The organism is Caulobacter sp. Root1455, assembly GCF_001426905.1.
Lineage (GTDB): Bacteria > Pseudomonadota > Alphaproteobacteria > Caulobacterales > Caulobacteraceae > Caulobacter.
This window is the reverse complement of record NZ_LMFQ01000023.1, coordinates 1-54,404: the sequence shown is the minus strand read 5'-3', so window position 1 is coordinate 54,404 and position 54,404 is coordinate 1. Positions and strand designations below refer to the sequence as shown.

56 protein-coding genes and 1 pseudogene (1 of these 57 running past the window's edge) are annotated in these 54,404 nt (G+C 68.5%); 34 read left to right on the top strand and 23 right to left on the bottom strand.

The annotated features are described in order from the left end of the window. From lptC to ptsN, 7 genes are all read left to right on the top strand, one after another. A protein-coding gene (lptC, locus tag ASD21_RS16040) for an LPS export ABC transporter periplasmic protein LptC (protein ID WP_056443359.1) crosses the window boundary here: on the top strand, positions 1–132 show its end. 537 nt of this gene lie to the left of the window's left edge; 132 of the gene's 669 nt are visible here — the last part of the coding sequence; its start codon lies off the left edge, out of view; its stop codon occupies positions 130–132. 17 nt (positions 133–149) lie between these two features. Further along, on the top strand, positions 150–749 hold the full coding sequence (locus ASD21_RS16035; protein WP_056444145.1) for an LptA/OstA family protein: 600 nt from the start codon (positions 150–152) through the stop codon (positions 747–749). Between the two features lie 18 nt (positions 750–767). Further along, entirely contained in the window at positions 768–1,526 is a 759-nt protein-coding gene (gene lptB, locus ASD21_RS16030) for an LPS export ABC transporter ATP-binding protein (RefSeq protein ID WP_056444143.1), read from the top strand. A 280-nt stretch (positions 1,527–1,806) separates the two neighbouring features. Then, positions 1,807–3,324, top strand: a complete 1,518-nt coding sequence (gene rpoN, locus ASD21_RS16025; RefSeq protein WP_056443356.1) for an RNA polymerase factor sigma-54 — start codon at positions 1,807–1,809, stop codon at positions 3,322–3,324. 57 nt (positions 3,325–3,381) lie between these two features. Next, positions 3,382–3,993 (top strand): exopolysaccharide biosynthesis protein, encoded by a 612-nt coding sequence (locus tag ASD21_RS16020; RefSeq protein ID WP_056443352.1) that lies wholly within the window; start codon positions 3,382–3,384, stop codon positions 3,991–3,993. 51 nt (positions 3,994–4,044) lie between these two features. Further along, the gene (hpf, locus tag ASD21_RS16015) at positions 4,045–4,677 is read left to right on the top strand and encodes a ribosome hibernation-promoting factor, HPF/YfiA family (RefSeq protein ID WP_056443349.1); all 633 of its coding nucleotides are present in this window, start codon (positions 4,045–4,047) and stop codon (positions 4,675–4,677) included. Positions 4,678–4,777: 100 nt separating this feature from the next. Next, positions 4,778–5,248 carry a PTS IIA-like nitrogen regulatory protein PtsN gene (gene ptsN, locus ASD21_RS16010; protein WP_056443347.1) on the top strand — a complete coding sequence of 157 codons (471 nt, stop codon included), beginning with the start codon at positions 4,778–4,780 and terminating at the stop codon, positions 5,246–5,248. Between the two features lie 197 nt (positions 5,249–5,445). Here the strand turns inward: ptsN and ASD21_RS16005 are convergent, their stop codons facing one another. The 7 genes from ASD21_RS16005 to dapB form a co-directional block, all read right to left on the bottom strand. Next, the gene (locus ASD21_RS16005) at positions 5,446–6,063 is read right to left on the bottom strand and encodes a peptidylprolyl isomerase (RefSeq protein WP_056443344.1); all 618 of its coding nucleotides are present in this window, start codon (positions 6,061–6,063) and stop codon (positions 5,446–5,448) included. 262 nt (positions 6,064–6,325) lie between these two features. After that, entirely contained in the window at positions 6,326–6,595 is a 270-nt protein-coding gene (locus ASD21_RS16000) for a DUF1150 family protein (RefSeq protein WP_056443342.1), read from the bottom strand. Positions 6,596–6,695: 100 nt separating this feature from the next. Next, on the bottom strand, positions 6,696–7,121 hold the full coding sequence (locus tag ASD21_RS15995; RefSeq protein ID WP_056444140.1) for an Hsp20 family protein: 426 nt from the start codon (positions 7,119–7,121) through the stop codon (positions 6,696–6,698). Positions 7,122–7,391: 270 nt separating this feature from the next. After that, complete coding sequence (locus ASD21_RS15990; RefSeq protein ID WP_056443339.1) at positions 7,392–7,754, bottom strand: YdbL family protein; 363 nt, start codon at positions 7,752–7,754, stop codon at positions 7,392–7,394. 13 nt (positions 7,755–7,767) lie between these two features. Further along, a complete protein-coding gene (locus ASD21_RS23445; RefSeq protein WP_012288956.1) occupies positions 7,768–7,944 on the bottom strand; it encodes a YnbE family lipoprotein in 177 nt (58 codons plus the stop codon). Between the two features lie 34 nt (positions 7,945–7,978). Then, on the bottom strand, positions 7,979–11,290 hold the full coding sequence (locus ASD21_RS15985) for an intermembrane phospholipid transport protein YdbH family protein (RefSeq protein WP_056444137.1): 3,312 nt from the start codon (positions 11,288–11,290) through the stop codon (positions 7,979–7,981). A 39-nt stretch (positions 11,291–11,329) separates the two neighbouring features. Next, positions 11,330–12,154 carry a 4-hydroxy-tetrahydrodipicolinate reductase gene (gene dapB, locus ASD21_RS15980; protein ID WP_082554804.1) on the bottom strand — a complete coding sequence of 275 codons (825 nt, stop codon included), beginning with the start codon at positions 12,152–12,154 and terminating at the stop codon, positions 11,330–11,332. A gap of 253 nt (positions 12,155–12,407) precedes the next feature. On the opposite strand from dapB, the gene ASD21_RS15975 reads away from it, so the two are divergent. Then, a complete protein-coding gene (locus ASD21_RS15975) occupies positions 12,408–14,696 on the top strand; it encodes an NADP-dependent malic enzyme (protein WP_056443336.1) in 2,289 nt (762 codons plus the stop codon). A gap of 77 nt (positions 14,697–14,773) precedes the next feature. On the opposite strand, the gene ASD21_RS15970 is transcribed toward ASD21_RS15975, so the two are convergent. Continuing rightward, entirely contained in the window at positions 14,774–17,431 is a 2,658-nt protein-coding gene (locus ASD21_RS15970; RefSeq protein ID WP_056443333.1) for an FG-GAP repeat domain-containing protein, read from the bottom strand. A gap of 492 nt (positions 17,432–17,923) precedes the next feature. On the opposite strand from ASD21_RS15970, the gene ASD21_RS15965 reads away from it, so the two are divergent. The 5 genes from ASD21_RS15965 to ASD21_RS15945 all read left to right on the top strand — a co-directional run bounded on the left by ASD21_RS15965 (position 17,924) and on the right by ASD21_RS15945 (position 23,092). Beyond that, positions 17,924–18,565 carry a phosphoribosylanthranilate isomerase gene (locus tag ASD21_RS15965; RefSeq protein WP_056443329.1) on the top strand — a complete coding sequence of 214 codons (642 nt, stop codon included), beginning with the start codon at positions 17,924–17,926 and terminating at the stop codon, positions 18,563–18,565. A gap of 28 nt (positions 18,566–18,593) precedes the next feature. Then, positions 18,594–19,814 carry a tryptophan synthase subunit beta gene (gene trpB / locus ASD21_RS15960; protein ID WP_056443325.1) on the top strand — a complete coding sequence of 407 codons (1,221 nt, stop codon included), beginning with the start codon at positions 18,594–18,596 and terminating at the stop codon, positions 19,812–19,814. Positions 19,815–19,896: 82 nt separating this feature from the next. After that, positions 19,897–20,724 (top strand): tryptophan synthase subunit alpha, encoded by an 828-nt coding sequence (trpA, locus tag ASD21_RS15955; protein WP_056443323.1) that lies wholly within the window; start codon positions 19,897–19,899, stop codon positions 20,722–20,724. A gap of 11 nt (positions 20,725–20,735) precedes the next feature. Next, positions 20,736–21,665 (top strand): acetyl-CoA carboxylase carboxyltransferase subunit beta, encoded by a 930-nt coding sequence (locus ASD21_RS15950; RefSeq protein WP_056443320.1) that lies wholly within the window; start codon positions 20,736–20,738, stop codon positions 21,663–21,665. Positions 21,666–21,778: 113 nt separating this feature from the next. Next, a complete protein-coding gene (locus ASD21_RS15945) occupies positions 21,779–23,092 on the top strand; it encodes a bifunctional folylpolyglutamate synthase/dihydrofolate synthase (RefSeq protein ID WP_056443317.1) in 1,314 nt (437 codons plus the stop codon). Between the two features lie 25 nt (positions 23,093–23,117). Here ASD21_RS15945 and ASD21_RS15940 read toward each other — a convergent pair whose 3' ends face one another. Next, the gene (locus ASD21_RS15940) at positions 23,118–23,393 is read right to left on the bottom strand and encodes a hypothetical protein (protein ID WP_056443314.1); all 276 of its coding nucleotides are present in this window, start codon (positions 23,391–23,393) and stop codon (positions 23,118–23,120) included. A gap of 227 nt (positions 23,394–23,620) precedes the next feature. Here ASD21_RS15940 and ASD21_RS15935 point away from each other — a divergent pair, with 227 nt between their 5' ends. Continuing rightward, the gene (locus tag ASD21_RS15935; protein ID WP_056443311.1) at positions 23,621–23,989 is read left to right on the top strand and encodes a glycine zipper 2TM domain-containing protein; all 369 of its coding nucleotides are present in this window, start codon (positions 23,621–23,623) and stop codon (positions 23,987–23,989) included. A gap of 121 nt (positions 23,990–24,110) precedes the next feature. Here ASD21_RS15935 and ASD21_RS15930 read toward each other — a convergent pair whose 3' ends face one another. Genes ASD21_RS15930 through ASD21_RS15915 form a run of 4 tightly spaced genes read right to left on the bottom strand, consistent with a single transcriptional unit; the run spans position 24,111 to position 26,183 of the window. Next, entirely contained in the window at positions 24,111–24,623 is a 513-nt protein-coding gene (locus ASD21_RS15930; RefSeq protein WP_056443309.1) for a DsbE family thiol:disulfide interchange protein, read from the bottom strand. Next, positions 24,620–24,811, bottom strand: coding sequence for a heme exporter protein CcmD (gene ccmD, locus ASD21_RS15925; RefSeq protein WP_056443306.1), 192 nt, complete (start codon positions 24,809–24,811; stop codon positions 24,620–24,622). The genes ASD21_RS15930 and ccmD overlap by 4 nt, the downstream gene beginning before the upstream one ends. A 3-nt stretch (positions 24,812–24,814) precedes the next feature. Next, positions 24,815–25,561 carry a heme ABC transporter permease CcmC gene (gene ccmC / locus ASD21_RS15920; protein ID WP_056443303.1) on the bottom strand — a complete coding sequence of 249 codons (747 nt, stop codon included), beginning with the start codon at positions 25,559–25,561 and terminating at the stop codon, positions 24,815–24,817. 58 nt (positions 25,562–25,619) lie between these two features. After that, the gene (locus ASD21_RS15915) at positions 25,620–26,183 is read right to left on the bottom strand and encodes a Spy/CpxP family protein refolding chaperone (RefSeq protein WP_056443300.1); all 564 of its coding nucleotides are present in this window, start codon (positions 26,181–26,183) and stop codon (positions 25,620–25,622) included. A 165-nt stretch (positions 26,184–26,348) separates the two neighbouring features. Here ASD21_RS15915 and ASD21_RS15910 point away from each other — a divergent pair, with 165 nt between their 5' ends. Then, on the top strand, positions 26,349–26,699 hold the full coding sequence (locus tag ASD21_RS15910; RefSeq protein WP_056443297.1) for a DUF3147 family protein: 351 nt from the start codon (positions 26,349–26,351) through the stop codon (positions 26,697–26,699). A 238-nt stretch (positions 26,700–26,937) separates the two neighbouring features. Then, positions 26,938–27,834, top strand: coding sequence for a DMT family transporter (locus tag ASD21_RS15905; RefSeq protein ID WP_056443295.1), 897 nt, complete (start codon positions 26,938–26,940; stop codon positions 27,832–27,834). Positions 27,835–27,838: 4 nt separating this feature from the next. Here ASD21_RS15905 and ASD21_RS15900 read toward each other — a convergent pair whose 3' ends face one another. From ASD21_RS15900 to ccmA, 3 genes are read right to left on the bottom strand one after another with little or no spacing between them, the layout of a single operon-like run. Further along, entirely contained in the window at positions 27,839–28,063 is a 225-nt protein-coding gene (locus tag ASD21_RS15900) for a DUF7336 domain-containing protein (RefSeq protein WP_056444131.1), read from the bottom strand. Between the two features lie 17 nt (positions 28,064–28,080). Further along, positions 28,081–28,746 carry a heme exporter protein CcmB gene (ccmB, locus tag ASD21_RS15895; protein ID WP_056443292.1) on the bottom strand — a complete coding sequence of 222 codons (666 nt, stop codon included), beginning with the start codon at positions 28,744–28,746 and terminating at the stop codon, positions 28,081–28,083. Then, complete coding sequence (gene ccmA / locus ASD21_RS15890) at positions 28,743–29,357, bottom strand: heme ABC exporter ATP-binding protein CcmA (RefSeq protein ID WP_056443290.1); 615 nt, start codon at positions 29,355–29,357, stop codon at positions 28,743–28,745. Before ccmA ends, ccmB begins: the two co-directional genes overlap by 4 nt. A 193-nt stretch (positions 29,358–29,550) precedes the next feature. On the opposite strand from ccmA, the gene acnA reads away from it, so the two are divergent. From acnA to ASD21_RS15870, 4 genes are all read left to right on the top strand, one after another. After that, positions 29,551–32,238, top strand: coding sequence for an aconitate hydratase AcnA (gene acnA, locus ASD21_RS15885; RefSeq protein ID WP_056443286.1), 2,688 nt, complete (start codon positions 29,551–29,553; stop codon positions 32,236–32,238). A 156-nt stretch (positions 32,239–32,394) separates the two neighbouring features. Next, entirely contained in the window at positions 32,395–33,111 is a 717-nt protein-coding gene (locus tag ASD21_RS15880) for a DUF1223 domain-containing protein (RefSeq protein WP_056443284.1), read from the top strand. Positions 33,112–33,838: 727 nt separating this feature from the next. Further along, positions 33,839–34,177 carry a DUF2794 domain-containing protein gene (locus ASD21_RS15875; RefSeq protein WP_056443281.1) on the top strand — a complete coding sequence of 113 codons (339 nt, stop codon included), beginning with the start codon at positions 33,839–33,841 and terminating at the stop codon, positions 34,175–34,177. 77 nt (positions 34,178–34,254) lie between these two features. Next, a complete protein-coding gene (locus ASD21_RS15870; RefSeq protein WP_056443278.1) occupies positions 34,255–34,815 on the top strand; it encodes an HdeD family acid-resistance protein in 561 nt (186 codons plus the stop codon). Positions 34,816–34,878: 63 nt separating this feature from the next. On the opposite strand, the gene ASD21_RS15865 is transcribed toward ASD21_RS15870, so the two are convergent. Further along, positions 34,879–35,631 carry a Bax inhibitor-1/YccA family protein gene (locus ASD21_RS15865; protein ID WP_056443275.1) on the bottom strand — a complete coding sequence of 251 codons (753 nt, stop codon included), beginning with the start codon at positions 35,629–35,631 and terminating at the stop codon, positions 34,879–34,881. A 146-nt stretch (positions 35,632–35,777) separates the two neighbouring features. Between ASD21_RS15865 and ASD21_RS15860 the strand changes: the two genes are divergently transcribed. The 5 genes and pseudogenes from ASD21_RS15860 to ASD21_RS15845 all read left to right on the top strand — a co-directional run bounded on the left by ASD21_RS15860 (position 35,778) and on the right by ASD21_RS15845 (position 39,598). Then, positions 35,778–36,830 carry an aldo/keto reductase gene (locus ASD21_RS15860; RefSeq protein ID WP_056443272.1) on the top strand — a complete coding sequence of 351 codons (1,053 nt, stop codon included), beginning with the start codon at positions 35,778–35,780 and terminating at the stop codon, positions 36,828–36,830. Positions 36,831–36,987: 157 nt separating this feature from the next. Then, on the top strand, positions 36,988–37,524 hold the full coding sequence (gene thpR / locus ASD21_RS15855) for an RNA 2',3'-cyclic phosphodiesterase (protein ID WP_056443270.1): 537 nt from the start codon (positions 36,988–36,990) through the stop codon (positions 37,522–37,524). Between the two features lie 30 nt (positions 37,525–37,554). Then, a pseudogene (locus ASD21_RS24025) lies at positions 37,555–37,650 on the top strand (hypothetical protein); the annotation flags it as partial. Between the two features lie 85 nt (positions 37,651–37,735). After that, a complete protein-coding gene (locus tag ASD21_RS15850; RefSeq protein WP_056443267.1) occupies positions 37,736–38,200 on the top strand; it encodes a hypothetical protein in 465 nt (154 codons plus the stop codon). Next, entirely contained in the window at positions 38,201–39,598 is a 1,398-nt protein-coding gene (locus ASD21_RS15845) for an FAD-containing oxidoreductase (protein ID WP_056443264.1), read from the top strand. Between the two features lie 140 nt (positions 39,599–39,738). Here ASD21_RS15845 and ASD21_RS15840 read toward each other — a convergent pair whose 3' ends face one another. Beyond that, positions 39,739–40,119, bottom strand: a complete 381-nt coding sequence (locus ASD21_RS15840; RefSeq protein ID WP_056443262.1) for a DUF2237 family protein — start codon at positions 40,117–40,119, stop codon at positions 39,739–39,741. Positions 40,120–40,261: 142 nt separating this feature from the next. On the opposite strand from ASD21_RS15840, the gene ASD21_RS15835 reads away from it, so the two are divergent. Together ASD21_RS15835 and ASD21_RS15830 are read left to right on the top strand one after the other, a co-directional pair. After that, positions 40,262–41,140: an HpcH/HpaI aldolase/citrate lyase family protein gene (locus ASD21_RS15835; protein WP_056443259.1), complete on the top strand. Its 879-nt coding sequence runs from the start codon at positions 40,262–40,264 to the stop codon at positions 41,138–41,140. 12 nt (positions 41,141–41,152) lie between these two features. Next, entirely contained in the window at positions 41,153–42,202 is a 1,050-nt protein-coding gene (locus ASD21_RS15830) for a hypothetical protein (RefSeq protein WP_056443255.1), read from the top strand. 161 nt (positions 42,203–42,363) lie between these two features. Here the strand turns inward: ASD21_RS15830 and ASD21_RS15825 are convergent, their stop codons facing one another. Continuing rightward, complete coding sequence (locus tag ASD21_RS15825; RefSeq protein WP_056443252.1) at positions 42,364–42,789, bottom strand: HIT domain-containing protein; 426 nt, start codon at positions 42,787–42,789, stop codon at positions 42,364–42,366. Continuing rightward, complete coding sequence (locus ASD21_RS15820) at positions 42,782–43,831, bottom strand: MaoC family dehydratase (protein WP_056443250.1); 1,050 nt, start codon at positions 43,829–43,831, stop codon at positions 42,782–42,784. Before ASD21_RS15820 ends, ASD21_RS15825 begins: the two co-directional genes overlap by 8 nt. A gap of 134 nt (positions 43,832–43,965) precedes the next feature. Between ASD21_RS15820 and mdh the strand changes: the two genes are divergently transcribed. Continuing rightward, on the top strand, positions 43,966–44,928 hold the full coding sequence (gene mdh, locus ASD21_RS15815; RefSeq protein ID WP_056443247.1) for a malate dehydrogenase: 963 nt from the start codon (positions 43,966–43,968) through the stop codon (positions 44,926–44,928). A gap of 198 nt (positions 44,929–45,126) precedes the next feature. Here mdh and ASD21_RS15810 read toward each other — a convergent pair whose 3' ends face one another. Beyond that, on the bottom strand, positions 45,127–45,561 hold the full coding sequence (locus tag ASD21_RS15810; RefSeq protein ID WP_056443244.1) for a CBS domain-containing protein: 435 nt from the start codon (positions 45,559–45,561) through the stop codon (positions 45,127–45,129). Positions 45,562–45,652: 91 nt separating this feature from the next. Then, positions 45,653–46,522, bottom strand: coding sequence for a hypothetical protein (locus ASD21_RS15805; protein WP_056443241.1), 870 nt, complete (start codon positions 46,520–46,522; stop codon positions 45,653–45,655). Positions 46,523–46,656: 134 nt separating this feature from the next. Here ASD21_RS15805 and ASD21_RS15800 point away from each other — a divergent pair, with 134 nt between their 5' ends. Continuing rightward, positions 46,657–47,163 carry a DUF1993 domain-containing protein gene (locus tag ASD21_RS15800; protein WP_156398403.1) on the top strand — a complete coding sequence of 169 codons (507 nt, stop codon included), beginning with the start codon at positions 46,657–46,659 and terminating at the stop codon, positions 47,161–47,163. A gap of 334 nt (positions 47,164–47,497) precedes the next feature. On the opposite strand, the gene ASD21_RS24020 is transcribed toward ASD21_RS15800, so the two are convergent. Next, complete coding sequence (locus tag ASD21_RS24020; RefSeq protein ID WP_156398402.1) at positions 47,498–48,136, bottom strand: hypothetical protein; 639 nt, start codon at positions 48,134–48,136, stop codon at positions 47,498–47,500. Between the two features lie 155 nt (positions 48,137–48,291). Between ASD21_RS24020 and ASD21_RS15795 the strand changes: the two genes are divergently transcribed. The 5 genes from ASD21_RS15795 (at position 48,292) to ASD21_RS15780 (ending at position 53,924) form a co-directional block, all read left to right on the top strand. Further along, positions 48,292–50,700 (top strand): FtsK/SpoIIIE family DNA translocase, encoded by a 2,409-nt coding sequence (locus ASD21_RS15795; protein ID WP_056443235.1) that lies wholly within the window; start codon positions 48,292–48,294, stop codon positions 50,698–50,700. Between the two features lie 266 nt (positions 50,701–50,966). Then, positions 50,967–51,620, top strand: a complete 654-nt coding sequence (locus tag ASD21_RS15790; RefSeq protein ID WP_056443233.1) for an outer-membrane lipoprotein carrier protein LolA — start codon at positions 50,967–50,969, stop codon at positions 51,618–51,620. Between the two features lie 412 nt (positions 51,621–52,032). Then, positions 52,033–52,839, top strand: coding sequence for an exodeoxyribonuclease III (locus ASD21_RS15785; RefSeq protein ID WP_056443230.1), 807 nt, complete (start codon positions 52,033–52,035; stop codon positions 52,837–52,839). 5 nt (positions 52,840–52,844) lie between these two features. Next, the gene (locus ASD21_RS24015; RefSeq protein ID WP_156398401.1) at positions 52,845–53,081 is read left to right on the top strand and encodes a hypothetical protein; all 237 of its coding nucleotides are present in this window, start codon (positions 52,845–52,847) and stop codon (positions 53,079–53,081) included. Positions 53,082–53,234: 153 nt separating this feature from the next. Beyond that, the gene (locus tag ASD21_RS15780) at positions 53,235–53,924 is read left to right on the top strand and encodes an FABP family protein (protein WP_056443226.1); all 690 of its coding nucleotides are present in this window, start codon (positions 53,235–53,237) and stop codon (positions 53,922–53,924) included. Positions 53,925–54,404: the final 480 nt, after the last annotated feature.

The following is a 54,404-nucleotide window of genomic DNA, read 5'->3' as shown; positions in this document are numbered from 1 at the left end:
TCCAACGCTTACTCCGTATATGACAAGGGCGACCGCATCATCTTCCGGGGCGGCGTCAAGACACGGATCGACCGGAAGACGGGCGAAACCGTCCCGGAACAAGGCCAAGACCCCGGGACGGCTCCGGAATAGACATGAGGACCTGGTTGATGAATCGATGGATGGCGCCGACGGCGATCGCCTTCAGCCTGTTGAGCGGCCCGGCCCTCGTCGTGGGTTCCTGGGGCGGCGCCGCCATGGCGCAGACGCCCGGCGGCGGCGGCAACAACTCCAGCGCGCCGGTGGACATCTCCGCCGACGAGCAGGAGGTCATCAACAGCCAGTGCAAGACCATCTTCCGCGGCGCGGTCGAGGTTCTGCAGGACAAGGCCCGCATGCGAGCCGCGACCATGACCGTCTACAACCGCCGCAAGGTGCCGGGTAAGGCGTCCGCGACGCCAGGCGGCAACGCCGACTGCGGCGACGTCGATCGCGTCGAGGCCGACGGCAACGTCTTCTACGTGACGCCGGAACAGACGGTGCGCGGCGATCACGCCGTCTACGACTACGCCACCGACACCGTCGTGGTGACCGGCGACGTCGTGGCCGTCCAGGGTCAGGACGTCGCGCGCGGCGACCGCATGACGATCAAGACCAAGACCAACGACGTGAAGATGGAATCCAACGCCACGGGTCGCGGCAAGACGCGTGTGCGGGCGGTGCTCTATCCCGACCAGAACAAAGACAAAAAGCCCGCCGGCAAGCCGTAGGAACCCATGGCGTTTTCGATGCAATACCCGGGTGTTAGCGACCTGGCCTCAGACGGCCTCGTCGTCGACGCCATCGGCAAGTCGTTCGGCGACCGCCCCGTCGTCAAGAGCGTCTCCCTGCGCCTCAAGCGCGGCGAGGTCGCGGGCCTGCTGGGCCCCAACGGCGCCGGCAAGACCACCTGCTTCTACATGATCACCGGCCTGGTCGCCGCCGACTACGGCTCGATCTATCTGGACGGCGAGGACATCACCAGCCAGCCGATGTTCCAGCGCGCCCGCATGGGCGTGGGCTATCTGCCGCAGGAAGCCTCGATCTTCCGGGGCATGACGGTCGAGCAGAACGTCATGGCCGTGGTCGAGATGCGCCAGAAGGACCAGCGCAAGGCGCGCGAGCACGTGACCGAGATCCTGGAAGAGCTGCGGATCACCCACATCCGCAAGTCGCCGGCCGTCGCCCTGTCGGGCGGCGAGCGTCGACGCGTCGAAATCGCCCGGGCCCTGGCCAGCGAACCCTCGTTCATGCTGCTGGACGAACCGTTCGCGGGCATCGACCCCCTGGCGATCTCCGACATCCGCGAGGTGGTCAGCTATCTGAAGAACCGCGGCATCGGCATCCTGATCACCGACCACAACGTCCGCGAGACGCTGCAAATGGTCGATCGCGCCTCGATCATCCACGCCGGCGAGGTGCTGTTCGAGGGCGCCCCGCAGGAGATCGTCGACAACCCCGAGGTCCGCCGCGTCTATCTCGGCGACAGCTTCGACGAGCGGGTCTAGGCGCCCTTCGCCTCGACCTTTCGGGTCGAGGCCCTCCGTCCTGGGCAAATTTAACGGGCCGCGCGTTCCGACATCCGGAGCGCGCGGATCCGTGCGTCTAGGTTTCGACACAGCAGAAACCTCGCAATATCAACGGCTTGATGTTCAGGATCGAGAAAAACGCCGGGTTTCACGGGCGGATGGTCGCAGTGGCCCGCTTTTTGCTGGCGTTGGCGCCCCGTTAACCAACTGGCCTTTCAATGGCGATCAACAGGTTCGTTGATTTGCCCAGGAGGGCGCATTGGCTCTCGGCCATCGATTGGAGCTTCGTCAAGGCCAGGGCCTTGTCATCACGCCGCAGCTTCAGCAGGCGATCAAGCTCCTGCAACTGTCGAACCTTGAACTCGACGCCTTCGTCGAGGCCGAACTCGAGCGCAATCCCCTGCTCCAGCGCGAAGACGGCCCGGTCGAGGCCGAGCGCGCGCCCCCCAATGAAGGCGAGGGCGACATCGAACGCCCGACCGAGAACCTGAGCCTGGACGCGGTCTCCGACAGCGCCGCCAGCGGCCAGATGGACGCCACGCCCGACGACGTTTCCCCAGGTGAACGCGCCACCGGCGACGGCGCCGAAGCCGGGGCTGAACAGGCCGGCGGCCAGATCGACTGGTCGCGCACCGGCGGCGGCGGCAATTTCGAGAGCGACGACAATTACGAAGGCGCCCTGTCGCGCCCGCCGACCCTGGTCGAGCACCTGACCGAGCAGCTGGCCGTGGCCGGCCTGTCGCCCGCCCAGAACGTCGTGGCCGGGGTGCTGATCGACGCCGTCGACGAGACCGGCTACCTGCGCGCCGACATCGCCGAAGTCGCCGAGCGCCTGGGCTGCGCCCTGGACTTCGTGGAAGGCGTCCTGACCGTGCTGCAAGGCTTCGAGCCGGCCGGCGTCATGGCCCGCGACGTGCGCGAGTGCCTGGCCCTGCAGCTGAAGGACGTCAACCGCTACGACCCCTGCATGGCCGCCCTGCTGGACAATCTGGACCTGCTGGCCAAGCGCGACATGGCGGCCTTGCGCAAGCTCTGCGGCGTCGACGACGAGGACCTGCGCGAGATGGTCGCCGAGATCCGCGCCCTGACCCCCCGCCCCGGCGCGGCCTTCCACAGCGATCCGCCCCAGACCCTGGTGCCCGACGTCCATGTGCGCGAGACGCCGGGCGGCCTGTGGCACGTGGAGCTGAACACCGACACCCTGCCCAGGGTGCTGGTCGACCAGCGCTACCACGCCCGCGTCAGCAAGGGCGCGCGGACCGACCAGGAAAAGACCTTCGTCTCCGACAGCTTCGCCACCGCCAACTGGCTGGTCAAAAGCCTCGACCAGCGGGCCAAGACCATCCTGAAGGTCTCCAGCGAGATCGTCCGCCAGCAGGACGGCTTCCTGGCCTACGGCGTCGAGCACCTGCGGCCGCTGAACCTGAAGACCGTCGCCGACGCCATCGGCATGCACGAGTCGACGGTCAGCCGGGTGACCTCCAACAAGTACATCGCCACCCCGCGCGGGGTGTTCGAGCTGAAATACTTCTTCACCTCGGCGATCCAGGCCACCGAAGGCGGCGAGGCCCACTCGGCCGCCAGCGTGCGCCACAAGATCAAGGGCCTGGTCGAGGCCGAACGCACCGAGGCCGACGTCCATTCCGACGACCGCATCGTCGAGATCCTCAAGGACAGCGGCGTGGACATCGCCCGCCGCACGGTGGCCAAGTACCGCGAGGCCCTGCGAATTCCCTCGTCAGTTGAACGGCGGCGCTTGATCAAGGAAACCGCCTGACCCCATGGTGCCGAACAGTCGTGCTCCGCGTTTCGTGAAGACGACTAAAGGCGAAGCATGACCACCGAGAGCTTGTCCGACGTCATCGAGGGGTTCGGCGAGGACACGCGTCCCGTCCTGACCGTCGGCCAGATGCTGGAGCAGTTCGACAGCCGCGCCTTCGGGGCCATGCTGCTGGTGTTCGGCCTGCTCAACTGCCTGCCCCTGCCCCCGGGCTCGTCCACGATCCTCAGCCTGCCGATCTTGTTGCTGGCCCCGCAGATCGCCTGGGGTTCCGACATTCCGTGGCTGCCGCGCAAGCTGGTCGAGCACCCCCTGAAGCGCGACGACCTGCGCGGATTGTTCCGTAGGCTGACGCCGATCGTCCGCCGGATGGAGCTGGTCACCCGTCCCCGGCTGGAGATCCTGTTCGGCCGGGTCGGCGAGCGCCTGATCGGCGTGGTCTGCACCCTGCTGGCCCTGGTGCTGGTGCTGCCGATCCCGCTGGGCAACCTGGCGCCGGGGGCCACGGTGGCCGTCCTGGCCCTGGCCCTGCTGCAGCGCGACGGCCTTCTGGCCCTGCTGGGCTACCTGATGGCGTCGATCAGCGTCGGCCTGCTGGTGGTCAGCGCCGGGGTCGTGACGGCGGCGGTTCAGAGGCTCCTGCATATGATTCCGGGGCTGTTTTAAGTCGTTTTTGCGACGCTTGACACCGGGCCGAGACGGGCGCGTTGATAGGCCATGCAAGTCCAAATCTCCGGCAAGCATGTCGACGTTGGTGAGGCTCTGCGAGCGCGAGTCTCCGACGAAATCGCCCTGAGCATCGGCAAGTATTTCGACCGCGGCGGTGACGCCGAGGTCGTGATCAGCAAGGAGGGCTTCGCCTTCCGGGTCGATTGTTCGGTCAAGCTGGCTTCGGGCCAGCAGCTGATCAGCCATGGTTCGGGCGGCGACGCCCACGCGGCCTTCGACGCCGCCCTGGCCAAGATCGAGACGCGCATTCGGCGCTACAAGCGACGACTTAAGAGCCACTCCATCGCCGCCACCGCCAAGCAGGCGGAAAACGCGGCGATGTACGTGCTGCGGGCCCCCGACAGCGACGAGATCGACGACGACGACTGGAGCGCGGAGGACGATCACCCCGCCGGCGCCCCCGCCGGCATGATCATCGCCGAAACCCAGTCCTCGCTGAAGATCATGACTGTTTCCATGGCGGTCATGGAACTGGACTTGACCGAGTCCCAGGCAATCGTGTTTAGGAACGCCGCCCACGACGGTTTGTCTGTGGTCTACAGGCGGCCTGACGGAAATATCGGCTGGATCGACCCCGAACGCACGAAGTCGCTAAACGGGCACGCACCGGCCATGGGCTGATCGAACCTCGGGTCGGTCGGCGCGTTTTGGTAGGTCCCAATCCCGAGGCTTTCTTGGGGCGACGATACGCGACGACCGACTGCGAGCGAGTTTCCACACCATGACCATCGGCGATCTACTGGAGCCCGGCGCGGTCACCCTGCGGGTCAGCGCCGCCAACAAGCGTCAGGTTCTCGGCGTGATCGCCGACGTCGCCGCCCGCGCGTTCGGCGTCGACGCCGACGAGGCGCTGGAGGGTCTGATCGAGCGCGAGAACGCCGGCTCGACCGGCGTGGGCCAGGGCGTGGCGATCCCGCACGCCCGCCTGCGCGGCCTGGACCGGGTCCGCGCGGTGTTCGTGCGTCTGGAGACCCCGGTGGCGTTCGGGGCCGTGGACGACAAGCCCGTCGATCTGCTGGTGGCGTTGTTCGCGCCCAAGGACGCCGATTCCAGCCACCTGCGGGCCCTGGCCCGCATCTCGCGACTGATGCGCCAGCCCGAAATGCGCGAACAGCTGCGCAAGGCCCGCTCGGCCGACGCCGTGCACGTGACGCTGACCCAGGCCCACGAGAGCAAGCCGACGGCGGCCTGAGGGTTCTCCCCCTTCAACACCCCACAACCCACCGTCATCCCGGGCCTTGTGCCCGGGACCCCTCTGTCCGCCGCAGGTGCGGAGGTGTGGCGCGCCAGCGCGCCAAGGCGCTTCACCGTCAGCTGAACCAGGGGTCCCGGGCACAAGGCCCGGGATGACGGTTGAATGGAGGTTCGTTGCTAGCGAGCTCGAGCCCCCTAAGCCCGCTTCATTCCGATGATCTTCACCGGCGGATTGAGCATCTGTCCCTTCATGGCCGGATAGGGCGCGGGGCCGTCGGCCTTCAGGGCCAGGATCTTCTTCACCACATCCAACCCCTGGACCACGCCGCCGAAGGCCGCGAAGCCCTGGTTGTCGCCCGCCGCGCCCGGATGGGCGTCCAGATAGGGCTGGGGGCTGGCGCAGATGAAGAAGTCGCAGGTGGCGCTGCCGGGGGCGTTGCGGGCCATCGAGATCGTCCCGGCCCGGTGCTTGATCCCGGTCAGGCGGGTGCTTTCGTGGGCGATGGGCGCGAAGCGGCGCACGCGGTCGGGCGGTCCGCCCTGGATCGAGCCGGCGCCCTTGACGCCCTTGGTCTTGGAGGCCCGGTAGAAGCTCCCGCCGTCGTATTTGCGGGCGTCGACATAGCGCAGGAAATTGGCGCAGGTGACCGGCGCCTTGCCGCTCTCCAGTTCGACGACGATCACGCCGTGATCGGTCTGGATCGCCACGCGGGGCTTGGCCAGAGGCTTGGGTTGGGCGGCCCAGGCTGGGCGCGCGATCAGCAGTCCGGCCACGCCCAGCAGGCTCCGGCGCCCGATCCTCGCGTCGTTCATGCGTCTTCCTCGTCCTATCGAAGGTCACGCCTGCTTACCCTGCCTGAAGGGGGCGCGTCGACAGAAGGTGGTCGGCTCGCTGCCGAGACCTGCGAAGATACCGATGGGATCGAAAAAGCCCTGGCGCGGTCGGCGCTCGCCCCCCGCAAGCGAGAACCTCGTCCTTCGACAAGCTCAGGATGAGGTTCTCTACTGCAAAGCTTCTAAAATGGTCCTCATCCTGAGCTTGTCGAAGGACGAGGACCAAGCACGGCGATAGGACTTAGTGCACCGAGACGGGCGCCAGTTCGTGGGCGAGGGCGGCGGCGACGGCCGCGTCCTTGTCGGTCAGCACGGCCAGGCGCGCGCCGTCGGCGCGGAACACCGCGTAGAGCGTCTGGTCAGGGGAAAGGTCGACCTCGTCGCTGACGCCGACGGGCACGTCGGCCAGGATCTCCGCGGCCTTGATCGGTCGCACATAGACCAGATCCGGGGCGCCCAGGGCCGCGAAGGCTTCGGCGGAGAAGAACGGGGTAGCGGGGTTCGGTGTCATAAGACCACCTCCTTCGGAAAGGGAACGCCCCGTGGCGCGTCTCGGTTCAGACCGCGTCTGGGGATCGTGATGAGAAAGCGTCGACGGGCCGCCGTAAGGCCTATCCCGCCGAGCGGATCGGGATGCGGCGGACCAGCCGTTCGGGCTCCGGACGGGCCAGGTCCACGTGCAGCAGGCCGTGCTCGAGCGTAGCGGCCGTGACCTCCATGCCGTCGGCCAGCACGAAGGTCCGCAGGAAGCCGCGGGCGGCGATGCCGCGATGCAGATAGGCCTTGTCGGCCTCGGGCTTGCCTTCGTTGTCGCGCCGCCCGGCCACGATCAGCTGGCCGCCTTCGACGGTCACGTGCAGCTGGTCGGGCGAAAAGCCGGCCACCGCCAGGGTGATGCGCACCCCGCCGTCGTCGGCCTGTTCGACGTTGTAGGGCGGATAGCTTTCGGCGGCGGCCTTGGCCGCGCGCTCGATCAGGTCTCGTGTGTGCTCGAAGCCCAGTAGAAAGGGGCTGTCGAACAGGATCGTCCGGGTCATCGCGAAGTCCTCGCTCAAGCGACTTCGTTCGCGAGGATCAGGCCCAAGATCGGCGCCCGGCCTCGCAACGTAACTCCTAGGTGGCGACGCGCGCGGGCGGGTTCAAGAGGGAAGCAAGGTCCTCCCCCCGTGGGGGAGGTGTCGCCCAAAGGGCGACGGAGGGGGGAGTAATGAGGCCCCGACCGCACGAAAAGGCCGCCTGCCCAAACTCCCCCCACCGGCCTTCGGCCGCCTCCCCCACAGGGGGAGGACCAGCCTGGCCGTTCGCGCCTATTTCTTCGTCCAGCCGCCATCCAGCGGCTTCCAGTACTGGCCGGGCGCCAGGCGGGCGTAGAGCTGCTTGGCGGTGGCCTGGCCGGCGGCTTCGGGGGTGACGCCGGTCTTGGCGGCGATGTCCTTGTAGGCGGCCGCGCGGCCGGTGTTGATCTCGGCCACGGCGGCGCGCAGGGCCGCGTCGCCGCCCGAGACGACGCCCAGATAGCCGTCGGCCTGCTCGCCCACGGTTCCGGACGCCTTGGCGGCGTCGACGGCGGCCTTGGCGGCGGGCGACTGGGCCAGGGCGGGAAGGGCCCCAAAGCTCACGGCGCCCAGCGAGGCGGCCAGGGCCAGGACCGTCATAGTCTTGCGGATCATGTCGGTTCCTCCTCTAGAACAGGTTCGGGTTTTGCTGGATCAGCGTCTGGACTTCCTTGTCCAGTCGCACGCGCACGTCGGCGTCCAGCTTGGCGTAGATGTTGATCGGGTCGACCTTGACCCGCACCGTCGGTGTGCACGCCGCCAGGGCGCCCACCGCGAGGAGGGGAAGGATCAGGGCGCGCTTCATGCGGGTGTCTCCAGTTCTCGAGAAAGGTGCGGCTTCACGGCTGAACCGCGTCTGAACGCGGCGCTTGCGCGGCGGGAGGGGTCGCGGGCGTTTCGGGCTCGCTTTCCTGCCATCCGCGCCGCCAGGCCGCGAGGAGCTCGTCGAAGTTTAACGACGTATCCAGCGTCAGGTCGACCGGCGTCTTGGCGGGCAGGGGAATGCGGCGTTGGAAGGCGCTGCCGTTCAGCAGCTCCATCAGGCCGATCCGGGCCTTCTCGACGATCTTGGGATCGTGCTCGCCCTTGATGTGGAACAGCACGCCCAGCCGCCCCTTGTCGGTGCTGCTGACCCCGGCCTCCAGCGTGTCGAAGGCGAGGTTCTCCATGGCCTGGTAGGCGAAGTCCTGGATGGCGTTGACGGGCGCGTCCTTCTTGGTGGTCAGCGGATCGTTGGGATCGACGGCGGCCCCTTGCCCCGCCTGCACCCCGGTCAGGGCCTCGCGGGCGATCGACAGGCGGCCGGGGCCGACGGCGTAGACCTTGCCGTCGACGAAGCGGAAGCCGGCCGGACCGGCCTCGAACGGCAGGCGGCCGTCGATCACCGCCTCGACCTTGACCTTGTCGGCCAGGGACGAGTCGGCGACCAGTTGGCCCAGATCCAGGCCCGCGATCGTCACCACGCCCTTGATCACGCCCTTGCCGTCCAGCGGCACGTCGAGCGGTTCGAGGGTGATCTTGCCCTTCGAGGCCTCGAAGGTCGTGGCCTGCAGGTGCAGCGCCTCCGCGCCGAGGGCGAGGCTGGCCTGGACCGATTGGATCGGCACGATGGCGTCGATGCTGTCGATGGTCAGGACCTGGCCGGGCGGGGCGGTCAGCGGGGCCAGGCTGTCGAACACGATCTGACCCTTCAGCCGGTGGACCTGGCCCAGCGGACTGCGGAAATCCAGGCCCGTGGTCGTGATCTTGCCGGAGCTGGTCATTACCTCGCCGGCCCAGGCGAAGCGCCCGGTGAAGGCGGCCGGACCCTCGGCGTCGCGGGCGACCGCGGCCAGGGGCGTCAGGCCCAGCGGCTGCAACCCGCCCTTGGCGAAGGTCAGCCTGGAGGCGTCGATATCGGCCTGGCCCCGACCGCTGGCCACCTCGTGGCGGATCGTGACCCGGCCCAGCGCGCGGCCGTCCAGGGTCTTGGCGTCCAGCCCGCCGGTCCACTGGCCGCGCGCCAGGTCGACCTGGCCGGTCGCGGCGATGGTCTCGAAGCGCTTGCCCTCGGTCGAGGCCTCGACCACCCGGCCGCCGGTGACCTTGATCTGGGCGGCGTCGAAGCCGCGCCCGCCGCCCACGAAGCTGGCGTCGACGCCCTCCAGCCGCGCCTGGGCGACATTGACCAGGGCCGCGCCGTCCTTGACCAGGGCCGAGGCCCGCCAGATCCCGCCGACGGCGACCACCAGGGGCTGGGCGGCGGGGCAGAGGTCGAAGGTCACGTCGCTGATCGGCGGCTCACCCATGGCGATCGCCCGGGCGGTCATCGGCGTGCAGCGATTCAGGCGGACCGTCAGCCCGCCGCCGGCCAGCCGCGCCTGGCCGGCCAGGGTTCCGGCCACGCCGAGGAACGGCGGGACGTCCAGCGTTCCCGCCACGATCACGTCGCTGGTCAGGCCCGAGGCGTCGGACCGCCAGTTGGGAGCCTTCAGGGTCAGGTCGGGCAGGCCGCCGCCGCTCAGGGCGACCGCCGCCCGGCCGTCGGCCGCGCCGTCCCGGGCCGCCAGCAGCGGGCCGCCGGGCGCGCTCAGCACGGCCTTGGCCCCGGTGGCGGCGGTCAGGGACAGCGGACGGGGCAGGGACAGGATCGTTTGGCCGCCGGTGATCCCCAGCTTCAGGGCCGGAGCGCTGAGCTCGAAACGCGACAGGGCCCGGGCCGCGGCCTGGGCGTAGGCGGGATTGGGCAGGGCGGCGGTCACGCGCGCGGCGTCCGGACCGGTCATGGCCCCGTCGGCGTCGGCATTGCCGTCCAGGGCCAGGGCGATCCCGTCGGTCCCGACCGAGAACCGGCCCTTGCCGTCGGCCGCCAGGCTGGACAGGACGACCCCGCCCGCCGCCACGCGGCCGCCGCCCAGGGCCACGGTCAGCGGACCGCTGATCGAGCTGCGCTGGGCGTCCGACACCAGGGTCAGGCTGGAGGACTGGACCTCGACCGAGGTCCGCGACAGGGCCGCGCCGCCGGCCACCGCCCGCTCGGCGTTGGCGGTCAGGCGGGTGCGGGCCGAGCCGTGCGCGCCGGCCGGGTCATAGGTCAGGGCCAGGTTCGACAGGTCGAGGTCGGCGACCACGTCGCGGCTGTCCAGGCCGCCGCCTGGTCCCGTGGCGGTCAGGCTTTCGCCCCGCGCGTGCAGGGTGGTCTTGCCGGTCAGGCCGCCGCGCTTGAGGTCGCCGCTCAGCAGGCCGGCCACCGCCAGATTGGCCTCCAGCCCGCCCAGGCTGGCGGCCCCGACCTCGGCGCCCCGGGCCTTCAGGGCCAGCCGCGCCTCCGCGGGTCCGACCATCGACAGCTTTTTCAGGTCCGGATAGGTCATGTCGGCCTGCAGGGAGCCTTGCGCCTCGGTCAGGTCCAGCTGGCTGGCGCCCGAACGGCTGACGCTGAGCGTCTTCAGGGCCAGCTGGACGTCGAGGGTCAGGCGGTCGCCGCGCTTGCGGGCCTTGATCAGGGCGCCGTCGGTCTCGAACGACAAGCCCGGGGCGGCGTAGCGCAGGGCGCCCAGCCGGCCGTCGAAGCGCAGCAGCTTGCCGTCGTCCAGGCTGGCGTCGCCGGTCAGACGGGCCGGGCCGCCGGGCGTGCGCAGCAGCACCCGGGCGTCCTCGATCAGGATCGCCGGACCGGGCGTGGTCGGTTCGTCCGGCGACTTCAGCGCCGCGTCGATCAGCGGCTGCAGGGTTCCGAAGTTCAGGCCGTTCTGGTCGAGCCGGGCGTTGACCCTCGGCCGCACCAGCCGCACGGCCCGGGTGTTCAGCGCGAACGGGCCGCCGCTCCAGGGCGTGACCAGGTCATAGGCCACCTCGATGCGCTCGGCCGAGAACACCGGAGCGTTCTTGGGACCCAGGCGAATGGCGCCGGCGAAGCCGGTGGCGTCCAGGTCGTCGAGGTCGAGCGTCGCCTCGATCCCCTTGTTGTTCAGCCAGGCCAGGGCCAGCTCGCGGCTGATCTCGCGGCGGCCGGCATAGGTGGCGAAGCCCAGGGCGATGAAGGCCAGGGCGGCCAGCGACATCACCTCCAGCACGACATCCCTCAGCGTCGCGCCCGCGGCCTCCACGATTTCGATCGGGGAAGCCGGCTCGGCGTCGGGCTGGGGATCGGGCGGTAGCGGTTCAGCCATCGAGGAGCACAATGCCGCAAGCTGCGGCGATTGTTAGGCCTAGTTTTGAAACCCCAGCACATCCTGCATGTCGTAGAGCCCGGGCGGCTTGCCCTTGACCCACAAGGCGGCGGCCACCGCGCCCCGCGCGAACAGCCCCCGATCGGTGGCCGAGTGCGACAGGGTCAGCACCTCCTCCTCGCCGGCGAAGATCACGCTATGCTCGCCGATGATCCCGCCGCCGCGCACCACCGAGAAGCCGATCGCGCCTTCCTTGCGCGGGCCGGTGACGCCGTCGCGGCCGCGGTCGGCCACCTGGCCCAGGCCCACGCCGCGCCCTTCGGCCGCCGCCTGGCCCAGCATCAGGGCGGTGCCGGACGGGGCGTCGATCTTGCGCTTGTGGTGGGCCTCGTACACCTCGACGTCCCAATCCGAGGCGGGCAGGGCGGCGGCGGCCTGCCTGACCAGGCCCATCAGCATGTTGACGCCCAGCGAATAGTTGCCGGACTTGACGATGGCGACCTTGGTCGCCGCCGCCGCGATCCGGGCGTTCTGTTCGTCGGAAAAACCGGTCGAGCCGATGACCAAGGCGGGGCCGCCGCCATCTCTTTCAGAAAGGAGGGCGGCGGCTTCGGCCAGGGCCACGGAGGCCTCGGGAATCGTGAAGTCGATGGCCACCTCGGCGACCTTCAGGGCCACGTCGCGCTCCACGAGGCCCTCTCCGGTCGCGCCGGGCCGATCAAATCGTCCGACGACCGTCGCGTCGGACCGCCCATCCAAGGTCCGCGCCAGGGCCTGGCCCATGCGGCCCAGGCAGCCCGCCAACGCAATGGTAACGGTACCTTTCGATCGGCTTCGCGGCGGCGCTAAGTCGTTCTGGCTCAAGGCGATCTCCCGGGATTGACCCGCGCGGTAGTCTCCCGACCCGCCCCCTCAGGTCAAGACAAAGTGCCCTTGGGGCGCCTCCGAATGACAACGTTGGACAACAGCAAATCCAAGCAGAACAAGCGTTTGCGCGGAAAAACTTCAAGCGCGCGAGGTTGTTACGACCCCGCCCGGTCGCTACGGTGCGGCCGCATAAGGACGTGTCGCATTGTTCGGCCCGTCCCCAGACACTTGCGCAGGACAGGGGAACCGCATGAGCGACGCGGAAAAGAAGACCTTCACGGACGAGGAAGCGCTGAATTTCCACCGCTATCCGACCCCCGGGAAGATCGGCGTCGTCGCCACCAAGCCGATGGCCACCCAGCGCGACCTGTCCCTGGCCTATTCCCCCGGCGTCGCCGTGCCCGTCCACGCCATCGCCGCCAATCCGGACATGGCCTACGAATACACCTCCAAGGGCAACCTGGTGGCGGTGATCTCCAACGGCACCGCGATCCTGGGCCTGGGCGACCTGGGGGCCCTGGCCTCCAAGCCGGTGATGGAGGGCAAGTCCGTCCTGTTCAAGCGCTTCGGCGACGTCGACTCCATCGACATCGAGATCAGCTCCAAGGACGCCGACGAGATCATCACGGTGGTCAAGAACATCGGCGTCACGTTCGGCGGCATCAATCTGGAGGACATCAAGAGCCCCGAATGCTTCCGCATCGAGACCGAGCTGCAGGAGCTGCTCGACATCCCGGTGTTCCACGACGACCAGCACGGCACGGCGATCATCTGCGCCGCCGGCCTGATCAACGCCTGCCACATCACCGGCAAGAAGATCGAGGACGTGAAGGTCGTGCTCAACGGCCCCGGCGCGGCCGGCATCGCCTCGATGGAGCTGATCAAGGCCATGGGCGTCAAGCCCGACAACGTCATCGCCGTCGACAGCAAGGGCGTGCTCTACCAGGGCCGCACCGAGGGCATGAACCAGTGGAAGAGCGCCCACGCGGTCGACACCCCGCTGCGCACCCTGGCCGAGGCCGTCGTGGGCGCGGACGTGCTGCTGGGCCTCTCGGCCAAGGGCGCCTTCACGCCGGCGATGATCGCCAGCATGGCCCCCAATCCGGTGATCTTCGCCATGGCCAACCCCGATCCGGAGATCACCCCGGAAGAGGTCCACGCCGTGCGCAAGGACGCCATCATGGGCACCGGCCGCAGCGACTATCCCAACCAGGTCAACAACGTCCTGGGCTTCCCCTACATCTTCCGCGGCGCGCTGGACGTGCGGGCCCGCCGCGTCAATCACGAGATGAAGATCGCCTGCGCCAACGCCCTGGCCATGCTGGCCCGCGAGGACGTGCCCGACGAAGTCGCCGCCGCCTATCACGGCCGCCAGCTGAAGTTCGGCCCGCAATACATCATCCCCTCGGCCTTCGACCCGCGCCTGATCTGGTACGTGCCGCCGTTCGTGGCCCAGGCCGCCATGGACACCGGCGTGGCCCGCAAGCCGATCGCCGACATGGACGCCTATCGCGCCAGCCTGGCCCAGCGCCTGGATCCGACCGCCGGCTTCCTGCAGAAGATCAGCGGCGCGGTGCTGGCCAATCCCAAGACGATCGTGTTCGCCGAGGGCGAGGACCCGTCGGTGATCCGCGCCGCCTACGCCTACCAGACCGGCGGCTACGGCAAGGCCATCCTCTGCGGCCGCGAGAACCTGGTGCAGGAGAACATGCGCGTCGTGGGCCTGGACCCCGAGACCGCGGGCCTGGAGATCGTCAACGCCCGCCTCAGCGACCGCAATCCCGACTATGTCGACGCCCTCTACAAGCGCCTGCAGCGCGAGGGCTACCTCAAGCGCGACGTCCAGCGCCTGATCAACCAGGACCGCAACAGCTTCGCCGCCTCGATGGTCACCCTGGGCGAGGCCGACGGCATGGTCACCGGCGTCACCCGCAGCTTCGACCAGGCCCTGGAAGAGGTGCTCCGCGTCGTCGATCCGGCCCCCGGCGGGCGGATCATGGGCATGTCCGTCGTCCTGGCCAAGGGCCGCACGGTGTTCGTGGCCGACACCAACGTCACCGAACTGCCCGACGCCGACGAACTGGTCGAGATCGCCTGCGAGGCCGCCCGCGCCGTCAAGCGCCTGGGCTTCAAGCCGCGCGTGGCCTTCATGAGCTACTCCACCTTCGGCAACCCGATGGGCGAGCGCTCCGACAAGGTGCGCGAGGCCGTGGCCATGCTCGACGAGATGGACGTCGACTTCGAATACGAGGGCGAAATGCCGCCCGAACTGGCCCTGGACCCGGAAAAGCGCGCCAACTACCCGTTCATGCGCCTGACCGACAGCGCCAACATCCTGGTCATGCCGGCCATCCACTCGGCCTCGATCGCGACGAAGCTGGTGCAGTCGCTCGGGGGCGCGACGGTGATCGGGCCGGTGCTGCTGGGCTTGTCGAAGCCGGTGCAGATCGCGCCATTGAGCGCGTCGGTGTCGAAGATTCTGAATATGGCGATGATGGCGGCGTACGAGGGGGCCGGGGATTTGGCGGCGGGGGAGTGATCTGACCGCACGGCGACGGGAGGCGCGGCTCCGACGCGGCCCGCATCGCCCTCGCTACGCCCCCTCGATCACGCGCCTCAACGGAAGAGGAAGTCGTCCGACACCAGGCTTCCGATCAGCGTGTGGTGGAGCGTCAGCGACGTGTGGTCATCGACGGTGATCACGACGTCCAGGCCCACCTGCTGGGCGTGCGCCATCACATCCCCGTAGCTGGTGAAGACCGACTTGCTGAAGCCGATCAGGTCGTGGTCGGCGCCGTCGGTGTCGAAGTTCACGATCGTGTCGTTGCCGAAGCCGGCCGGGAACACGAACTTGTCGACATGGTCGTCCTGGCCCACGAACTGGTCGGCCGTTCCCTTGTTCTGGGCCAGTTCGACGCTGATCGACGCCGAAGCGCTGGGGCTGGTGAAGATGTCGTCGAGCCCGTCGCCGTTGAAGTCGCCGACGAACCAGCCGCGCAGGCCGGGATCGCTGGAGCTCCTCAGGCCTTGACCGTGGAACGAGCTCCCGTCGGAGAGCAAGACCTCGTTGCCGCCCGTCGCCGCGTCGCGCCGCAACAGATCGTCCTTGCCGTCGCCGTTGAAGTCGCCGATCGCCCACTTGTCGGCCCCGTTCCCCGTCGTCGACCAGATCGCGACCGTATCGAACCCGGCGCCGTTCGATATCAAGACCTGGAACCCCGAGTCGTTGATGACGCGCCCCAGGTCGTCCTTGCCGTCGCCGTTGAAGTCGCCGATCAGCCAGCCCGTCGAGCCGTTGCCCGCCGAGGTCCATGACCCAGCGCTCGCGAACGACGACCCCGTCGACAGATAGACCTGGCCGCCGGAAACGCCGGGTGCGTAGTTGAGGATGTCGCTGCGCCCGTCGCCGTCGAAGTCGCCGATGTACCAGCGACCAGCGTTGAGGTTGGGCTGAGCCCAGCTGCCCGCGCCGACAAAGGTCGCGCCGTTGGACAGGAAGACCTGGGCGCCGGAAGCGTCGGGGATCACCCGGAAGATGTCGTCCTTGCCGTCGCCATTGAAGTCACCGACGTACCAGCCTTGCGAACCGTTGCCCGCGCCGGTCCAGCTGGCCGGCGTCGAGAAGCCCGAGCCGCTGGACAGCAGCATGTTGGCGCCGGAGACGCCGGGCACGTAGGAGAATACGTCCGCCTTGCCGTCGCCGTCGAAGTCCCCGAGGTTCCAGGGCGTGGTGCTGGACTGCTCGGTCCACGAACCACCGTTGAGAAACAGCGTCTTCGTCGCGGCCAGACCGGCCAGGACGTCGCCGAAGCCGTGGGTCAGCGCCCAATCGGCGACCGCGTAGCGCTGGAAGTCGTATTCCACGCCGTTGGCCACGGAGGTCATGTAGACGCGCACCAGGTTATCCACGACGTCCTGGTAGTGTTCGCCCATATCAAGGTGTGCGTTGTCGAAGAGATAGACCGTCGGCGTTCCCGAGGTGTCGACCACCTGGTTCCAGGCCCCTTCGACGGCCACCCCGGTCGCCGCGTTCAGCGACCACCAGTGTCCGTCGAGATTGACTTCGTTGATCACGAAGTTGGGCGTCACGATGATGCGGCTCTCGATGCCGGCTTGGTTCAGGAGGGCGGCGAGCACGGTCGCGAAGTCGGACTGCGACGCGGTCGAGGCCGACAGGAGGCCGGCGACATCGCTGGCCCCCGCGTCCGCGCCCAGGTTCCACAGGCCGGAGACCGCCTGAAGATAGAAGAACGCGTGGCTTTCAGCGGTGGAGAAGGCGCTGTTGGGCGCCGCGGCGGCGAACTGCTGCTCCACATAGCCGACCAGACCGGAGAAGCTGGTGATCCCGACGCGCCATCCGCCGTCGGCGAAGGCGGTGCTGACGTCGCTGTCCACCTGCGCGGCGTGCAGGCGCTGAAGCGGGATGTTGAGTATGGCGTAGTACTGGTCGAGCGTCAGTCCGTTCAGGTCGGAGTTGAGGGTCAGATAGCCGTTTTGGCTGTTGTCCGACGTCGGCCAGTCGGCGAGGTTAATCTCGGACAGGAAGGCGTCGCCGTAGGGCAGGCTGTGGAAGAAGTCGACGGTGTTGTATCGGTAGCCGTCCGCGAAGAAGCCGTCGTCGAAATAGGCGAGCATGTTCTGGCGGAATTCGACCAGCGCCTCGCGGTAGATCGAGGAACCCAGCTGCATGCCTTCGTGGTCGAAGCTGATGGCCTTCACGGTGGTGCTGGTGTCGACGATCTGGTCGACCGACGCCTCGTAGGCGATCCCCACATTGGCGTCCAAGGTCCACCACTTGCCGTCCAGCGAGGCCTCGACCAGGACGTGACCCACGCCGCCGACCACCCGCGTCTCGATGCCAGCCTGCGAAAGCAGGAAGGTCAGAACCGTGACGTAGTCCGTGCAGCAACCGATAGGCGAGTCGAGGTAGGTGCGAACCGACATCGTCGCGGGGTCGATGGCGCCCGTTATCTCGTTGTTCTGGACAGCGCCCGGCGCGTAGATGTCGGTCAGGTTGCCGTAGCTCCACAGACCCGAGACCCACTGCATGTAATAGAGAGCGCGGCTTTCCTGCGTTGAAAATGTGTGCGTGGTCTCCGCCGCGTAGGCGTCGGTGAATTTGTCCGCGACGAAGTCGGCCAGTTCCGTGAACGAGTGGATGTCCGCGCGCCAATCCTTGGCGCTGGCCTCGTGCGAGACGTTGCTTTCGAGGTTGGCGATCTGGATGCGCTGGGCGTTGTCCGTGATGGTGTCCCGCGCGGTCTGCGCGTCCATGACCCACCAACCGCCAACCCAGTTACTCACCAGGTTAATATTAAGGTCGAAGGAATCGTTCACCCACTGAGTGACGCCGCTGACCCCCAGAGTGTCCATCTTGATGATGGTCGCGCCGGAATTGCTCCACCCGCCAACCGTATTCCAAACTCCGTCTTCCAGCGTGAAGGTCAGATATTGCACGTCATCATTTTGTACTTTGATGTCAAAGTACAAGCTCTGGCCAAGATAGGCGATGAGTGGCGATGCAGAATACGTGTATTGCAACCTACTATAAACCTATCCGTGTTCGATCTGTAGCTCAATCGTTATAATACAGCCTTAGGCTTAACGGGTACAGACACAACTTAGAGCGCATCCCATCAGCCGGAACCGCCCTTTATTTCGGCGCCGACGCAAGGAGCGTTTCGTCGTTCAGCCGACCGCCCTATATGTCGAACGTCGCCGAGCCGTTAACGGCCAAGCTCTTCTTCCCGCCCTGTTGATAACCCCATGCCTCATGCAAAGATCTGCGGCCTTTCGACCCTCCAGGCCGTGACGGCCGCCCTGGACGGCGGCGCGACGCATCTGGGTTTCGTGTTCTTCGCCAAGAGCCCCCGCAACCTCGACCCCGAGGCCGCCGCCCGGCTGGCCGCGCCGCTGCGCCAATCACCAGTCAAGACCGTGGCCGTCACCGTCGATCCCGACGACGCCCTGGTCGACCAGCTGATGGCCACGCTGAAGCCCGACCTGATCCAGGTGCACGGCAAGGAGACCCCCTCGCGGGTCCGCGAGATCGCCCGGCGCAGCGGGGCCGGGGTGATCAAGGCCTTTTCGGTCTCGTCGGCGGCGGACGTCGACCAGGCCTCGGCTTTCGACGGCGTGGTCGAGCACCTGATGTTCGACGCCAGACCGGTGGAAGGATCCGCCCTCCCCGGCGGAACCGGCGCAAGGTTCGACTGGAGCCTGCTGGAAGGCCGGCGATTTTCTCGCCCGCATTTCCTGGCCGGGGGGTTGGATCCGTGGAACGTAGCCCTGGCGATCAAGGCCTCCGGCGCGCCGCTGGTGGACGTTTCCTCTGGCGTCGAGCGGGGTCCCGGCCTAAAGGACCCGGCTCTGATCACGGCGTTCCTCGACGCCGTCAAACGCGCGTGATGTTTCGCCTGATGTTTCGGAAGAGCTCGTGAACGTTCCGACCAAACCTAATGACTGGTCCGCCTACCCCGACGCCAGGGGCCGCTTCGGCGACTACGGCGGCCTCTATGTGGCCGAGACCCTGATGCCGCTCGTGCTCGAGCTGGACCGGGCCTACACGGAAGCCAAGAACGATCCGAGCTTCCAGAAGGAGCTGAGCGGCTACCTGACCCATTATGTCGGCCGCCCCAGCCCGCTGTATTTCGCCGAGCGCCTGACCCGGCACATCGGCGGCGCGAAGATCTATTTCAAGCGCGAGGAGCTGAACCACACCGGCGCGCACAAGATCAACAACTGCATGGGCCAGATCCTGCTGGCCCAGCGCATGGGCAAGACCCGGATCATCGCCGAGACCGGCGCGGGCCAGCACGGCGTGGCCAGCGCCACCGTGACGGCGCGCTTCGGCCTGCCCTGCGTGGTCTATATGGGCGCCGTCGACGTGGCGCGTCAGAAGCCCAACGTCTTCCGCATGAACCTGCTCGGGGCGGAAGTGCGCCCGGTGACCTCGGGGGCCGCCACCCTCAAGGACGCCATGAACGAGGCGATGCGCGACTGGGTCACCAACGTCCACGACACCTATTACATGATCGGCACCGCGGCCGGTCCGCACCCCTATCCGGCCATGGTCCGGGACTTCCAGGCGGTGATCGGCAACGAGACCCGCGAGCAGATCCAGGAGGCCGAGGGCCGGCTTCCGGACGCGGTCGTCGCCTGCGTCGGCGGCGGTTCGAACGCCATCGGCATGTTCCACCCGTTCCTGGCCGACGAGAGCGTCAAGATCTACGGCGTCGAGGCCTCGGGCCACGGGCTGGAGACCGACAAGCACGCCGCCTCGCTGACCGGCGGCCGCCCGGGCGTGCTGCACGGCAACAAGACCTACCTGCTGCAGGACGCCGACGGCCAGATCCTGGACGCCCACTCGATCTCGGCCGGCCTGGACTATCCGGGCATCGGGCCGGAGCACTCGTTCCTGCACGACGTCGGCCGGGCCCAGTACCTGACCTGCACCGACGACGAGGCCCTGAAGGCGTTCCAGCTGTGCGCCGAGCTCGAGGGCATCATCCCGGCCCTGGAAAGCGCCCACGCGATCGCCAAGCTGCCGCAGCTGGCCAAGGAGATCGGCGAGGGCGGGGTGATCGTGCTGTGCCTGTCGGGCCGAGGCGACAAGGACATCTTCACCGTGGCCGACGCCCTCGGGCGGACGATCTAGATGCGTTCGACTCCGCGCTCCACGCCCTCGTCCTTCGACAAGGGTTTTGGCTCCACCGCTTTTCCAGGCGGGAACTGAGATCATGACCAAAGACCGTATCGATCGCCGGTTCGCGGCCCTGAAGGCCGAGAACCGCGCCGGCTTCGTCTCCTACGTGATGGCCGGGGATCCCGACGCCGCCACGGCGCTGGCCATCCTGAAGGGCCTGCCGGCCGCCGGGGCCGACCTAATCGAGCTGGGCTTCCCGTTCTCGGACCCGATGGCCGAGGGCCCGACCATCCAGCGCGCCAGCCAGCGCGCCCTGGCCCAGAAGATGACCCTGAACGGCACGCTGGACCTGGTCCGCGCCTTCCGCGAAGGCGACCAGGACACCCCGCTGATCCTGATGGGCTACCTGAACCCGCTGGTGAACAAGGGCTTCGAGGCCTTCGCCCATGACGCGGCGCAAGCCGGGGTCGACGGCCTGATCGTGGTCGACTGCCCGCCGGAGGAGGCCGATCCGCTGGCCGACGCGCTCGAGGCCGCCGGGATCTCGCTGATCCGCCTGGCCGCCCCGACCACCGACGACGCGCGCCTGCCGGCCGTGGTCCGCCGCACCTCGGGCTTCCTGTACTACGTGTCGGTGGCCGGCGTGACCGGCGTGAAGTCGGCCGACGCCGGCGACGTGGCCCCGGCCGTGGCCAGGCTGCGCGCGGCCTCGGGCCTGCCGGTGGCGGTCGGTTTCGGCATCCGCACCCCGGCCCAGGCCGCCGCCGTGGCCCGCGTCGCCGACGCGGCCGTGGTCGGCTCGGCCTTGGTGGACGAAATCGAGTCCGCGGCCAAGGTGAACGAAAACGTGACCGAGAAGGTTCTTCTCAAGGCGTCGGAGCTGGCTAAGGCTGTGCGGTCGGCGCGACTCGAATTGGCGTGAGGCTGAAGGCTATGGCGATGGCTGAACCCCAGGGGCCCAAGAAGGGCGACAAGACCAAGGCGCCGGCGGAGGGCCGTCGCGGCGGCTGGCTGTCGCGGATCGCGCCCGGCGTGCGCGGCGCGTTCGCCAAGCGCGAGACCCCGGAGAACCTCTGGGTCAAATGCCCCGACACGGGCGAGATGATCTACCGCTCCGACCTGGAGGCGGCCCTGTGGGTCACCCCGGCCGGACGCCACATGCGCATCGGTCCCGAACTGCGCTTCAAGTTCACCTTCGACGAGGCGCTGTTCTCGGTCCTGCCGACCCCGGCCGTGTTCGAGGATCCGCTGAAGTTCTCGGACGGCAAGTCCTACAAGGACCGCCTGGCCGCCGCCCGCAAGGCGACCGGCGAGCAGGACGCCATGGCCATCGCCTTCGGCAAGGTCGGCGGCGTCGACGCCGTGGTGCTGGTCCAGGACTTCGCCTTCATGGGCGGTTCGCTGGGCATGGCCGCGGGCGAGGGCTTCATCGCCGCCGCCGAGGCCGCGATCGAGCGCCAGGTTCCGCTGGTGGCCTTCACCGCCGCCGGCGGCGCGCGGATGCAGGAAGGGGCCCTGTCCCTGATGCAGATGGCCCGTACCACCCTGGCCATCAACGCGATGAAGGACGCCGGCCTGCCCTACGTCGTGGTGCTGACCGACCCGACCACCGGCGGCGTCACCGCCTCCTACGCCATGCTCGGCGACGTGCACCTGGCCGAGCCGGGCGCCCTGATCGGCTTCGCCGGTCCCCGGGTGATCGAGCAGACCATCCGCGAGACCCTGCCGCCGGGCTTCCAACGCTCGGAATACCTGGTCGAGAAGGGCATGGTCGACCGTGTCACGCCGCGCAAGGAGCTGCCGGCCGTGCTGGGCTCGATCCTGGGCACCCTGATGATGGGACGCGGGCTCAAGGCGGCCTAGGACGTTCGTGAACGAACCTCGTCCTTCGACAAGCTCAGGATGAGGTTCGAATTTGGCGCTGAGTGAGCAATAGCCCTCATCCTGAGCCTGTCGAAGGACGAGGGCGGACCCTCATGACCGACCACCTCCGCGCCCACGACGCCGCGCTGGCGCGGCTGCAGGCCCTGCATCCCAAGCTGATCGACCTGTCGCTGGAGCGGATGGTCCGGCTGTGCGCGGCCCTGGGCGACCCGCAAAGGCGCCTGCCGCCGGTGATCCACGTGGCCGGCACCAACGGCAAGGGCTCGACCGTCGCCTATCTGCGGGCCATGGCCGAGGCGGCGGGGCTCCGCGTCCACGTCTTCACCTCGCCCCACCTGGTGCGGTTCGCCGAGCGCATCCGCCTGGCCGGGTCCCTGATCACCGACGAACACCTGGCCGAGGTGCTCGAGCGCGTCGAGACCGCCAACGCCGGCCTGCCGATCACCTTCTTCGAGATCACCACCGCCGCGGCGTTCCAGGCCTTTTCCGAGGTCCCGGCCGACCTGTGCCTGGTCGAGGTGGGGCTGGGCGGGGTGCTGGACGCCACCAACGTGGTCATGCCCGCCGTCAGCGTCATCGCCCCGATCGACATCGACCACCGCGAGTTCCTGGGCGACACCCTGGCGGCCATCGCCCAGGAAAAGGCCGGGATCATCAAGCCGAACATCCCGGTGGTCAGCGCCCGCCAGGCCGAGGAGGCCGAGCGGGTCGTCGAGCGCGAGGCCGACCTCGCCGAAGCGCCCCTGACTCTGATGGGCCGCGACTTCGACGCCTGGAGCGAGCGTGGACGGCTGCTGGTGCAGCTGCAGGACCGCCTGCTGGACCTGCCGGCCCCGTCGCTGCCCGGCGAGCACCAGTTCGCCAACGCCGGCCTGGCGGTGGCGGCGATGCTGGTCCTGAACGATGCGCGCATCGACGAGGCGGCCATGGCCCGAGGGATCGCCGCCGCGACCTGGCCCGCGCGGTTCCAGCGGCTGACGGCCGGACCGCTGGCCGCGCGCGCCAAGGCGGCCGGGGCTGACCTCTGGCTCGACGGCGGTCACAATCCGCACGCCGGCCAGGCCGTGGCCAGGGCCCTGGGCGACCTGGCCGCCCGCGACGGCCGGCCCGTGGCGCTGATCTCCGGCCTGCTGGCCAACAAGGACGCCGCCGGCTTCTTCGCGCCGTTCGCGGCGCTCGAGGCCAAGGTCTTCACGGTCACGTTCGAGGGCCACGCCGCCGCCAGCGCCGCCCAGACGGCGGCGGCGGCGGAGCTGGCCGGCCTGCGGGCCCAGGCCTGCGACAGCGTCGAGGCGGCCCTGGACAAGGCGCTGGCCGTCGCGCCGACGCCGCACGTGCTGATCTGCGGCTCGCTCTATCTGGCGGGCGAAGTGCTGGCGACGAGTCCGGAGACGTGGCCGGTCTAGGGGTCGGTCTAGGCGCCGGTCCGAACTAGACCAGGATGTTCAGCAGCGAGCCGGGGCGCAGGATGCGTTGCGGCTGTTCGGTTGGCTGGACGAACGGGCGGGCCGGCGGCTGGCGCTGCGGCTGGGCCTGGGTCTGCAGTTGGACGGCGATCGGCGGCGTGGTCGGCCGGGTCGCGGCGGCGTCGCCGACGGCCGCCTGGAAGAACGCCGCCGCGCGCGAGCCGCCGGTCCCCGTCGTCCCTTGGGACGAGGCGGGCCTCTGCGGAACGGCCGGCAAGCCGGTGGGGCGGATCGTGCTCATGAACGCGACTCTATCATGGTTAACGCAAAGTCGGCGAGCATGGTCAACGCGCGGTTAATGGTCGCGGTTCAGCGCCGGAAAACTACGGGAAAACCCGGAGAAAAATGAACGCCGGATGAAAGTCGGGTTGTCGACGCCGTTCAGGCTCGGCCGCCTAGGCTGTCCCCAGGATCGACCCGGATCGGGGCCGGGCGGTCGGACTCGAACTGATCTGAAAGGGACACCCGATGCGCACCACCGCAAAGACCACCGTTTCGCTGCTCGCCGCCGCCACCGCGGCCCTGAGCCTGGCTTCGGTCCCGAGCTTCGCCTCGGCCCATGACGGCCGCTATTATCGCGACCACCATCGTTACGAGCGCTACGACAGCCGTTACGACAGCCGTTACGACAGCCGTTACGACAGCCGTTATCGCAGCTACGACAGCTGCCGCTCGCACCGCAAGAACGGCAAGGCGACCGGCGCGATCATCGGCGCCGTGGCCGGCGGCCTGCTGGGCAACTCGGTCTCGCACGGCAACCGCACCCCCGGCACCCTGCTGGGCGCGGGCGTCGGCGCCTATGCCGGCAGCCAGATCGGCAAGGGTTCGCGCTGCTGACGCCGCTGAAACCGAACGCGGGCCCGGACCGGCATGGCCGTCCGGGCCTTTTCGCGTCCAGAGTCTTTGATTTTAGGCGTCTTCTTCGCGCGAGCCGGCGTCCACCTCGCTTGAAAACGCTTTAGCGCAGCTTGCCCAGCATCTCCTGGACGTCGGCGTCGGTCAGCGGGCCGCTGTGCTTGGCCAGGATCACGCCGTCGGCTCCGACCAGGAAGGTCTCGGGCACGCCGGTGACGCCGAACTCGATGCCCGCGCGGCCCGTGCGGTCCGCCAGCTTGACGGCGAACGGGTCGCCCAGCTCGGCGAGGAAGGCCTGGGTCCGGGCCGGCTCGTCCTTGTAGGCGACGCCGACCACGGTGACGCCCCGGGCCTTGAGCGCCATCAGCTGCGGCTGCTCCACCCGGCAGGGCGCGCACCAGGAGGCGAAGAAGTTGATCAGCCGCGGACCAGCCGGCGCGTCGCGCACCGCGACCATCGCGCCGGTGTCGAGGTCGGGCAGGGTCACGGCCGGGACCGGCTTGCCGACCAGGGCGTGGGGCTGGACATGCGGGTCGTGCTTGAGCGCGTAGCCGGCGAACAGCACGCCCAGGCCCAGCAGGACGATCAGCGGCGCGTAGCCGATCCAGCGGTTCACGGCTTCCCCGCCTCGCCTTGGGTCTCGCCTTGGACTTGGCGGCGCGCCTGCAGCCGCTCGGCCTCGCGCCGCCAGCGGCGGGCCGAGGCCAGGCTGTCGGCGATCATCCAGACGAAGGCGGCGGCCGTAAGGGCGAAGGCCGGCCAGACATAGACCGCGTACTTGCCGGCGTCGAAATCGAAGTGCATCCCTTAGCCCTCCGCCGCTTGCAGGGCCAGGGCCCGGGCCTTGCGCCGCCAGACCAGGGCGCGGATCCGCACCAGCCACAGCGATCCGAACGCCGACAGATAGGCCAGGCTCATCACCAGCATGGGCCAGGCATAGACCGCCGGCAGGGCGTCGCCCGGCTTGGCGAACAGCGTGGAGCTGCCCTGGTGCAGGCTGTTCCACCATTCGACCGAGAACTTGATGATCGGCAGGTTGATCAGGCCGACCAGGGCCAGGATCGCCGCGGCGCGGGCCGCCTTCTGCTCGTCCTCCAGGGCCGAGCGCAGGGCCAGATAGCCCAGATAGAACAGCAGCAGCACCAGCACCGAGGTCAGGCGGGCGTCCCACACCCACCAGGTTCCCCACATCGGCTTGCCCCACAACGAGCCGGTGACCAGGGCCAGGACCGTGAAGGCCGCGCCCAGCGGCGCGCAGGCCACGGCGGCGGCGTCGGCCAGGGCGTGGCGGAACACCAGGGCCAGGAAGCTGGCCACGCCCAGGCACAGATAGACGAACATGCTGATCACGGCGGCCGGCACGTGGATGAACATCATCCGCACCGTGTCGCCCTGCTGGTAGTCCTCCGGCGCGACAAAGGTCAGCACCAGGCCGACTCCGGCCAGCACCGCCGCGATCACGCCGAACATCGGCGCGGCCCAGCTGGAAAAGGCCATGAACCGCTCGGGGTTCGTCAGGAAATCCAGCGGATGATGTCGGTCACGGGCGTCCATTTCCGAGCCTTAGAAGACCTGGAGGACGCCCGCAATCGTCGAGACGGTCCAGCCGGCCTCAGGGCTTGCCCGGCATGCCGTCCGGACCGCCCTCGAAGCGCCGGGTTTCGACGTGGCGCATCATCGCGCCATGACCGCCGACCATCGGGCCCAGGGCGTCGAAGGCCTTCTTCTGGCTGGGCGACAGGGCCGCGTAGAAGGCGCGGGTGGCGTCGATGCGCGCCTTGGCGCGGGCCAGGTGCTCGGTCTCCCGATCCAGGCGCTCGGGCGTGGTCAGCGCCTTGGGCGGACCGTCCCCGTCCCCCTTCTTCGGCCGGTCGCCGTCCCAGTCCTTGGGCTCGGTCGCGGCCAGAAAGGCCTTCAGGGCGCCGTCCTGGTCGGGACGCAGCTGCAGCACGTCGCGCAGGTGCTGGGCGCGGGCTTCGGGATCCATGTGATGATGGCGCATCATCATCATCGGACCGCCGGGGCCATCGTGGGACATCGGCATGCCGGAGGGGGGCATGCCGGAAGGGGGCGGGCCGGGCGGCGGCGGACCGTCCTGGGCGACGGCGGCCGTCGCGGTGGAGAGGAGGATCGCGGCCGCGGCCGTCAAGGCCAGGCGGCTCGGTTGCATGCGCATCTGATTGCTCCGTGGAAAATACCTTGAGCAGAACCTCAATTCCCCATGTAACGCCGGAATGTCAGAATCTTCGACGAATGTTGCAGGACTGACGGACAGATCGTCGATAACGCTTTGACGCCGCGATGGATTCTCGCGGCGCCGCGCCCCAACGGAGGTCCCGGAATGCTCTACCTGCTGGTCAAGGCCGCGATTTCGGGGGTGATCATCGCCCTGGTGTCCGAGATCGCCAAGCGCCAGCCGGGCTTCGCCGCCCTGGTCGCCTCGCTGCCGCTGATCTCGATCCTGGGCATGCTGTGGCTGTGGCGCGACACCCGCGACGTCGGACGGATGGCCACCCACGTCGAGGCGACCTTCTGGTACGTGCTGCCGTCCCTGCCGATGTTCCTGATCGTACCGGCCCTGCTGCGGCGGGGCGTGAACTTCTGGATGGCGCTGGGCGCCGGTTGCATCGTCACCGTGGGCCTCTATCTGACCATGACGGCGATCGGACCGCGCTTCGGCCTGAAGCTCTGACTGCTGTCATGCGCTGACGGCGGTTCGGGCCGGAGTGGGTATCGACAACATTCAGGCTCGGTGCGTGGTCCTCGTCCTTCGACAGACTCAGGATGAGGACCATTTACAAGTCCGAGGCTAGAAAAACCTCATCCTGAGCTTGTCGAAGGACGAGGTTTTCGTCCCAGCCGCCGAATGTCGATGCGGGCTAGACCGCGCGCCTATCTCCGCCCCTCCGAACACGGTTAGAAGCCTGGCCATGAAACGCCCCGACAAGCATGTCGCCTTCCTCGCCCTGATCGTCGCCGGCGTCTGCTGGGGGCTGGGCTTCCCGCTGGGCAAGCTGGTGCTGCGCGAGACCGACGCGGCGCACATGGTGCTGTTGCGGTTCGCGGTGGCGGCGGTGGTCGCCGCGCCGTTCGCCCTGAGGACCGCCGAGGCCCGGGCCCTGTTCCGCTCGCCGGTGATCCTGGCGGCCGGGGCGCTGTACGGGATCGCCTTCATGGTGCAGTTCGAGGGCCTGGCCCATGTCAGCGTCACCCTGGCGGCCCTGCTGGTCGGGGCCATGCCGGCCCTGATCGCCATCTCGGCCAAGCTGCTGGGCGAGAAGGTCAGCCGCGCCTCATGGGGCGGGGTGGCGGCCGCGACCCTGGGCGCCGCCCTGATCGCCGGCAAGCCGGACGGGGCCGGCTCGCCCCTGGGCGTGGCCCTGTCGCTGGGCTCGCTGTTCATCTTCCTGGCCTGGCTGATCGTGCTGCGCCGCGCGCCCAAGGCCCCGACCCCGATGGCCATACCGGCCGTGACGGTGATCATCGCCGCCGCCACCGTGCTGCCGATCTCGTGGGTCATGCACGGACCGCCCAAGCTGGATCTTTCGCCGATGGTCTGGGTCGGCATTCTCGGCCTGGGCGTGCTGGGCACTCTGCTGGCCACCGCCGCCTGGCAGTTCGGCTCGGCCCGGGTCGGCAGCGCCAGCGCCGGGGTGTTCATCAATATCGAGCCGCTGATGGGCGCCTGCATCGGGGTGTGGCTGTTCGGCGACCACCTGACCTGGGCCCTGGCGGCCGGCGGCCTGATGATCATCGCCGGCAGCTTCGCGGTGGTGCTGGGCGAGCGGCATGTGGCACCGGTGACGGCGAGCGCGGGGCCGATCTAGGCGACTAGATCGTTTCAAACCCTTCCTGCCAGTGATCCTGGTCTAGCCGGTAACCGTCGATACTGAAGCCTTCAGGAGTATCGCAAAAGCCCGGCTGGACCATCAGCCGCAGAACGGCATCTTCGGCTGCGGCTTGCGAGCGATAGACCCCAATCAACTTGGTGTCGTCACCGAACTCGTCGTCGGCCCTGACGTGATGAAGAACGTAGACTGTATTTTTCTCATCCACGATCCAACCTCCCAACCTCAGTCCAGCGCGTTCCGGCACGCCGCCGCCATGGCGATCGGGCCCAGGGCCACGGCCGCGGCCGAATAGGCCAGCAGCAGGAACAGTCCCCCCGTCCACGGCAATCCCCCGGCCAGGGCGTCCAGCGCCCCGGCCCCGAAGATCACCGGCGGCACGTAGAGCGGCAGGACGATCACCGCCACCAGCAGGCCGCCGCGCTTGGACCCCAGCGCCAGGCTGGCGCCCAGTCCGCCCAGGAACGAGAAGGCCAGGCCCCCGGCCAGGGCGCAGGGGATCAGCAGCGGGATGATGTGCGGCGAGGCGCCCAGCGCCAGGGCGGCGATCGGAGCGGCCAGGGCCAAGGGCGCGCCGGCCGCCAACCAGTGGGCCAGGCACTTGGCCACGGCCACCGCCTCCAGCGGGGCGGGACCCAACGCCAGCAGGTCCAGCGCCCCATCCTCGAAGTCGCGCTCGAACAGGCGCTCCAGGGAGAGCAGGGCGGCCAGGGCCAGGGCCAGCCAGGCGATGCCGGGGGCCAGCGAGGCCAGCCGCTCGGGCGCGCGGCCGGCCGCCAGCGGCAGCAGGGTCACGACGCAGGCGTAGAAGGCCAGGGCCAGCAGCGGCCCGCCGCCATTGCCCCAGGCCAGGGCCAGCTCGCGGCGCAGCAGGATCAGGAACGCCTTCATCCGCCGACCTCCACCACGCGGCAGGGAACGGGCAGGGGATCGTGGACGGCGGCCAGCACCATGCCGCCGCCTTCGAGGTGTCGAGCCATCAGGGCGCCGAAGCCCTCGCGATGGCCGGCGTCCAGCGGGGCCATCGGCTCGTCCAGCAGCCACAGCGACCGGGGGCTGGCCAGCAGCCGGGCCAGGGCCACGCGCCGGCGCTGACCGGCCGACAGACGACGGATCTCCAGGTCGAGCAGGCGGTCCAGGTCCAGCTTCTTCGCGGCCGCGCGCGCCGAGGCCTCGGACCCGCCGGTCCAGCGGGTCTGGAACAGCAGCTCCTCCCAGGCCGAACGCGTCGATTTCAGGCCGTCGTGATGGCCGACCAGGTGCAGCCCGTCGGACCGCGCGACCTCGGCCTCCAGCGGGCCGGCCTCGCCGTCGAAGCCGATGACGCCCCGCGACGGCCGCAACAGGCCCGCCACGGCCCGCAACAGGCTGGTCTTGCCCGCGCCGTTGCGTCCCGTCAGGGCCACGGCCTGTCCCGCCGAGATCTCCAGATCCAGACCCGAGAACAGCCGCCGCTCGCCGCGAACAAGACTTAAGTCCTTGATGCGAATAGCTCTCAACATGGACGGGAAGCCCTCAAGACCCTGCCCTGTGCATGGACGTTGCCGACGACGACCGCTAAGAAGCCCTCGGCCGTCACCCTCCGCATTGGATGGGGCGTACGCGGCGCGAGGATGGACGCTGTGGGTCCGCCTCGATCGCGCGATCCCTGGAGAGGTTTTCCGGCGGCCGTGGACAGAGAAGGGATCCTTCGAAATGGCGTCTGTAGACAGCCTCAAAACCCGCCGCGAACTTGTCGTCGGCGGCAAGACCTACGTCTATTACAGCCTTCGCGCCGCTGAGGAAGCGGGTCTGAACGGCGCCGGCAAGCTGCCGGTCTCGATGAAGGTGCTGCTGGAGAACCTGCTGCGCTACGAAGACGGCGTTTCCGTCAACGAAGCCGACCTGAAGGCCGTGGCCAACTGGCTGGACAACAAGGGCAGCGTCGAGCACGAAATCAGCTTCCGCCCGGCCCGCGTCCTGATGCAGGACTTCACCGGCGTTCCGGCCGTCGTCGACCTGGCCGCCATGCGCGACGCCATGGTCGCCCTGGGCGCCGACCCGGCCAAGATCAACCCGCTGAACCCCGTCGACCTGGTCATCGACCACTCGGTGATGGTCGACAACTTCGGCAATCCCAAGGCCTTCGAAGACAACGTCGCCCGTGAATACGAGCGCAACCTGGAGCGCTACCGCTTCCTGCGCTGGGGTTCGTCGGCGTTCAACAACTTCCGCGTCGTGCCCCCGGGCACCGGCATCTGTCACCAGGTGAACCTGGAATACCTGGCCCAGACCGTCTGGACCAACGAAGCCGAGGGCGAAACCACCGCCTATCCCGACACCGTCGTCGGCACCGACAGCCACACCACCATGGTCAACGGCCTGTCGGTCCTGGGCTGGGGCGTGGGCGGCATCGAGGCCGAGGCCGCGATGCTGGGCCAGCCGATCCCGATGCTGATCCCGGAAGTCATCGGCTTCAAGCTGACCGGCGCCATGCCGGAAGGCGCGACGGCCACCGACCTGGTGCTGACCGTCACCCAGATGCTGCGCAAGAAGGGCGTGGTCGGCAAGTTCGTCGAGTTCTACGGCGACGCCCTGGCCAACCTGACCCTGGAAGACCAGGCGACCATCGCCAACATGGCTCCGGAATACGGCGCCACCTGCGGCTTCTTCCCGATCAGCGCCTCGACCGTGGCCTATCTGAAGGGCACCGGCCGCGACGCCGCCCGCGTCGCCCTGGTCGAAGCCTACGCCAAGGAGCAGGGCCTGTGGTGGGAGCCGGGCGTGCCCGAGCCGACCTTCACCGACACCCTGGAGCTGGACCTGTCGTCGGTTCTGCCGTCGCTGGCCGGCCCCAAGCGTCCGCAGGACCGCGTGCTGCTGACCGAGTCCGCCGCCAAGTTCGCCGAGAGCCTGGCCGGCGAGTTCGGCAAGGCCGAGGCCCCCAACGCCCGCGTGCCGGTCGAGGGCGAGACCTTCGACGTCGGCCACGGCGACGTGGTCATCGCCGCCATCACCAGCTGCACCAACACGTCGAACCCCTCGGTCCTTATCGCCGCCGGCCTGCTGGCCAAGAACGCGGTGGCCAAGGGCCTGAAGGTCAAGCCGTGGGTGAAGACCTCGCTGGCCCCCGGCTCGCAGGTGGTCACCGACTATCTGCTGAAGGCCGGCCTGACCAAGCACCTCGACGCGCTCGGCTTCAACCTGGTGGGTTACGGCTGCACCACCTGCATCGGCAATTCGGGCCCGCTGCCCGAGAACATCAGCAAGGCCGTCAACGACGCCGACCTGGTGGCCTGCTCGGTGCTGTCGGGCAACCGCAACTTCGAAGGCCGCGTGAACCCGGACGTGCGCGCCAACTACCTGGCCTCGCCGCCGCTGGTGGTGGCCTACGCCCTGGCCGGCTCGATGAAGATCGACCTGGCCACCCAGCCGCTGGGCCAGGACAAGAAGGGCAATGACGTCTTCCTGAAGGACATCTGGCCCTCGAACGAGGACATCGCGACCCTGCAGCGCAAGTCGGTCACCGAAAAGATGTTCGCCAGCCGCTACGGCGACGTCTTCAAGGGCGACAAGAACTGGCAGGGGATCAAGATCACCGGCGGCCAGACCTACGCCTGGGAAGGTGACTCCACCTACGTCCAGAACCCGCCCTACTTCCCCAACATGTCGATGACCCCGACCCCGGTCACCGACATCGTGGAAGCCCGCGTCCTGGCCGTGTTCGGCGACTCGATCACCACCGACCACATCAGCCCGGCCGGCTCGATCAAGAAGACCAGCCCCGCCGGCCAGTACCTGATCGACCACGGCGTCGACCCGCTGGACTTCAACGGCTACGGCGCCCGTCGCGGCAACCACCAGGTGATGATGCGCGGCACGTTCGCCAACATCCGCATCCGCAACAAGATCACCCCGGACATCGAAGGCGGCGTGACCAAGCACTTCCCCTCGGGCGAGGTGATGTCGATCTACGACGCGGCCATGAAGTACCAGGCCGAGGGCCGTCCGGCCGTGGTGTTCGGCGGCAAGGAATACGGCACCGGTTCGTCGCGTGACTGGGCGGCCAAGGGCACCAAGCTCCTGGGCGTCCGCGCGGTGATCTGCGAAAGCTTCGAGCGCATCCACCGTTCCAACCTGGTCGGCATGGGCGTTCTGCCTCTGCAGTTCGTCCAGGAAGGCTGGCAGAAGCTGGAGCTGACGGGCGAGGAGATCGTCTCGATCCGCGGCCTGCAGGACCTGTCGCCGCGCAAGCAGCTGATCGTCGAGCTCTATCGCCCGACCGACGGCCGCATCGCCCGCTTCCCGGTCCGCTGCCGCATCGACACCCCCACCGAGCTTGAATATTTCAAGAACGGCGGCGTGCTGAACTACGTGCTGCGCAACCTGGCCAAGGCCGACTAAGCGCGACGCGCTCGAAAAGACGAAGCCGGGTCCCCACGGGGCCCGGCTTTTTCTTTGGGTTTTTCGTGCGGCGGATTTCTTCTTTTGCGCGAGAAAGCCGCCTTCACGGCCTCGTGAACGGCCATCGACCACGATCTTGGCTTAAGTGCCCCGCACATGCGTCAGGCCCTGCTCTTTCTCGCTCTCACCACCCTCGCGGGTTTTTCAGCCGCGCCCGCGCTCGCCGCGAAACCGCCGGTGGTCGTCGAGCTGTTCACCGCTCAAGGTTGCTCCTCCTGCGGCAAGGCCAACCAGGTCATCGCCGACATGGCCGACGACAAGGGCGTCCTGGCCCTGACCTATTCGGTCGACTACTGGGACTACCTCGGCTGGACCGACACCTTCGCCAAGCCGGCCTTCGCGACCCGCCAGCGCGCCTACGCCCAGAAGTTCTCGCTGCGCGACGTGCCGACCCCGCAGGTCGTGGTCGCGGGCCGCCAGCAGGCGTCCGGCGCCAAGGCCGAGGCGGTCGAGACCCTGGTCAAGGATGCGGCCAAGGCGCCGTCCAATCCGCCGGACATGGAATTCATCGGCGACGGCGGCCGCGTGGCCGTCGGCTCGGGCCCCGCGCCGCGCGGCGGGGGCGAGGTCTGGCTGGTGCGCTACGACCCGCGCGAGCAGGACATCGCCGTCAAGCGCGGCGACAACCGCGGCCAGACCCTGGTCCACCGCAACGTCGTGCGCGAACTGGTCCGCCTGGGTCCCTGGAACGGCCGGCCCAAGCTCTACCGCCTGCCCGTCGCCGCCGACGAGGCGCTGAAGACCGTGATCATCGTCCAGGGCGCCAAGGGCGGCCGGGTGATCGGGGTGCTGCAGGAAGTTTCGGAAAAGTAGGGTCCTCCCCCTGTGGGGGAGGTGTCGGCGAAGCCGACGGAGGGGGAGTGATCGGCAGATGCCGAATTCCTCGATCGATCCCACAACTCCCCCCACCGGCGCTTCGCGCCTCCCCCACAGGGGGAGGACCTATGTCCAAAAGAAAAGCCCGCGCGGGGAGGGGACACCGCGCGGGCCTCTTAGGGGGAGGGGAAATGTCTAGTCCGTCGGCTGACCAGAGCCCGAATCAGGGGGGCTGGGGGGCTGTTCAGGGTCCGGATCCGAGGCGTCCGATCAGCCGACACTGACCTTATGGCGGGCCAAATCGGCGGTGGAAGGGCGCGATAAAGGTCGTTTCGCGGCGGTTCGTGTCGTGGATGTGTCCGAGCCGCGCTGAACGTCGCGGTGGCGCGCACGCGAAAACCCCGCGTGGAGAGGGGCGCCACGCGGGGGTCTCGGGCAATGCTTTAGAGGGTGGTCTGTCGGCCGACCGGCCCACGATCGAGGGGGCTGGGGGGGCTGTTCAGGATCCTGAACCGCAGGATGTCCGATCGGCCGACCAGTCGAAGATGGTGGGCCAACCGGGCGGCGAGGGGTCGAAATTAAGGTCATTTCGTGGCCCATCGCGACAGTACGGAGATTATCAAGCGCCACTGTAGCAAGGCCGCAACGCCGGTCTCGACGCGCACGCCGCCCTTCGCCGAGGGGCGCTCGCCTCGAAGCCCGATTTGGGGTTAGGATTCGCCCGATGGCCCTGGATTCCCGCCCCCCGGTCACCGTCAAGAACGGTGTCGTTTTCTTCGAGCGTCGCGAGATCGACCAGCTCCTGCGGCTCTATGGCCGGATGGTCGCCGCCGGCGAGTGGCGCGACTACGGCATGGCCGGCCTCAGCGACCACGCGGTGTTCTCGGTGTTCCGCCATGCGGCCGAGGCGCCGCTCTACCGCATCGAGAAGCACCCGGCCCTGGCCCGCAAGCAGGGCGAATGGGCGGTGATCGGCCAGGGCGGCCTGACCCTCAAGCGGGGCCACGACCTGGCCCAGGTGCTGCGGATGTTCGACAAGGGCCGGTTCAAGGTCATCGACTGAGGCGCTTTTGAACCGATCGCGGGGCCGCCGGCGTTCCCATGGGACCGGGCGCCGGCTCGGCCTGACGGGAGCCCCGCATGATCGCCGAACCCCTTTCCGTGGCCCATCTGCTGGCCCGCACCTGGTGGCTGGTGCTGCTGCGCGGCCTGGCGGCGATCCTGTTCGGGGCCCTGGCCCTGCTGTGGCCGCACCTGACCCTGGTCATCCTGGTGATCCTCTACGCCGTCTACGCCCTGAGCGACGGGGTGTTCGCCCTGGCCGAAGCGCTGCGCGGCGGCGGCATCGTCCCGCGATGGTGGCTGGTGGTGATCGGGGTCGCGAATCTCGTCGCGGGCGTGGCCGCCCTGGCCTGGCCGGCGCTCACGGCGATCCTGCTGATCATCCTGATCGGCGTGTCCGCCGTGGCGCGCGGCCTGTTCGAGATCATCGGCGCCGTCCATATGCGCAAGGTCATCGACAACGAATGGACGCTGATCGCGTCGGGGACGATCTCGGTGCTGTTCGGGGCGGGGGTGGTCCTGGCGCCGCGGGCCGGCGCCTTGGCCCTGGCCTGGCTGATCGGCGTCTGGGCCATCGCGCTGGGCGTGCTGATCGTGGCCCTGGCGCTGCGGCTGCGCCGGCTGCGCCGTCGCCTCTAGGCCAGGAAAAAGGCCCCGGCGGTTTCCCGCCGGGGCCCTCGTCTCGAGTTCCGGACCTGGCGTCTAGCGGCGGCTGCCGAAGATGCTGAGCAGGAATTGGAACAGGTTGATGAAGTTCAGATACAGGTTCAGCGCGCCGTAGTTGGTGGCCACCGCCATCGAGTTCTGATCACCGCCCATTTCGTAATAGGCCATCTTCAGCCGCTGGGTGTCGTAGGCGATCAGGCCCGCGAAGATGAGCACGCCCAGGATGCTGATGATGAAGCTCAGGCCCGGCAGGTGCAGGAACATCTGGACCAGCGAGGCCAGAACCAGGCCGATCAGGCCCATGATCAGGAAGCTGCCGAAGCCGGTCAGGTCCTTCTTGGTGGTGTAGCCGAACAGGCTGAGGCCGCCGAAGGCGATCGAGGTGATCAGGAACGTCGTGAACACCGACTGGATGTTGTAGACGATCAGCCACAGGCCCAGGCCCGCGCCGATCGAGGCCACCAGCGCCCAGTACAGCGCGCCGGACGAGCGGGCGGTCGGGTTACGCATGGCGAAGATCGACACCAGGATCATGACCAGCGGCGCGAAGCGCAGCACCATGCCCAGCACCGTGAAGCCCGCCAGGCGGCCGTCCGGAGTGAGGACGTAGAGCAGGTTGGCGACCGGCGCGTAGGCGGTCGTCAGGTAGGCCAGGGCGGCGGACAGCAGAAGACCCAACGCCACCTTGTTGTAGACGCCGAGCATGAAACTGCGCAGGCCGGCGTCAACCGACATGTCGGCGCGATCCGCGGGGATCGAGCGCGCGTAGCCGCGGTTGAAGTCGTTCATCGGGGTAAGGCCCTTCGAAAAAGCAGCGCGCCCATCTTGGACGCTCCCCGAATATCGGGGTCCTGCGAGTATCATGCAAGATGTTGCGCTTTCCGTGGCGCGCGCCGCCCGTAAGATGGATGCGATAGATCCTTGAAAGGGGCGACATGGACTACGTCGAACTCGGCCGGACCGGCATCCAAGTCTCGCGCTGCTGCCTGGGCACCATGACCTGGGGCTCGCAGAACAGCGAGGCGGAAGCCCACCAACAGATGGACTACGCGCTCGACCAGGGCGTGACCTTCTGGGACACCGCCGAGATGTACGCCAGCCCGCCCAATCCCGAGACGCAAGGGTCGACCGAGCGCCATATCGGTTCGTGGCTGAAGACGACCGGCAAGCGCCAGCAGATCGTCCTGGCCTCCAAGGTGGCCGGCCGGGGCGCGGCGTTCGGCGGCCTGTCGTGGATGCGGCCGGACGGCGGCCCCACCCGCCAGACCAAGGCCCAGATCGACTATGCGGTGGAGCAGTCGCTCAAGCGCCTGGAGACCGACTATCTGGATCTCTACCAGCTGCACTGGCCCGACCGGCCGGTGCGGGTGTTCGGCGGCCAGACGTTCAAGGACTACGAGCAGGACTTCGAGGCGTTCGGCGACATCCTCGAGGCGCTGGACGCCCATGTGAAGAAGGGGACGATCCGCGCGATCGGCGTCTCGAACGAGTTTCCGTGGGGCGTGATGCGCTTCCTGGCCGAGAGCGAGCAGCGCGGCCTGCCGCGCATCGCCTCGATCCAGAACGCCTACCACCTGGCCAACCGCACGTTCGAATACGGCCTGGCCGAGATCGCCATGCGCGAACAGGTCGGCCTGCTGGCCTATTCGCCCCTGGCCCAGGGCGCCCTGACCGGCAAGTACCTGGACGGCAAGCTGCCGGCCGGCTCGCGCAAGGCCCTCTACAACCGCATGCAGCGCTACGAAGGCCCCGGCGCCGAGGAGGCGATCCGCGGCTATGTCGACCTGGCCGCCCATTTCGGCGTCGACCCCGCCCAGCTGGCCTTGAAGTTCTGCGACACCCGCCCGTTCGTCACGGCCACCATCATCGGCGCCACCTCGATGGACCAGCTGAAGACCAACATCGCCGCCTTCGACCTGACCTGGACCGAGGAGATGGAAAAGGCGGTCAACGCCCTGCACGCGCTGCAGCCGAATCCTTGTCCGTGAGAACCTAGGCCCTCCCCCTGTGGGGGAGGCGGCCGAAGGCCGGTGGGGGGAGTTGTGGGACGATCGATCCGAGTTGCGGTCCATGGCCTATTACTCCCCCCTCCGTCGGCTGCGCCGACACCTCCCCCACGGGGGGAGGATCGGCTAGAACAACGCCATGATCCGCCTGTTCACCGCCATCGCCATTCCCGCCGAGGTCGGCGACCACCTGTTGCCGCGCCAGCACGGCATCGAGGGCGCGCACTGGCGGCCGCGCGAAGCGTTCCACATCACCCTGAAGTTCATCGGCGACGTGCAGGAGACCATCGCCGCCGACCTGGACGAGGAACTGCGGGGAATCGAGGCCCCGGCCTTCGACCTCGAACTCCAGGGAGTCGGCCATTTCGGCGAGGGGATCGAGATCCACGCGGTCTGGGCCGGGGTCGCCGAGAACCCCGACCTGCGGCGCCTGGCCAAGGCCAATGAGAGCGCCGCCCGCCGGGCCGGCCTCAAGCCCGAGACCCGGGTCTACACCCCGCACCTCACCCTGGCCTATCTGAAGCGCCCCGCCGTGCCCGAGGTCGCCGCCTGGATCCAGGCCAACAACCTGCTGCACTCGCCGCCGTTCCGCGTCGACCGCTTCGGCCTCTATTCCAGCTGGCGCACCCACGAGGGCTCGGCCTACCGGCTGGAGGCGGAATACCCGCTGGGCTGAACCGGCCACCGTGCGTCCTTCGAGGCTCGGCTGCGCCTCGCACCTCAGGATGAGGAATTCAGTGGCAACAAAGCTCCTCATCCTGAGGCGCCCGCGAAGCGGGCCTCGAAGGACGCACGGCGCTTAAGCCGAAACGTTCAAGAACGGCGTTCGCTCTTGCGATTTGATCGCGCGGCGGGCCAGATCACGGCGGCGCTCAACGGAGACCCGCATGTCCCTCTATCTGTTCGCTCTGCTGATCGGCGTGGTCGCCGGCCTGCGCGCCATGACCGCCCCGGCCGCCGTCGCCTGGGGCGCGCACCTGGGCCTGATCCCGCTGACGGGCACGCCGCTGGAGTGGGTGGGCGGCACGATCGCCACCTGGGTGTTCACCGCCCTGGCCGTGCTGGAGTTGATCGGCGACCAGCTGCCCCAGACCCCCAGCCGCAAGGTTCCGGCCCAGTTCGGGACCCGCATCGTCAGCGGCGCCTTCTGCGGCGCGGCGATCGGCATGAGTGGCGGCGCCTGGATCGGCGGCGCGGTCGCCGGGGCGATCGGCGCGGTGATCGGCACGCTGGGCGGAGCGGACGTCCGCGGCCGCCTGGCCAAGGCGGTCGGCAAGGACCTGCCGGCCGGCCTGATCGAAGACGTCGTCGCGGTCGGCGGCGCGATCCTGATCGTCACCGCGGTCAAGTAGATGTCGGGCCCCATTCCCGAAAGGCGCGCCTTCGACGCCATCATCATCGGGGCCGGGCAGGCGGGCCCGTCCCTGGCCGGACGGCTGACCGACGCCGGCTGGACCGTCGCCCTGATCGAACGCAAGGACTTCGGCGGAACCTGCGTCAACACCGGCTGCATGCCGACCAAGACCCTGGTGGCCAGCGCCTACGCCGCCCACCTGGCGCGGCGGGCGGCGGAGTACGGCGTGGTCCTGCAAGGTGAAGTCGGCGTCGACATGAAGCGCGTCCACGACCGCGCCCGGACCGTCACGCTCAACGCCCGGGGCAACCTGGAAAAGTGGCTGGGCGGCATGAAGGGCTGCACGGTCTTCCGGGGCCACGCCCGCTTCGAGGGCGCCGAGACCGTGCGGGTCGGCGACGACCTGCTGACCGCCCCGAAGATCTTCCTCAATGTCGGCGGCCGCGCCAACGCGCCCGACATGCCGGGATTGGACCAAATCAGATACCTGACCAATGTCGGCATGATGGAGGTCGAGGCGTTGCCCCGGCATCTGGTGATCGTCGGCGGCAGCTATATCGGCCTTGAGTTCGCCCAGATGTACCGGCGCTTCGGCGCCAAGGTCACCGTGGTCGAGATGGGTCCGCGCCTGATCGGCCGCGAGGATCCCGAGATCTCCGACGCCGTGCGCGAGATCCTCGAGGCCGAGGGGGTGAACGTCCGCCTCAACGCCGAATGCATCGCCTTCGCCCCCTGTGACGAAGGGGTTTGCGTCCATGTCACCTGCGAGGACGGCGCGCCGCAGGTGACCGGCTCGCACGTGCTGCTGGCCATCGGCCGCAAGCCCAACACCGACGACCTGGGTTTGGACAAGGCCGGTATCGACCTCGATAAACGCGGCTACGTGGTCGTCGACGACCAGCTGAGGACCAGCCATCCCGGCGTCTGGGCGATGGGCGACTGCAACGGCAAGGGCGCCTTCACCCACACCGCCTACAACGACTTCGAGATCATCGCCGCCAACCTCCTGGACAACGACCCTCGGAAGGTCAGCGACCGCATCACCTGCTACGGCCTGTTCATCGACCCGCCGCTGGGCCGGGTCGGCATGACCGAGGCCGAGGCCCGCGCCACGGGCCGCCCGCTGCTGGTCGGCAAGCGCCCGATGACCCGGGTCGGCCGGGCGGTCGAGAAGGGCGAGACCCAAGGCTTCATGAAGGTGGTGGTCGACGCCGAGACCAAGCAGATCCTCGGCGCGGCGATCCTGGGCCTGAACGGCGACGAGGCGATCCACGGCATGATCGACATCATGTACGCCAAGGCGCCCTACACGACGATCCAGCGCGCGGTGCACATCCACCCGACGGTGTCGGAGCTGATCCCGACGATGCTGGGGGAGCTGAAGCCGCTGGTCTAGGCCGATCCACACTGGCCCCGGTGCGAGGTCCTCGTCCTTCGACAGGCTCAGGATGAGGACCTTTGACAGGCCGAGCGACAGAAAAACCTCATCCTGAGCTTGTCGAAGGACGAGGCTTTCGTCTCAGACCTTGAATGTCCTCACGCCGCCGCGTGGTCCTTCAGCACGCCCAGCGGGACCACCGCCAGCATCTCCTCGTGGCTGGCCTCCAGCACCACCGGTGGGGCGACGCCGGCGTCCAGGGCCTCCTTCCAGCGGCCGGCGCACAGGCACCAGCGATCGCCGGCGACCAGGCCCCGGAACGCGTATTCCGGGCGCGGGGTCGACAGGTCGTTGCCGGTGGCCGCCGAGAAGGCCAGGAACTCGGCGGTCATCACCGCGCACACCGTGTGCAGGCCCAGATCGTGCGGCCCGGTCTCGCAGCAGCCGTTGCGATAGAAGCCGGTCACCGGGTTCAGCGAGCAGGGCTGCAGCTCCTGGCCCAGGACGTTCTTGGCGGTGTCGTCGTAGCGCGTGGTCATGCCCCGAGCTTAACCCCGTTCCCGGGGATTGTGTCTGGCGAATCTGGACGCGGTTCTGCTGTTGTCGCGTGTGACGGCTTCCGGTGCGGCGCTTCAGATGCTTAAGAGGAAGCACAAGACCAAGAAGTCCAGCGGGAGCCTCATGTCCGACATCGCCCGGCCGCGCCGCAGCGCCCTCTACATGCCCGCCTCCAACGCCAAGGCGGTGGACAAGGCGCGCACCCTGGACGCGGACGTGATCATCCTGGACCTTGAGGACGCCGTCGCTCCGGACATGAAGGAAGCGGCCCGCGACGCCGCCGTCGCGGCGGTCAAGGCCGGGGGCTTCGGCCCGCGCGAGATCGTCATCCGCACCAACGGCCTGGACACCCCCTGGGGCGAGGCCGACCTGAAGGCCGCCGCCGAGGCCGGCCCCGACGCGGTCCTCGTGCCGAAGGTCAACGACGCCGCCGACGTCTACGCCTACCAGGCCGCGCTGCACGCCGCCCCGGCCGCCACCAGGCTGTGGACCATGATCGAGACCGGCAAGGCCGCCTTCCACCTGTGGGAGATCGCCGCGGCGTCGCGCACCACCCGCCTGACCGGCTGGGTGATGGGGGTCAACGACCTGGCCAAGGAGATGCGGGCCCGCCAGACGCCGGGCCGCGAGGCCTTCCTGCCGATCCTGTCGCTGTCGGTGGCCGCCGCCCGGGCCCACGGCCTGACCATCCTGGACGGGGTGCACAACGACATCGAGGACCTGGACGCCCTGGCGGCGGTCTGCGGCCAGGCCGTCGACTTCGGCTTCGACGGCAAGACCCTGATCCACCCCAAGCACCTGGAGATCTGCAACCGCGCCTTCTCGCCGACCGCCGACGAGATCGCCTGGAGCCAGGCGGTGATCGCCGCCTTCGCCGCCCCGGAGAACGCCGGCAAGGGCGCGCTGCGGGTCGAGGGCAAGATGGCCGAGCGGCTGCATTTGGTTCAGGCGCAGCGGCTGGTGGCGGTGGCCGCCGCCATCGCCGAACGCTCGGCCGCCTAGACCGAAAGCCCGATGCGCGCGCTCCTGATCTCCCTGCTGGCCCTCGCCGCCGCCCCCGTTCTGGCTCAGGAGGCGCCGGTCGCGACAGCGCCCGTGCAATCCGCGCCGGCCGGCCCGCCGGCCCAGGCCGCGCCCGTCGATCCGAACACCCCGCCCGTCGTGGCCGCGCCGCCGGCCCCGGACACCGCGACCTCGGCCGACCAGGCCGTCGACCCGCTGGCCGACCTGATCGCCCAGAGCGGTCCGCAGACCACCGACGAGGAGGACGCCGCGCCCCAGGCGCCGGCCCCGCCGCACAAGCCCACCATCCTGCCGATCCCCGCGCCGGATCCGGACGAGCTGCCCAACCATGCCATCGCGCCGGGAGGCTATGTGCCGACGGCCGAGGCCTACGACCTGCGGGTCAAGGGCTCGATCCTGGCCGCCCAGGGCCTGCAGGGCCCGCTGGACGGCGGCTGGTCGATCGAGGGCCCGGACGGCGCGTCACTCTATGCGCTGCAGCTGGTCGACAAGGTCGGCGGCTATGACGGGCTGGAAGGCGCCTGGCGCGACGTGCGCCGGCCCGGAACGGTGGGCTCCACCGGCCTGATCGATTTCGTCGACCGCTCCTACAACGGCTTTCTCGCCCGGTTCTCGCCGCGTCCCGGCCAGCTGGCGACCCTGGACCTGACGCCGCGCGGCGACGGGTCGTGGAGCGGCAAGCTCAACGAGAACGGCGTCGAGACCCTGGTCACCGCCCATCGCGTGGCCCAGGCCACCTTGCCGCCCGGCTATGTGCCGACCGGCCGCGGCCCGGTGATCTGGGGCGCGCCCCGCGCCGCGCCCCGCGTGGTCGCCGAGGCCCCCGCCAAAGCCCCGGCCTGCTCGACCAAGGGCAAGACCGGCAAGGCCCTGAAAGCCGCCAAGGCCAAGTGCGCGGCCGCCACCAAGAAGGGCGGCAAGGGCAAGGCGACGACGGCCAAGGGCAAGAAGGGCGCGAAGGGCAAGGCGACGGCCGCCAAGGGCTCGAAGGCCAAGGGCAAGGCGACGGCCAAGAGCTCGGCCAAAAAGAAAAAGAAGTAGGCCTCCCCCTTTCAACCGTCATCCCGGCCTTGCGCCCGGGACCCCTCCGTCCGCCGCAAGGGCAGGGGTGTGGCGCGCCAGCGCGCCATTTCGCTTCACCGTCAGCTGAACCAGGGGTCCCGGGCACAAGGCCCGGGATGACGGCGGTTATGGGTGTGGGTTCAGAGCCCCAGCGCCGCCCGCGCCGCCGCGACCGCCCGCTCCAGCGTCGCGGCCTTGTAGGCCGCGCCCGGCGAATGCCCCCAGACCGGACCCGGCCAGGCCGGATCGCCGCGCCGGCGACCGACCACGTGGACATGCAGCTGCGGCGTGACATTGCCCAGGGCGCCGACATTGAGCTTGTCGACCGGCACGCCCAGGACGTCCGCCACGGCGCGGACGGCGGCGCCGGCCAGCACCGTCTCCTCGATCAGCCGCGCGCGGTCGGCGGCGGACAGGTCCTCCAGCTCGCGAGCGCCGGCGATGCGGGGAACCAGCACGATCCACGGATAGCGGGCGTCGAGCTGCAGCCGGGCATGGCACAGCGGCAGCTCGCCCAGGTCGGCGGCGGTGGCGACGAAGGCCAGATCGAGCGAGAACTCAGCCACGTTTCGGAACCGCCGCCCAATAGTCGAAGTCGAGGATGACGCCCGGAGCATAGGCCCCGGCCCCATCCTTGTCGGGGAAGTCGGCGCAAGGCTGGTCCACCGTCGCCACCAGCCGCAGGCGCAGGGCGCCGATCCCGTGGCCGAGGTCGGCCTTGTCGAGGATCTCGGACCACGCGAACACCGTGCCGCCGGCGAAATAGGGGCTGACATGGCGGCCGCCGTTGATCGCCAGGATCAGTCCGGCGTTCTGCAGGCCGTTGAACGACAGGGCCTTGGCCGTGGAGATCACCACCCCGCCATAGACCAGCCGCCGGCCCGACGGGTCCTTGGCGCGCTCGAACTGGTTGAAATGGACCTTGGCGGTGTTCTGCCACAGGCGCGTGGCCATCTGGGCCTCGGCCTCCTCAACGACCATGCCGTCGACGTGGTCGATCTTCTCGCCGACCGCGTAGTCCTCGAAGGCGTGCGGCGCGCCGGCGTGGGCGAAGTCGTAGCGCTTGAAGTCCAGGCCCGGCGGCGGCACCAGGTCCGCGGCGGCCACGGCGGTCGCCAGCTGCGGCACGCCCTGGCCCTCGACCACCGCGCCGGGGTCGCGCTTCCTCACCATCACCCAGCGCACATAGCTGAGCACCGCCACCCCGCGCTGGTTGGTTCCGGTGGTGCGGACATAGACCACGCCGGTCTTGCCGTTGGAGTTCTCCTTCAGCCCGATCACCTCGGACTTGGCCGACAGGGTGTCGCCCGGATGCACCGGGGCCAGGAACCGCCCCTCGGCGTAGCCCAGATTGGCCACGGCGTTCAGGCTGATGTCCGGCACGGTCTTGCCGAACACGATGTGAAACGCGACCAGCGGATCGACCGGCGCGGTCTCCAGCCCGCAGTCGCGGGCGAAGACGTCGGACGAGAACAGCGAAAAGCGCGGCCCGTACAGCGCCGTATACAGCGCCACGTCGCCGGCGGTGACGGTTCGAGGGGTGGCGTGGACGATCACCTGGCCCAGGCGGAAGTCCTCGAAATAGTTCCCCGGATCGGTCTTGCTCATCCCCGTGCCTCCTTATCGTTGTTCAGGCAGTTTTGCCGCACTGCAGCGAAACGGGAAAGGGGGCTTGAGGCCGAGCCGTTGCGGGCGTAGACCCCGCCGCGACATTCATCGTCCACAGCCTTGACGGAGACCCCATGGCTCGCGCGAAGATCGCCCTCATCGGCGCCGGCATGATCGGCGGCACCCTGGCCCACATCGCCGCGCGCGAAGAGCTGGGCGACATCCTGCTGTTCGACATCGCCGAAGGCACGCCCCAGGGCAAGGCCCTGGACATCGCCGAGGCCTCGGCCGTGTTCGGCAAGGACGTCGCGCTGAAGGGCGTCAACGACTACGCCGACATCGCCGGCGCCGACGTCTGCATCGTCACCGCCGGCGTGCCGCGCAAGCCGGGCATGAGCCGCGACGACCTGCTGGGCATCAATCTGAAGGTCATGAAGGCCGTCGGCGAGGGCATCAAAGCCCACGCCCCCGACGCCTTCGTCATCTGCATCACCAACCCGCTGGACGCCATGGTCTGGGCTCTGCAGCAGTTCTCGGGCCTGCCCAAGGAAAAGGTCATCGGCATGGCCGGCGTCCTGGACTCGGCGCGCTTCGCCTACTTCCTGGCCGAAAAGACCGGCGTGTCGGTCGAGGACATCCACGCCTGGACCCTGGGCGGCCACGGCGACGACATGGTGCCGATGGTCCGTCACTCGACGGTCGGCGGCCTGCCGCTGCCGGAACTGGTCAAGCAAGGCTGGATGACCCAGGACGAGCTCGACGGCATCGTCAAGCGCACCCGCGGCGGCGGCGGCGAGATCGTCGCCCTGCTGAAGACCGGCTCGGCCTTCTACGCCCCGGCGGAATCGGCCATCGCCATGGCCACCAGCTACCTGAAGGACAAGAAGCGCGTCCTGCCCTGCGCCGCCTTCCTGACCGGCCAGTACGGCCTGAATGGTCTCTATGTCGGCGTGCCGGTCGTGATCGGCGCCGCCGGCGTCGAGAAGATCGTCGAGTTCGAAACCAACGACGAGGAAAAGGCGATGTTCGCCAAGTCCGTCGAGTCGGTGAAGGGCCTGATGGAAGCCTGCAAGGGCATCGACGGCTCGCTGAAGTAGGCGATCCTCGATCCAGAACGACAAAGGGCGGCTCCGCGAGGGGCCGCCCTTTTCTTTTGTGCGGCGGACACTTGCCCCCTACGGGTCGCTTCGCGACCGTCTTCCCCCACAGGGGGAAGAGGAGTCCGCGCTTTCGTCCTCCGCCCCCTATGGGGGCGGACAGACGGCGAAGCCGTCAGGTGGGGGCAAGGGGGTGAGCTACTGCGCCGCCGCGTCCGCCGGCTCGGCCGAGATGTCCTCCAGCGTCTTGCCCACCTGCTTGGCGCCGTAGTCCTTGGCCACGTCGCCCAGCGACAGGATGCCGGTCAGGTTTCCCGCCTCGTTGAGCACGACCAGGCGGCGGATCTGGTGGCTGGCCATCTTGGCGGTGGCGTCGGCCAGGACGTCGTCCTCGCGCACGCTCTGGACGTCGCCCTCGCTCATCGCCTCGGAGATGGGGCTGTCGAAGCTGCGGCCCTCGGCGACCACGCGCAGGACGATGTCGCGGTCGGTGACCAGGCCGACCACCTTGCCGCCCTCGACGATCGGCACGGCGCCGGTTTCGACATGGGCCATCACCTGGGCGACCTTGCGCACGGTGTCGGTGGGGGCGGCGGTGGAGACCTGGCTGGTCATCGCGTCGCTGACTTTCATGGGGAATGCTCCTGAAGGAGTGAATTGAACCCCTGAGAAACCCCGCGAGGCGAAGCCCGTTCCGTTACGGCGGCGCTTGGACGGTTCCGACCTAGCCGGCTTTCTCGCCCAACGCCTCGCGCGCGGCCGCCTCCTGGGCTGGCAGATCCAGCTTTCGCGCCAGGTCCAGGGCCTCCTGGCGGTGGCCGCGGGCCGCCTCCGCCTCGCCCACGGCCTGTTCGGCGTCGGCCAGCGACAGCAGGGAATAGGGGACGAAGACCTGGAAGCCGACCCGCCGGCGAATGGCCAGGGACTCGGCCATCAGGTCGCGCGCCCGGGCCTTGTCGCCGGCCGCGTCGCGCTCGACGGCCTGGTGGCGCAGCACGTAGGAGACCTCCAGGTCGCAATGGCCCGCCGTGGCGATCCGCAGCGCCTCGGCCAGAGGCGGACCCGAGGCGGCGGGATCGCCAGCGATCTGCGGCATCAGCCCGACGAAGAACTGGGCCTCGGCCCGCATGCAGGGGTCGGTCAGACGCCCGGCCGCCGCGCGATAGGCCGGCTGCAGGGTCATCACCTCGGACGTCTGGTCGCGGGTCAGGCGCTCGAAATAGTCCGAGGTGGTTTCGCGCAGGCCGACCAGGCCCAGCAGGGCGGGGTCCTGGATGCCCGGCGTCAGGGCCTTGACCGCCGCCGACACGGACGCCTCGTCGGGGCTGATCTTGCCCGACAGCCGCTGGGTCTGGTGGACTCGCATCTGCTGCAGCAGCAGCCGCAGGCGATCGTCGGGCGCCGGGTCGGCGGCCAGGGCGGCGCGCAACGGCGCGACGGCCGCGTCGAATTTCCCCGCGTACAGCGCCTGTTCCGAGGCCTGCAAGACGTCGGGGATCTGGGCCTCGGCGGCGGTCGCGGCCAGCATCACGGCCGTGGCGGCCAAAACGGCGGGCGCGACCAGGCGGCGGAAGGAGGTGGCGGCTCGTACCATGAAATACGTTCCCAGGCGACGAATTGGAAACCGATGTTCGCCGGATCGGGCGGTGCGGTGAAGGCTTTTTCTAGGCGCTCTGGCTCCGGACGACGGCGCGCGTTATGGCTCGCGCTCCCCGAGCCGGAGTTCCCATGACCCTCACCATCCACCAGGCCAGCGTCCCCGTCTTCGTCCAGGGCCTGAAAGGCCTGAAGGGCGTGCTGACCAAGGCCGCTGCGCATGTTGAAGCGAAGAAACTCGACCCCGAGTCCTTGCTGAAGGCCCGACTGTTCCCCGACATGTTCCCGCTGCTGCGCCAGGTGCAGATCGCCACCGACTTCGCCAAGGGCTGCTGCGCGCGCCTGGCCGGCGAGGAGGTTCCGGCCTGGGACGACGTCGAGACGACCTTCGACGAGCTGATCGCCCGCGTCGATCGCGCCGTCGCCTATGTCGAGGGCCTGGACCCCGCCAAGTTCGCGGGCGCCGAGGACCGCGACATCAGCCTGACCCGCCGCGGCGAGACCACCGTGGTCAAGGGCCTGGCCTATCTGCAGACCCAGGCCCAGCCGAACTTCTTCTTCCACCTGACCACCGCCTACGCGATCCTGCGCAAGAACGGCGTCGAGATCGGCAAGAAGGACTATCTGGGCGCGGCCTGAGGCGCGCTTCCGGCGGCGGTCAAGGCCGCCGCCGGAACGCCCACACCAGGGTCGCCAGGGCGGTGAACACCGTCGCGACCGCCGACAGAACCATCGGCAACTGACTCAACAACTCCTTGTCCATGACCGGCGCCCAACTGACCCGCCAACCAGCGGCGGGTTACGCGCCAGAATGACTCTCGGCCACGTCGAGTCCGGACGTATGTTCGTGTTTTGTTCCAGCCCATTTCGGTTGACTATAACCACCTATTCCAAGCCATGCGGGATGTGAGAACTAGGCAAACCTAGGCAGCTCAGAGCGAAATTCGCCCTGGCGGCTCATAGCCTATAAAGGTTATCCCAGGTAATGCTCTGATAACTTATTAACATCATCGTTAATTTGTACCGAATAATGCTCAATGAACCCAAGAATTGTTTCGATATGAATTTTATCAGAACCATTCACATTTTGTTCTACTGCCTGATTAAATGACTCACATGCTTCTTTCTGTGACTCCATGGTTGCACGAGCAGCTATCATGCTTGCCACGATAAAGCTGTCTTTCGTTTCCACGACCGGTGCCAGCTGCATAGTTTCGATTATCATATCTAACCTTCGTAGTACAGTCGGGCCGAAGCATTTATTTTCCTCTATATATTCCCTCCCTATATCAGAAATTGTTTTCGCCAATCTTGCTGCAAATTTCAAAACCTCGATATTGGCGGTGATTACAGCTCGCTTATTGTTTTCCTGCTCAGCTGCTTTGTCCTTGAGGCTTGCTCTATAGAGCCACGCGCCCCATCCGAGAGCGGCAACTGAGCCCACTGCTTGTACCCAAGCCGCCAAACCCGGATGACTCTCAATCCAGGCAGACGAACCTGCAATGTGAAGTAGAGCATAAGTGACCATCCCCGTGATCGTCCCTATCAGGGCAGAGGCAAACGGGCGACGGCCGCACCTAGCGATCAATATGCGGAGGAAATCGGCATTCATGAAAGCCGAGCTTCTATGCGGTTACCTCACTGCGCAAGCAGGGATCACGCGCCCAATCCGCGACTCCAAACCGCACGGCCGCCCGGTCATCGTAAACGCCCCTTAACCCTCTTGCGGCACAACATCCGGGTTACACGAGTGCAAGGTGACTTCTGATGGCGCGAGCGGCGCGGCGATCGAGCGTTGAACTGGTCTGGGACGCGGTGCGCTACGGCTGGGCCCAGCCGTGGTCGGCGCGGTTCCGGGGCGGGGTGATCTGCGTGGTCGGCGCGGGCCTGCTGCTGTCGGTCGCCACCTACAACGCCGCCGATCCCAGCCTGAACGCCGCCACCGGCCTGCCGGCCACCAACGCGCTGGGCGGGGCCGGCGCGGCCCTGGCCGACATGGTCATGCAGTCGATGGGCCTGTCCGGCTGGGTCGCCGCCGCCCTGATGCTGGTGTTCGGCATGTCGCGCGTCACCCAGCCCGATCCGGCCGCCCATCGCCGTGACCTACGGGTCCGCGCCCTGGTCGGGGGCCTGGGCCTGCTGGCCCTGGCCGGCATGCTGGCCGCCCCGCCGCGTCCCGCCGCCTGGCCGCTGGCCAAGGGCCTGGGCGGGTTCTGGGGCGACGGCCTGCTGAACCTGCTGACCGGCCTGCTCGGCTTCGCCCGCCTGCCCGGCGCCCACCTGATCGCCGCCCTGCTGCTGGCGATCGGGGCGATCGTGGCCCTGGGCTACGCGATCGGCGTGCGCCGCATCGATCCCGAGGCGATCGGCGAGATGATCCACGGCCTGATGCAGCCGCGCGAACGCGCCGCCGCCCCGGTCGCCGCGCCCCAGCCCGAACCCGCCGCCCGTCCCCGCGCCCCGCGCAAGGCAGCTCCGGTCATCGAGATCGAGCCCGAAACCCGCAAGGCCGCCAAGCCGGCCAAGGCCGCGCCGCCGCCCGTGGAAGACGACGACGCCTTCGAGCCCAGCTTCGAGCCGCGCCCCCTGGCCATCGCCCAGCCCAAGGTTCCGGGTCGCTCCAACGCCCGCGAGCAGCGCGAACAGCAGAAGGCCTTCGACTTCGAGGCCGAGGGCTTCCAGCTGCCCGAGCTGGCCATGCTGGCCAAACCCAAGCCGCGCTCGGCCGAGTTCGACGAGGAGGCCCTGCGCCAGAACGCCCGCCTGCTGGAAAGCGTGCTGGCGGAGTTCGGCGTCCGCGGCCAGATCGACCAGATCCGCCCCGGCCCCGTGGTCACCATGTACGAGCTGGTGCCGGCCGCCGGCACCAAGACCGCCCGGGTCGTGGCCCTGGCCGACGACATCGCCCGCTCGATGAGCGTGATCTCTTGCCGCGTGGCCGTGGCCCAGGGTCGCAACGCCATCGGCATCGAGATGCCCAATTCGCGCCGCGAGACGGTCTATCTGCGCGACCTGCTGTCATCGTCCGACTACGACAAGGCCACCCACATCCTGCCCATGGCCCTGGGCGAGACGATCGGCGGCGAGACCTACATCGCCGACCTGGCCAAGATGCCCCACCTGCTGATCGCCGGCACCACCGGCTCGGGCAAGTCGGTCGGCGTCAACGCCATGATCCTGTCGATCCTCTACAAGCTGCCGCCCGAGAAGTGCCGCTTCATCATGATCGACCCGAAGATGCTGGAGCTCAGCGTCTATGACGGCATCCCGCACCTGCTGGCCCCGGTCGTCACCGATCCGAAGAAGGCGGTCGTCGCCCTGAAGTGGACGGTGCGCGAGATGGAGGACCGCTATCGACGGATGTCGAAGATCGGCGTGCGCAACATCGGCGGCTTCAACGAGAAGGCCAACGAGGCCCTGGAGAAGGGCGAGCACTTCGAGCGGACCGTCCAGACCGGCTTCGACGACGCCGGCCGCCCGATCTACGAGACCGAGAAGATCCGCCCCGAGCCCATGCCCTATCTGGTCGTGGTCATCGACGAGGTCGCCGACCTGATGATGGTGGCCGGCAAGGACATCGAAGGCGCCGTCCAGCGCCTGGCCCAGATGGCCCGCGCCGCCGGCATCCACCTGATCATGGCGACGCAGCGGCCGTCGGTCGACGTGATCACCGGCACCATCAAGGCCAACTTCCCGACCCGGATCAGCTTCCAGGTCACCAGCAAGATCGACGCCCGCACCATCCTGGGCGAGCAGGGCGCCGAGCAGCTGCTGGGCCAGGGCGACATGCTGTACATGGCCGGCGGCGGCCGCATCACCCGCCTGCACGGCCCGTTCGTCAGCGACGGCGAGGTCGAGGCCGTGGCCAAGTTCCTGCGCGACCAGGGCATTCCCAACTACCTGGAGGAAGTCACCGCCGGCGGCGACGAGGAGCAGGAAGAGGCCGTCGAGGGCGCCTTCGCCGGCGAGGGCGGGGCCAACGACCTCTACGACCACGCCGTGGCGGTGGTCACCCGCGACCGCAAGGCCTCGACCAGCTACATCCAGCGCCGCCTGCAGATCGGCTACAACCGCGCCGCCTCGCTGATGGAGCGGATGGAGAAGGAAGGCGTGGTCGGCGCCGCCAACCACGCCGGCAAGCGCGAAATCCTGGCCCCGCCCCCGCCGCCGATGTAGGCGCTCGCGGGCCCGCCCTCGTCCTTCGACAGGCTCAGGATGAGGGCTATCGAGGCGCTGGCGTTCGAATTCCTCATCCTGAGCTTGTCGAAGGACGGGGAATTCGGCTCACGGCGAGGACCGGAAACCTAGACCGTTCGCCCGCGTTTCCCTTCGCTCCAACCCCCGAACCTGAACGGCGCTTCATCGCAGCGCCGGAAAATGGTCGCGCGACGGCCTTTCGCTCGTCGCATGGTCAGGGCAAAGGTTGAAGCCTAGGAGATCGCATGACCGACACGACCCGCCGTCTGATCCTCGCCGCCGGCCTGAGCCTGGCCGCCACCCTTGGGCTCGGGGCCGGCCCCGCGCTCGCCGCCCAACCCTCGGCGCCGGTGCTCTCGGCCGAGGAAAAGGCCCTGGTCGACAAGGCCACGGCCTATATCCAGACGCTGGGCTCGGCCAAGGGCCGCTTCATCCAGACCGACGCCCGAGGCGGCCAGACCCAGGGCGACTTCTACCTGCAGCGCCCCGGCAAGGCCCGCTTCGCCTATGACGGCCCGGCCGGCCTGCTGGTCGTCAGCAACGGCAACAACGTCAACCTCTTCGACCCCCGGCTGAAGACCTTCGAAAGCTATCCGCTCAGCCGCACGCCCCTGGCCCTGCTGCTGGCGCGGGAGGTGCGGCTGGACCGCGGCGTGACCATCACCGGCGTGCGCAAGCTGTCGGACGGCTTCACGATCACCGCCGTCGACGCCCGGCGCCAGACCCTGGGCCGCATCGCCCTGGACTTCAGCAGCGAGCCGAGCCTGATCGGCTGGACCGTCACCGACGTGAAGGGCGGCGAAACCCGCGTGCGCCTGGTCGACTTCGAAAAGACCTCGGGCCTGGATCCGAAGCTCTTCGTCCTAAGCGATCCGAGGCGCAGAGTCGGCAAGCCCTAGTTGCATTAAGGCCGTTTGACACGCCAAAATGCGACAATTTCACAACATGCAAGGTGTTAACGCGATTGTTCTTGACTTAGATTCCAGCCGTGGCAGATTTAACACGCATGGCGAGGAGCGCCCGACCCGCTCTTCGCAACCGTGCCGGACCTATCCCCTCCCGGCGGCGGCATGAGAGACCCGACTTTCGCCCAGGCGCTCAGCGTCTGGGCGTTTTTCGTTTTGGTCCGTCCGCAAGCCCAGACGATGAGCAATCAGCGTCCAGGGACCGTCCCCGTCCTTCGACAAGCTCAGGATGAGGGCTACTGCTGACGCCGCGCTCGAAAGCCTCATCCTGAGCTTGTCGAAGGACGAGGTTTTAGCGCTCGGAAGCCTATTGGACCTGGATGTCGATAACCTCTAGAGGAACGGCATGCGCCTCCGTATCGCCACCTGGAACGTCAATTCCGTCCGCCTGCGCGCCGAGCAGGCCGCCCGTTTCGTCGACGAGCAGGCCCCCGACGTGCTGTGCATGCAGGAGATCAAGTGCCAGGAGGGGGAGTTCCCCCGCGAGGCCTTCGAGGCCATGGGCCTGCCGCACCTGAAGATCGCCGGTCAGAAGGGCTGGCACGGCGTGGCCATCGCCTCGCGCCTGCCGTTCGAGGACGTGCCGACGCTGATGAACTGCCGCGAGGGCCATGCCCGCTGCGTCGCGGTCAAGGTGGCCGGCGTCGACATCCAGAACTTCTACATCCCGGCGGGTGGCGACACGCCCGATCGCGTCGGCAATCCGAAGTTCGACCACAAGCTCGACTTCTACGAGACCCTGACCGCCGCCCTGAAGAAGCGCGATCCCAAGGCGCCGCTGATCGTCACCGGCGACCTCAACATCGCGCCCGGCGAGAACGATGTCTGGAGTCACCGCCAGATGTTGAAGGTTGTCAGCCACACGCCGGCCGAGCTCGAAGCCTTCGACGCGATGATCAAGTCGATGGATCTCCTGGACCTGCCGCGCCTGGCCACGCCCGAGCCGGAAAAGCTGTTCAGCTGGTGGAGCTACCGCGCCGCCGACTTCCGCAAGTCCAACCGCGGCCTGCGCCTGGACCACATCCTGGCCAGCCCCGGCCTGCGCGACGCGGCGATCGTCGACGGCAAGGTCTCGTCCAAGGTCCACGACACGGTGCGGGAGTGGGAGCGGCCGAGCGACCACGCGCCGGTCACGGCCGATCTGCGGGTCTAGAAATCGTGCTGAACGGAGCCCCGTATCGGACGCTCTGCACGCACTACAGCGAGGACGGCAAACGCATGGCCGAGGTCCGGGAGTTCTCCAATGGCGAGACTTACCTGGTCGAGAGCGAATGGGTCGAGGGAACCACTTTCGTCGACCGACACGCGGGCCGCATGGTGGGTCTGTTCGCGCCGCCGGAGCACGCCGAGCGCTTCATCATCACGACCGAGTGGTTCATCGGCCGTAGGCGCTAGGTCCGCTTTTCGCCCGAAGTCGACCTTCAGAAGGTCCTCTCGGCGGCAACGGCGCGACCACCCGCCTTCCGGCTTCGCCCCAACTTCCCTTTTGGGTTCGAGTCGGCCATGCCTTGCTGACATACCGCCAAGCTTGGCTGGAGCAGGGACACGATGATCGACTTTCCCGACGACATCTTCACCGAACCGGCGGACGTGGATCCCGACACCCTGGCCAATCTGGGCCCGCTGCGGCGTCTGGCCGGCGTTTGGGAAGGGCGCAAGGGCGTCGACCTGAATCCCAAGGCCGAGGGACCCGAGCGGCGCGAGTTCCTCGAGCGCATCGAGATGCAGCCGATCGACCCCCAGGCCAACGGGCCGCAGCTGCTCTACGGCCTGCGCTATCACGTCCATATCGTCGCCTCGGACGAGGACACCACCTTCCACGACCAGGTCGGCTACTGGCTGTGGGAGCCGGCCACCGGCATCATCATGCAGACCCTGGCCATCCCGCGCGGCCAGGTGGCGCTGGCCAGCGGCCGCGCCTTGCCGGACGGCTCGGGCCTGAAGGTCCGCGCCGAGCGGGGCGGCCCGGGCTACGGCATCTGTTCGGCCGAATTCCTGGAATGGGCGTTCCGGACCGACTCCTATCAGCTCGACATCGGCTTCAACGCCGAAGGCGGCTGGTCCTACGTCTCCACCACCATGCTTCAGGTGCGCGGCCGGGCCGCGCCGTTCCGCCACGTCGACATCAACACCCTGACCAAGGTCGGCGAACCCCGGCCCAATCCCTCGGCCCGGATCGCGGCGGGCGAGGCTTTGGCGCGGGCGCATGGCTTCGTTTCTGTGGGCGGGGCGGCGTAGGGCGACCCGGAGGGGAGAGATCAGCTGGGGGACATGCACTCACGGCGGTGCATCGACCGGTTTCGCAGAGCCCTTGATGTGAGTGCGTGTCCCCAAAGTCGTCCGCTGAGCCTGGTCACTATTCAGGATCGAAGTTCGACGCCGTGGGTGACGATGGGGACACGCACTCACCCCACGCTTCGGAGGCGATTTGGCGAGGCCTTGCCGTGAGAGCATGTCCCCGGCTGGGCGACTTACGCTCGGCGCATAGCCAACAAACCCCCGCGATTTCAACGCCCTGCACTTTCTCGACCCGATTTGGTCCTCACCCTCCAAACCGCCCGTATCCTGATACCACCTCGACGCGGGAAAGGGCGCATGGCCAGCGACCGATGCGGCGGCGGGGGGCGATCGAGCGGGAAGCTCTGTCGGCGGCGCGGTTCGCGTGCGTAGGGACCTCGTCAAACCTCACGTCTCCAGGGCCGGCCGGGCATGGAACAC

Excerpts from the sequence above, each read along its gene's own strand:
- ASD21_RS16035 (WP_056444145.1), top strand. The coding sequence starts at position 150 with ATGAATCGATGGATGGCGCCGACGGCGATCGCCTTCAGCCTGTTGAGC.
- lptB (WP_056444143.1), top strand. The coding sequence starts at position 768 with ATGCAATACCCGGGTGTTAGCGACCTGGCCTCAGACGGCCTCGTCGTC.
- ASD21_RS16020 (WP_056443352.1), top strand. The coding sequence starts at position 3,382 with ATGACCACCGAGAGCTTGTCCGACGTCATCGAGGGGTTCGGCGAGGAC.
- hpf (WP_056443349.1), top strand. The coding sequence starts at position 4,045 with ATGCAAGTCCAAATCTCCGGCAAGCATGTCGACGTTGGTGAGGCTCTG.
- ptsN (WP_056443347.1), top strand. The coding sequence starts at position 4,778 with ATGACCATCGGCGATCTACTGGAGCCCGGCGCGGTCACCCTGCGGGTC.
- ASD21_RS16005 (WP_056443344.1), bottom strand. The coding sequence starts at position 6,063 with ATGAACGACGCGAGGATCGGGCGCCGGAGCCTGCTGGGCGTGGCCGGA.
- ASD21_RS16000 (WP_056443342.1), bottom strand. The coding sequence starts at position 6,595 with ATGACACCGAACCCCGCTACCCCGTTCTTCTCCGCCGAAGCCTTCGCG.
- ASD21_RS15995 (WP_056444140.1), bottom strand. The coding sequence starts at position 7,121 with ATGACCCGGACGATCCTGTTCGACAGCCCCTTTCTACTGGGCTTCGAG.
- ASD21_RS15990 (WP_056443339.1), bottom strand. The coding sequence starts at position 7,754 with ATGATCCGCAAGACTATGACGGTCCTGGCCCTGGCCGCCTCGCTGGGC.
- ASD21_RS23445 (WP_012288956.1), bottom strand. The coding sequence starts at position 7,944 with ATGAAGCGCGCCCTGATCCTTCCCCTCCTCGCGGTGGGCGCCCTGGCG.
- ASD21_RS15985 (WP_056444137.1), bottom strand. The coding sequence starts at position 11,290 with ATGGCTGAACCGCTACCGCCCGATCCCCAGCCCGACGCCGAGCCGGCT.
- ASD21_RS15975 (WP_056443336.1), top strand. The coding sequence starts at position 12,408 with ATGAGCGACGCGGAAAAGAAGACCTTCACGGACGAGGAAGCGCTGAAT.
- ASD21_RS15970 (WP_056443333.1), bottom strand. The coding sequence starts at position 17,431 with ATGGACGCGCAGACCGCGCGGGACACCATCACGGACAACGCCCAGCGC.
- ASD21_RS15965 (WP_056443329.1), top strand. The coding sequence starts at position 17,924 with ATGCCTCATGCAAAGATCTGCGGCCTTTCGACCCTCCAGGCCGTGACG.
- trpA (WP_056443323.1), top strand. The coding sequence starts at position 19,897 with ATGACCAAAGACCGTATCGATCGCCGGTTCGCGGCCCTGAAGGCCGAG.
- ASD21_RS15950 (WP_056443320.1), top strand. The coding sequence starts at position 20,736 with ATGGCGATGGCTGAACCCCAGGGGCCCAAGAAGGGCGACAAGACCAAG.
- ASD21_RS15945 (WP_056443317.1), top strand. The coding sequence starts at position 21,779 with ATGACCGACCACCTCCGCGCCCACGACGCCGCGCTGGCGCGGCTGCAG.
- ASD21_RS15940 (WP_056443314.1), bottom strand. The coding sequence starts at position 23,393 with ATGAGCACGATCCGCCCCACCGGCTTGCCGGCCGTTCCGCAGAGGCCC.
- ASD21_RS15935 (WP_056443311.1), top strand. The coding sequence starts at position 23,621 with ATGCGCACCACCGCAAAGACCACCGTTTCGCTGCTCGCCGCCGCCACC.
- ccmD (WP_056443306.1), bottom strand. The coding sequence starts at position 24,811 with ATGCACTTCGATTTCGACGCCGGCAAGTACGCGGTCTATGTCTGGCCG.
- ccmC (WP_056443303.1), bottom strand. The coding sequence starts at position 25,561 with ATGGACGCCCGTGACCGACATCATCCGCTGGATTTCCTGACGAACCCC.
- ASD21_RS15915 (WP_056443300.1), bottom strand. The coding sequence starts at position 26,183 with ATGCGCATGCAACCGAGCCGCCTGGCCTTGACGGCCGCGGCCGCGATC.
- ASD21_RS15910 (WP_056443297.1), top strand. The coding sequence starts at position 26,349 with ATGCTCTACCTGCTGGTCAAGGCCGCGATTTCGGGGGTGATCATCGCC.
- ASD21_RS15905 (WP_056443295.1), top strand. The coding sequence starts at position 26,938 with ATGAAACGCCCCGACAAGCATGTCGCCTTCCTCGCCCTGATCGTCGCC.
- ccmB (WP_056443292.1), bottom strand. The coding sequence starts at position 28,746 with ATGAAGGCGTTCCTGATCCTGCTGCGCCGCGAGCTGGCCCTGGCCTGG.
- ccmA (WP_056443290.1), bottom strand. The coding sequence starts at position 29,357 with ATGTTGAGAGCTATTCGCATCAAGGACTTAAGTCTTGTTCGCGGCGAG.
- acnA (WP_056443286.1), top strand. The coding sequence starts at position 29,551 with ATGGCGTCTGTAGACAGCCTCAAAACCCGCCGCGAACTTGTCGTCGGC.
- ASD21_RS15880 (WP_056443284.1), top strand. The coding sequence starts at position 32,395 with ATGCGTCAGGCCCTGCTCTTTCTCGCTCTCACCACCCTCGCGGGTTTT.
- ASD21_RS15875 (WP_056443281.1), top strand. The coding sequence starts at position 33,839 with ATGGCCCTGGATTCCCGCCCCCCGGTCACCGTCAAGAACGGTGTCGTT.
- ASD21_RS15870 (WP_056443278.1), top strand. The coding sequence starts at position 34,255 with ATGATCGCCGAACCCCTTTCCGTGGCCCATCTGCTGGCCCGCACCTGG.
- ASD21_RS15865 (WP_056443275.1), bottom strand. The coding sequence starts at position 35,631 with ATGAACGACTTCAACCGCGGCTACGCGCGCTCGATCCCCGCGGATCGC.
- ASD21_RS15860 (WP_056443272.1), top strand. The coding sequence starts at position 35,778 with ATGGACTACGTCGAACTCGGCCGGACCGGCATCCAAGTCTCGCGCTGC.
- thpR (WP_056443270.1), top strand. The coding sequence starts at position 36,988 with ATGATCCGCCTGTTCACCGCCATCGCCATTCCCGCCGAGGTCGGCGAC.
- ASD21_RS15850 (WP_056443267.1), top strand. The coding sequence starts at position 37,736 with ATGTCCCTCTATCTGTTCGCTCTGCTGATCGGCGTGGTCGCCGGCCTG.
- ASD21_RS15845 (WP_056443264.1), top strand. The coding sequence starts at position 38,201 with ATGTCGGGCCCCATTCCCGAAAGGCGCGCCTTCGACGCCATCATCATC.
- ASD21_RS15840 (WP_056443262.1), bottom strand. The coding sequence starts at position 40,119 with ATGACCACGCGCTACGACGACACCGCCAAGAACGTCCTGGGCCAGGAG.
- ASD21_RS15835 (WP_056443259.1), top strand. The coding sequence starts at position 40,262 with ATGTCCGACATCGCCCGGCCGCGCCGCAGCGCCCTCTACATGCCCGCC.
- ASD21_RS15830 (WP_056443255.1), top strand. The coding sequence starts at position 41,153 with ATGCGCGCGCTCCTGATCTCCCTGCTGGCCCTCGCCGCCGCCCCCGTT.
- ASD21_RS15820 (WP_056443250.1), bottom strand. The coding sequence starts at position 43,831 with ATGAGCAAGACCGATCCGGGGAACTATTTCGAGGACTTCCGCCTGGGC.
- mdh (WP_056443247.1), top strand. The coding sequence starts at position 43,966 with ATGGCTCGCGCGAAGATCGCCCTCATCGGCGCCGGCATGATCGGCGGC.
- ASD21_RS15810 (WP_056443244.1), bottom strand. The coding sequence starts at position 45,561 with ATGAAAGTCAGCGACGCGATGACCAGCCAGGTCTCCACCGCCGCCCCC.
- ASD21_RS15805 (WP_056443241.1), bottom strand. The coding sequence starts at position 46,522 with ATGGTACGAGCCGCCACCTCCTTCCGCCGCCTGGTCGCGCCCGCCGTT.
- ASD21_RS15800 (WP_156398403.1), top strand. The coding sequence starts at position 46,657 with ATGACCCTCACCATCCACCAGGCCAGCGTCCCCGTCTTCGTCCAGGGC.
- ASD21_RS24020 (WP_156398402.1), bottom strand. The coding sequence starts at position 48,136 with ATGAATGCCGATTTCCTCCGCATATTGATCGCTAGGTGCGGCCGTCGC.
- ASD21_RS15795 (WP_056443235.1), top strand. The coding sequence starts at position 48,292 with ATGGCGCGAGCGGCGCGGCGATCGAGCGTTGAACTGGTCTGGGACGCG.
- ASD21_RS15790 (WP_056443233.1), top strand. The coding sequence starts at position 50,967 with ATGACCGACACGACCCGCCGTCTGATCCTCGCCGCCGGCCTGAGCCTG.
- ASD21_RS15785 (WP_056443230.1), top strand. The coding sequence starts at position 52,033 with ATGCGCCTCCGTATCGCCACCTGGAACGTCAATTCCGTCCGCCTGCGC.
- ASD21_RS15780 (WP_056443226.1), top strand. The coding sequence starts at position 53,235 with ATGATCGACTTTCCCGACGACATCTTCACCGAACCGGCGGACGTGGAT.